The 56,773-nt window shown below is 69.3% G+C and carries 48 protein-coding genes, 3 tRNA genes and 1 pseudogene (2 of these 52 only partly in view); 31 read left to right on the top strand and 21 right to left on the bottom strand.

Going from position 1 to position 56,773, the window contains the following annotated elements:
- Positions 1–401, top strand: the 3' portion of a protein-coding gene (locus ABID77_RS05365) for an HAD-IA family hydrolase (RefSeq protein WP_429591911.1). The gene continues 349 nt to the left of window position 1, outside the view; only the last 401 of its 750 coding nucleotides appear in the window; the start codon falls outside the window, past its left edge; the stop codon is at positions 399–401.
- Between the two features lie 195 nt (positions 402–596).
- Here the strand turns inward: ABID77_RS05365 and ABID77_RS05360 are convergent, their stop codons facing one another.
- From ABID77_RS05360 to hpnC, 4 genes are all read right to left on the bottom strand, one after another.
- Entirely contained in the window at positions 597–1,352 is a 756-nt protein-coding gene (locus ABID77_RS05360) for a response regulator transcription factor (RefSeq protein ID WP_429591908.1), read from the bottom strand.
- Between the two features lie 302 nt (positions 1,353–1,654).
- Positions 1,655–2,941 (bottom strand): hydroxysqualene dehydroxylase HpnE, encoded by a 1,287-nt coding sequence (gene hpnE / locus ABID77_RS05355; RefSeq protein WP_429591905.1) that lies wholly within the window; start codon positions 2,939–2,941, stop codon positions 1,655–1,657.
- Between the two features lie 11 nt (positions 2,942–2,952).
- Positions 2,953–3,792 (bottom strand): presqualene diphosphate synthase HpnD, encoded by an 840-nt coding sequence (gene hpnD, locus ABID77_RS05350; RefSeq protein ID WP_429591903.1) that lies wholly within the window; start codon positions 3,790–3,792, stop codon positions 2,953–2,955.
- A 25-nt stretch (positions 3,793–3,817) separates the two neighbouring features.
- Entirely contained in the window at positions 3,818–4,741 is a 924-nt protein-coding gene (hpnC, locus tag ABID77_RS05345; RefSeq protein ID WP_429591900.1) for a squalene synthase HpnC, read from the bottom strand.
- A gap of 171 nt (positions 4,742–4,912) precedes the next feature.
- Here hpnC and ABID77_RS05340 point away from each other — a divergent pair, with 171 nt between their 5' ends.
- The 9 genes from ABID77_RS05340 to ABID77_RS05300 all read left to right on the top strand — a co-directional run bounded on the left by ABID77_RS05340 (position 4,913) and on the right by ABID77_RS05300 (position 15,719).
- Positions 4,913–6,076, top strand: a complete 1,164-nt coding sequence (locus ABID77_RS05340) for an efflux RND transporter periplasmic adaptor subunit (RefSeq protein WP_429591897.1) — start codon at positions 4,913–4,915, stop codon at positions 6,074–6,076.
- 10 nt (positions 6,077–6,086) lie between these two features.
- Positions 6,087–9,266 carry an efflux RND transporter permease subunit gene (locus ABID77_RS05335; RefSeq protein ID WP_429591894.1) on the top strand — a complete coding sequence of 1,060 codons (3,180 nt, stop codon included), beginning with the start codon at positions 6,087–6,089 and terminating at the stop codon, positions 9,264–9,266.
- A 73-nt stretch (positions 9,267–9,339) separates the two neighbouring features.
- Positions 9,340–9,426, top strand: a tRNA-Leu gene (locus tag ABID77_RS05330).
- Between the two features lie 31 nt (positions 9,427–9,457).
- Positions 9,458–10,777: a trigger factor gene (tig, locus tag ABID77_RS05325; RefSeq protein WP_429591891.1), complete on the top strand. Its 1,320-nt coding sequence runs from the start codon at positions 9,458–9,460 to the stop codon at positions 10,775–10,777.
- 100 nt (positions 10,778–10,877) lie between these two features.
- On the top strand, positions 10,878–11,486 hold the full coding sequence (clpP, locus tag ABID77_RS05320) for an ATP-dependent Clp endopeptidase proteolytic subunit ClpP (RefSeq protein WP_429591888.1): 609 nt from the start codon (positions 10,878–10,880) through the stop codon (positions 11,484–11,486).
- A 140-nt stretch (positions 11,487–11,626) separates the two neighbouring features.
- The gene (gene clpX / locus ABID77_RS05315; RefSeq protein ID WP_429591886.1) at positions 11,627–12,892 is read left to right on the top strand and encodes an ATP-dependent Clp protease ATP-binding subunit ClpX; all 1,266 of its coding nucleotides are present in this window, start codon (positions 11,627–11,629) and stop codon (positions 12,890–12,892) included.
- Positions 12,893–13,015: 123 nt separating this feature from the next.
- Positions 13,016–15,457, top strand: a complete 2,442-nt coding sequence (gene lon, locus ABID77_RS05310; protein ID WP_429591883.1) for an endopeptidase La — start codon at positions 13,016–13,018, stop codon at positions 15,455–15,457.
- 58 nt (positions 15,458–15,515) lie between these two features.
- A tRNA-Gly gene (locus ABID77_RS05305) sits at positions 15,516–15,591 on the top strand.
- 54 nt (positions 15,592–15,645) lie between these two features.
- Positions 15,646–15,719, top strand: a tRNA-Cys gene (locus tag ABID77_RS05300).
- Between the two features lie 74 nt (positions 15,720–15,793).
- On the opposite strand, the gene ABID77_RS05295 is transcribed toward ABID77_RS05300, so the two are convergent.
- A complete protein-coding gene (locus ABID77_RS05295; protein ID WP_429591880.1) occupies positions 15,794–16,915 on the bottom strand; it encodes a DnaJ C-terminal domain-containing protein in 1,122 nt (373 codons plus the stop codon).
- Positions 16,916–17,610: 695 nt separating this feature from the next.
- On the opposite strand from ABID77_RS05295, the gene ABID77_RS05290 reads away from it, so the two are divergent.
- From ABID77_RS05290 to mdeB, 4 genes are all read left to right on the top strand, one after another.
- Positions 17,611–20,088 carry an ATP-dependent DNA helicase gene (locus tag ABID77_RS05290; RefSeq protein ID WP_429591877.1) on the top strand — a complete coding sequence of 826 codons (2,478 nt, stop codon included), beginning with the start codon at positions 17,611–17,613 and terminating at the stop codon, positions 20,086–20,088.
- Between the two features lie 142 nt (positions 20,089–20,230).
- Complete coding sequence (locus tag ABID77_RS05285) at positions 20,231–20,869, top strand: DUF6806 family protein (RefSeq protein ID WP_429591874.1); 639 nt, start codon at positions 20,231–20,233, stop codon at positions 20,867–20,869.
- A gap of 22 nt (positions 20,870–20,891) precedes the next feature.
- A complete protein-coding gene (locus ABID77_RS05280; RefSeq protein WP_429591871.1) occupies positions 20,892–22,232 on the top strand; it encodes an MFS transporter in 1,341 nt (446 codons plus the stop codon).
- A gap of 80 nt (positions 22,233–22,312) precedes the next feature.
- Positions 22,313–24,988, top strand: coding sequence for an alpha-ketoglutarate dehydrogenase (gene mdeB, locus ABID77_RS05275; protein ID WP_429591867.1), 2,676 nt, complete (start codon positions 22,313–22,315; stop codon positions 24,986–24,988).
- A gap of 170 nt (positions 24,989–25,158) precedes the next feature.
- On the opposite strand, the gene ABID77_RS05270 is transcribed toward mdeB, so the two are convergent.
- Entirely contained in the window at positions 25,159–25,590 is a 432-nt protein-coding gene (locus ABID77_RS05270; protein WP_429591864.1) for an organic hydroperoxide resistance protein, read from the bottom strand.
- 314 nt (positions 25,591–25,904) lie between these two features.
- On the opposite strand from ABID77_RS05270, the gene ABID77_RS05265 reads away from it, so the two are divergent.
- The 5 genes from ABID77_RS05265 to ABID77_RS05245 all read left to right on the top strand — a co-directional run bounded on the left by ABID77_RS05265 (position 25,905) and on the right by ABID77_RS05245 (position 31,449).
- Entirely contained in the window at positions 25,905–26,894 is a 990-nt protein-coding gene (locus tag ABID77_RS05265; protein ID WP_429591861.1) for a TauD/TfdA dioxygenase family protein, read from the top strand.
- A 2-nt stretch (positions 26,895–26,896) separates the two neighbouring features.
- Entirely contained in the window at positions 26,897–28,237 is a 1,341-nt protein-coding gene (locus ABID77_RS05260) for an ABC transporter substrate-binding protein (RefSeq protein WP_429591858.1), read from the top strand.
- A 135-nt stretch (positions 28,238–28,372) separates the two neighbouring features.
- Positions 28,373–29,272, top strand: a complete 900-nt coding sequence (locus ABID77_RS05255) for a carbohydrate ABC transporter permease (RefSeq protein WP_429591855.1) — start codon at positions 28,373–28,375, stop codon at positions 29,270–29,272.
- Entirely contained in the window at positions 29,269–30,297 is a 1,029-nt protein-coding gene (locus ABID77_RS05250; RefSeq protein ID WP_429591852.1) for a carbohydrate ABC transporter permease, read from the top strand. Before ABID77_RS05255 ends, ABID77_RS05250 begins: the two co-directional genes overlap by 4 nt.
- Before the next feature lie 27 nt (positions 30,298–30,324).
- The gene (locus tag ABID77_RS05245) at positions 30,325–31,449 is read left to right on the top strand and encodes an ABC transporter ATP-binding protein (RefSeq protein ID WP_429591850.1); all 1,125 of its coding nucleotides are present in this window, start codon (positions 30,325–30,327) and stop codon (positions 31,447–31,449) included.
- Between the two features lie 13 nt (positions 31,450–31,462).
- On the opposite strand, the gene ABID77_RS05240 is transcribed toward ABID77_RS05245, so the two are convergent.
- Entirely contained in the window at positions 31,463–31,882 is a 420-nt protein-coding gene (locus ABID77_RS05240; RefSeq protein WP_429591848.1) for a BLUF domain-containing protein, read from the bottom strand.
- A 197-nt stretch (positions 31,883–32,079) separates the two neighbouring features.
- Here ABID77_RS05240 and ABID77_RS05235 point away from each other — a divergent pair, with 197 nt between their 5' ends.
- From ABID77_RS05235 to pip, 6 genes and pseudogenes are all read left to right on the top strand, one after another.
- A complete protein-coding gene (locus tag ABID77_RS05235) occupies positions 32,080–32,991 on the top strand; it encodes a TauD/TfdA dioxygenase family protein (RefSeq protein WP_429591846.1) in 912 nt (303 codons plus the stop codon).
- Between the two features lie 26 nt (positions 32,992–33,017).
- The gene (locus tag ABID77_RS05230; protein WP_429591843.1) at positions 33,018–34,028 is read left to right on the top strand and encodes an ABC transporter substrate-binding protein; all 1,011 of its coding nucleotides are present in this window, start codon (positions 33,018–33,020) and stop codon (positions 34,026–34,028) included.
- A gap of 161 nt (positions 34,029–34,189) precedes the next feature.
- Positions 34,190–34,963 carry an ABC transporter ATP-binding protein gene (locus ABID77_RS05225; RefSeq protein ID WP_429591840.1) on the top strand — a complete coding sequence of 258 codons (774 nt, stop codon included), beginning with the start codon at positions 34,190–34,192 and terminating at the stop codon, positions 34,961–34,963.
- 5 nt (positions 34,964–34,968) lie between these two features.
- Entirely contained in the window at positions 34,969–35,838 is an 870-nt protein-coding gene (locus ABID77_RS05220; RefSeq protein WP_429591837.1) for an ABC transporter permease, read from the top strand.
- 161 nt (positions 35,839–35,999) lie between these two features.
- Entirely contained in the window at positions 36,000–36,380 is a 381-nt protein-coding gene (locus ABID77_RS05215) for a VOC family protein (RefSeq protein WP_429591834.1), read from the top strand.
- 17 nt (positions 36,381–36,397) lie between these two features.
- Positions 36,398–37,366: pseudogene (pip, locus tag ABID77_RS05210) on the top strand (prolyl aminopeptidase).
- Between the two features lie 23 nt (positions 37,367–37,389).
- On the opposite strand, the gene ABID77_RS05205 reads toward pip, so the two are convergent.
- Genes ABID77_RS05205 through ABID77_RS05195 form a run of 3 tightly spaced genes read right to left on the bottom strand, consistent with a single transcriptional unit; the run spans position 37,390 to position 40,573 of the window.
- On the bottom strand, positions 37,390–38,166 hold the full coding sequence (locus ABID77_RS05205) for a hypothetical protein (protein WP_429591831.1): 777 nt from the start codon (positions 38,164–38,166) through the stop codon (positions 37,390–37,392).
- Positions 38,163–39,023: a glutamate racemase gene (gene murI / locus ABID77_RS05200; RefSeq protein ID WP_429591828.1), complete on the bottom strand. Its 861-nt coding sequence runs from the start codon at positions 39,021–39,023 to the stop codon at positions 38,163–38,165. Before murI ends, ABID77_RS05205 begins: the two co-directional genes overlap by 4 nt.
- Positions 39,020–40,573: a fumarate hydratase gene (locus ABID77_RS05195; protein WP_429591826.1), complete on the bottom strand. Its 1,554-nt coding sequence runs from the start codon at positions 40,571–40,573 to the stop codon at positions 39,020–39,022. The genes murI and ABID77_RS05195 overlap by 4 nt, the downstream gene beginning before the upstream one ends.
- 131 nt (positions 40,574–40,704) lie before the next feature.
- On the opposite strand from ABID77_RS05195, the gene fumC reads away from it, so the two are divergent.
- Complete coding sequence (gene fumC, locus ABID77_RS05190) at positions 40,705–42,102, top strand: class II fumarate hydratase (protein WP_429591823.1); 1,398 nt, start codon at positions 40,705–40,707, stop codon at positions 42,100–42,102.
- Positions 42,103–42,118: 16 nt separating this feature from the next.
- Here the strand turns inward: fumC and ABID77_RS05185 are convergent, their stop codons facing one another.
- The 4 genes from ABID77_RS05185 to ABID77_RS05170 form a co-directional block, all read right to left on the bottom strand.
- Positions 42,119–42,817 (bottom strand): response regulator, encoded by a 699-nt coding sequence (locus ABID77_RS05185; RefSeq protein ID WP_429591820.1) that lies wholly within the window; start codon positions 42,815–42,817, stop codon positions 42,119–42,121.
- Positions 42,814–44,400, bottom strand: coding sequence for an ATP-binding protein (locus ABID77_RS05180; RefSeq protein WP_429591817.1), 1,587 nt, complete (start codon positions 44,398–44,400; stop codon positions 42,814–42,816). The genes ABID77_RS05185 and ABID77_RS05180 overlap by 4 nt, the downstream gene beginning before the upstream one ends.
- Positions 44,401–44,426: 26 nt before the next feature.
- Entirely contained in the window at positions 44,427–45,290 is an 864-nt protein-coding gene (locus ABID77_RS05175) for an intradiol ring-cleavage dioxygenase (protein ID WP_429591814.1), read from the bottom strand.
- A 127-nt stretch (positions 45,291–45,417) separates the two neighbouring features.
- On the bottom strand, positions 45,418–46,074 hold the full coding sequence (locus ABID77_RS05170) for a TIGR00645 family protein (protein ID WP_429591813.1): 657 nt from the start codon (positions 46,072–46,074) through the stop codon (positions 45,418–45,420).
- 215 nt (positions 46,075–46,289) lie between these two features.
- Here ABID77_RS05170 and ABID77_RS05165 point away from each other — a divergent pair, with 215 nt between their 5' ends.
- Positions 46,290–46,778 carry a LapA family protein gene (locus ABID77_RS05165; RefSeq protein WP_429591812.1) on the top strand — a complete coding sequence of 163 codons (489 nt, stop codon included), beginning with the start codon at positions 46,290–46,292 and terminating at the stop codon, positions 46,776–46,778.
- A 19-nt stretch (positions 46,779–46,797) separates the two neighbouring features.
- On the opposite strand, the gene ABID77_RS05160 is transcribed toward ABID77_RS05165, so the two are convergent.
- Complete coding sequence (locus ABID77_RS05160; protein WP_429591810.1) at positions 46,798–47,106, bottom strand: c-type cytochrome; 309 nt, start codon at positions 47,104–47,106, stop codon at positions 46,798–46,800.
- A 203-nt stretch (positions 47,107–47,309) separates the two neighbouring features.
- Here ABID77_RS05160 and ABID77_RS05155 point away from each other — a divergent pair, with 203 nt between their 5' ends.
- Positions 47,310–47,576: a TIGR04438 family Trp-rich protein gene (locus tag ABID77_RS05155; protein ID WP_429593303.1), complete on the top strand. Its 267-nt coding sequence runs from the start codon at positions 47,310–47,312 to the stop codon at positions 47,574–47,576.
- A gap of 37 nt (positions 47,577–47,613) precedes the next feature.
- On the opposite strand, the gene ilvD is transcribed toward ABID77_RS05155, so the two are convergent.
- The gene (gene ilvD, locus ABID77_RS05150) at positions 47,614–49,308 is read right to left on the bottom strand and encodes a dihydroxy-acid dehydratase (protein ID WP_429591808.1); all 1,695 of its coding nucleotides are present in this window, start codon (positions 49,306–49,308) and stop codon (positions 47,614–47,616) included.
- 103 nt (positions 49,309–49,411) lie between these two features.
- Here ilvD and ABID77_RS05145 point away from each other — a divergent pair, with 103 nt between their 5' ends.
- Positions 49,412–50,380 carry a LysR family transcriptional regulator gene (locus ABID77_RS05145; protein WP_429591806.1) on the top strand — a complete coding sequence of 323 codons (969 nt, stop codon included), beginning with the start codon at positions 49,412–49,414 and terminating at the stop codon, positions 50,378–50,380.
- A 9-nt stretch (positions 50,381–50,389) separates the two neighbouring features.
- On the opposite strand, the gene ABID77_RS05140 is transcribed toward ABID77_RS05145, so the two are convergent.
- A complete protein-coding gene (locus ABID77_RS05140) occupies positions 50,390–51,028 on the bottom strand; it encodes a response regulator (RefSeq protein WP_429591803.1) in 639 nt (212 codons plus the stop codon).
- Entirely contained in the window at positions 51,025–52,152 is a 1,128-nt protein-coding gene (locus ABID77_RS05135) for a PAS domain-containing sensor histidine kinase (protein ID WP_429591800.1), read from the bottom strand. Before ABID77_RS05135 ends, ABID77_RS05140 begins: the two co-directional genes overlap by 4 nt.
- 197 nt (positions 52,153–52,349) lie before the next feature.
- Here ABID77_RS05135 and ABID77_RS05130 point away from each other — a divergent pair, with 197 nt between their 5' ends.
- A complete protein-coding gene (locus ABID77_RS05130; RefSeq protein WP_429591797.1) occupies positions 52,350–54,089 on the top strand; it encodes a methyl-accepting chemotaxis protein in 1,740 nt (579 codons plus the stop codon).
- A gap of 66 nt (positions 54,090–54,155) precedes the next feature.
- Here ABID77_RS05130 and ABID77_RS05125 read toward each other — a convergent pair whose 3' ends face one another.
- From ABID77_RS05125 to ABID77_RS05115, 3 genes are read right to left on the bottom strand one after another with little or no spacing between them, the layout of a single operon-like run.
- Positions 54,156–54,725, bottom strand: a complete 570-nt coding sequence (locus tag ABID77_RS05125) for a hypothetical protein (RefSeq protein ID WP_429591794.1) — start codon at positions 54,723–54,725, stop codon at positions 54,156–54,158.
- A 19-nt stretch (positions 54,726–54,744) separates the two neighbouring features.
- On the bottom strand, positions 54,745–55,341 hold the full coding sequence (locus ABID77_RS05120) for a hypothetical protein (protein ID WP_429591792.1): 597 nt from the start codon (positions 55,339–55,341) through the stop codon (positions 54,745–54,747).
- Positions 55,308–55,862, bottom strand: a complete 555-nt coding sequence (locus tag ABID77_RS05115; protein WP_429591789.1) for a PAAR domain-containing protein — start codon at positions 55,860–55,862, stop codon at positions 55,308–55,310. Before ABID77_RS05115 ends, ABID77_RS05120 begins: the two co-directional genes overlap by 34 nt.
- 250 nt (positions 55,863–56,112) lie before the next feature.
- On the opposite strand from ABID77_RS05115, the gene lgt reads away from it, so the two are divergent.
- Positions 56,113–56,773 carry the 5' portion of a prolipoprotein diacylglyceryl transferase gene (gene lgt, locus ABID77_RS05110; RefSeq protein WP_429591786.1) on the top strand. 197 nt of this gene lie beyond the right edge of the window, so only the first 661 of its 858 coding nucleotides appear in the window; the start codon lies at positions 56,113–56,115; the stop codon falls past the right edge of the window.

The following is a 56,773-nucleotide window of genomic DNA, read 5'->3' as shown; positions in this document are numbered from 1 at the left end:
GCCAGCGCGTCGTGCTCTACGACGACGCCGCGCCGGCGCTGCAGTGGCTGAGCGAGCGCTATCCGCTGGTGGCGATCTCCAACGGCAATGCCGACGTCGACCGGACCGGCGTGGGCCGATGGTTCAAGTCGGCCTTCAGCGCCCACCTCTTCGGCAGCGGCAAGCCTCACGCGCCGATCTTCCACGCCGCCGCCGCCTCGATCGGCCTGGCGCCCGGCGCCATCCTGCACGTGGGCGACGATGCCGCCCTGGACGTCGCGGGTGCGTTGGACGCCGGCATGCAGGCCGCCTGGCTGGCACGCAAGCCCGGCGACGACCGCCAGCCCTGGGCCCATGGCGCCCGGCCGCAGCTGGTCGTGCCCGACCTGCTCGCGCTGTGCCGGGCGCTCGGCACGGACTGAGTCAAGGACGCTGCGGAATCGTCCCGCCAGACCGGTGTCGCTCCTTGCAAGGCGACAGGCGTGGCGACGCGAAGCGAGCCAGCCTGGAGTGGTCCAGGACACCGCGGAACCGGCTTTGCCGGGCCGCCGGTGTCGCCCCCTGGAAGGGGGTTGGCGAAGCGACACGCAGTGCGCGAAGCCTGGGGGTCAACCCCTTCACAAGATGTGGAACGACTTCTGCAACCGGAACAGGTCCTGGTTGCTGCTCACGCTCAGCTTGCGGAAGGCGGCCTGCTTCTGCGAGCTGATGGTCTTGATGCTGCGCACGAACTTGTGGCTGATCTGGCTGACCGACATGCCCTGCAACAGACAGCGCAGGACCTCCATTTCCCGCGTCGAGAGACCCGCGCCCTCGAGGGCCTCGCTGTGCGACGACGGTGGCACGTCGGTGTCGTGGATCTCCCTGGTCACCTCGTGCGTCCTCGGTCGCTTGCGCTCGCCATGGAAGCGCGAATGCCAGGCAGCGAAACCCAGTTCTCGCACCGCATTGACCACCTCGTCCATCGATGAACTCTTGGACAATACGCGGGCGGCGCCGGCCCGGTACATGAGCGATGTGGTGGCGGCACTCATGTAGCCGGTGTAGATGAGCAATCGCGTGTCGGGGAAATTGCGCTGGAATTGCTTGATGAGGTTCCAGCCGTCGTTCTCCAGGCCTTCGAGTTGGTATTCGACGATGACGACGTCGCAGATGAATTCCTTGAGCAGGGCCGACATCTCCCGGTAATCCGTGCCGGAGCCGACCCAATGCATGTCGTATTGGCTGCGTATCTTGCATTCCAGTCCGAAGCGCACGACCGCATGGCTGTCGAGCGTGCAGACGTTGATGCGTGCGGGGTCGTCGCTCGCGGTGGACGACGACGGCGTGGAGCGTGACGGAATGGTCGTTTCGAACTCTCTGATTTCGGACATTTCGTGCTTCCGGGAGTTGGTTGAAGTGCTCCTCCATGACGCAATGGAGAACGTTCGTCCCAAGGCTAATCCCAGTCGGTCGTCTTCAATCTGAAGTAATGTTTACTACGTCCAAAAAATCGATGTGATGAAATCGATCTACAAAAAAATGTATGAATTAAATGACTCTTTCTTTCTTTTATGAAAGAAAGACGGCATTGAATGCACGATCGGTCGATGCAATCGAGCGCAATGAATTCGAACCTTCATCGAATCCCTCGCGGAAATCCGAAGACCGATGGCGCGATGTCCGTGTTGCAGCTTCAGCCGGCGACAGGTATTCGCCGGGCGGCGGCGAGGCCGCTGCGCACGGCGCCCTCCAGGGTGGCGGGATAAGGCCCGTCGACATGGTCGCCGCAGGCGCCGATCGCCTCGGCGATGTCGCAGCCGGGCCGTCGCAGGCCGGGCGTGCAGGCGAAGGTCGCGCGTTTCTCGACGATCGTGCGCAGCACCCGCAGGGCGGGTTGGCCCAGCGCGCCGCGGGCCTGGCGCAGCACCTGGCGCTCCAGCACGTCGCGCGGCGCGTCCGAGGCGCTCACCACCAGGGCCAGGCGGCCGCGCGGACCGCCCAGGACGGTCCGGTCGAAGGCGAACTGCGCCGGCGCCTCGACCGACGACGCCAGGGCCAGCAAAGGGGCGGCCAAGGGTGTCGCGCCGTCGAGGTAGACCGTGGCGATGGCCTCGAAGCGCAGCGACTCGGCCGCCGCGATCCAGGCCGGCGCGTCGATGGCGCTGTTGCGCAGGAGCCGGACGGCGTCCCACGACGCGCCGGCGACGACGACGTGGTCGACGGCCGCGCCTTCGACCTGCCAGCGCGGCGAGCCCGGCCCGGCGCGCTCGATGGCCGCCACGCGCGTGCCGAGCCGCAGCGTGGCGCCGCACCTGGTGAGCCAGGCCAGCGCGGCGTCGGGCAGCAGGGCGCCCAGGTCCACGCGCGGCAGCAGCAGGTCGGCGCCGCCCGGCTCGCCGAAGAGCGCGTCGCGCAGCACGGTCAGGAAGACCTGCCCGCTGGCGCGCGCCGAAGGCGTGTTGAGGGCCGAGACGCACAGCGGGTCGATCAGCTCGTCCATCGCGCGCGGCGTGAGGTCGCGGCACAGATCGCCCACCGTGGCGTCGTCGGCGCAGCGAAAACCGGCACGCCGCCAGGCCCAGGCACTGCGCAGGAGCGACGCCTTGTCGCGCCAGGTCCAGCCGCGCGCGGTGACGATGCCGGCGAGCAGATCCAGCGGCACCGGCCAGCCGGCGGGCACCGCCAGCCCGCTGCCGTCGGGCCGCCGCAGGGACAGCGGCAGGCGCAGCAGCACGTCCCGCGGATCGACGCCGACCGTGCGCATCATCGCCAGCGTCTCGCGGTAGGCGCCCACGAGGATGTGCTGGCCGTTGTCGAGCGGCGGGTCCGACGACGCGCCCGCGGCAGCGCCCTCGATGCGGCGCGCGCGGCCGCCGGCGGTGCGCGCCGCTTCGAACAGGGTGACGTGGTGGCCCGCGCGCGTGGCCTCGACCGCGCAGGCGAGGCCGGCCCAGCCGGCGCCGATCACGGCAATCCTCACGATGGCGGGACCTACAGCCGGCCGAGCGCCTGCACCTGCCAGGCGAGCCAGAACTTGCGAACGGGCGTGAGGCTCACGCGCTGGTTCATCACCTGGAAGTCGTCACGCTCGATCTCGCGCAGCAGCGTGCGGTAGATGCTCGCCATCATCAGGCCCGGCTTCTGGCTGCGCCGGTCGGCCGCGGGCAGCAGCGCCAGGGCGGCGTCGTAGGCCTGGTGGGCGCGCTCGGCCTGGAACTTCATCAGCGCCACGAAGCGGTCGGAATGGACGCGGTTGAGGATCTCGTGCGCCTTGACGTCGAACTGCTGTAGCTCGTTGACCGGCAGGTAGATGCGCCCGCGCAGGGCGTCCTCGCCGACGTCGCGGATGATGTTGGTCAGCTGCAGCGCGAGCCCGAGCTGGTGGGCGTACTCGGTCGTCTTGGGATCGGTCTGGCCGAAGATGCGCGCGGCGACTTCGCCCACCACGCCGGCGACCAGGTGGCAGTAGCGCCGCAGGGCGTGGAAGTCGAGGTAGCGGGTCTGGTCGAGGTCCATCTGGCAGCCATCGACGATCTGCAGCAGCTGCGCGGCCTCGATGCCGTGCTCGGCGGCCAGCGGCACGAGCGCCTGCATCACGGGGTGGTGCGGCGTTCCGGCGAAGGACTGGGCGATCTCGGTGCGCCACCAGGCGAGCTTGGTGGCGGCCACGCCGGGGTCGCGCATCTCGTCGACCACGTCGTCGACCTCGCGGCAGAAGGCGTAGAACGCGGTGATCGCGGCGCGGCGCGGCTTGGGCAGGAACAGGAACGCGTAATAGAAGCTGCTGCCCGAGGCGGCCGCCTTGTCCTGCACGTACTGGTCGGGATTCATCGGGGCGAACGCGCGGTCTTCGTGGTCATGCGGCCGATTGTCTCCGCATCCACAGGGCGCGCCAGGCCAGGTGGGGGGCGTCGGCCTTGCCGATGGTGGGTCGGTGGGAGAAGCTGTCGAAACCCTGCGCCGCGATCTTGTCGAGGATGCGCAGGCCGCCCTGGACCACCACGCGCAGCTCCCAGCCGGCACGGCCGGGCAGCCGGTGCACCAGGGGGGCGCCCTCGTGGAGCAGCGCGCGCGCCCAGGCCACCTCGTGCTCCAGGAGCGCCCGCGCGGCCGCGCTCGGCGCATCGGCCCCCAGGGGACGGAAGCGCTCGAAATCGGCGGGCCCGAGGCCGCGGGCCGCGCAGTCCGCCAGCGGCAGGTAGTACCGGTCGCGCGGCAGGTCGACGCTCGTGTCCTGCCAGAAGTTGACCAGTTGCAGGGCGCTGCAGATGGCGTCGCTGCGCGCGAGCGACGCCGCGTCGTCGATGCCGTGGAGGTGCAGCAGCAATCGCCCGATCGGGTTGGCCGAGCGGCGGCAGTAGTCGAGCAGCTCGGCGCGATCGGCATACCAGCGCCGGTCGCGCGTGTGGGCGATGTCCTGGGCGAAGGCGTCGAGCAGGTCGGCCAGGAGCTGCTCGGGCAGTGCGAAAACTTTCATCGCATGGGCGAGCGGTCCGAACACCTCCGGCCAGCGCGACGCCGGGTCGACCGTGCCGCGCGCCGCGGCGGCGAGTTCGGCACGGAAGTCCCGCAGGTCGGACAGCCGTGGCGCGGGGCCGGCGTCGCCTTCGTCGGCGATGTCGTCGGCCGTGCGGGCGAAGCCGTAGATGGCGGCGATCGGCGCGCGCAGGCGCGGCGGACAGAGCCACGACGCGACGGGGAAGTTCTCGTAGTGGGTCGGCGGGGCGGCGATCGTCGGCGGCGCCGGCGACCGTGGTGGGGCGTGGGAGGGGGAGGGCACGCGATGGATTGTCGAAGAGTTGCCATGACCTGCGTGCGCGGTGCCGACGCGCGGGCGGCGTCGGTTCGCATTGACACTGCCCGACGCTTATCCTAGATTACTAACCGTCCGGTCATTAGTGGCCTTCAGTGCACGACGAGGTGGTCCATGACCGTATTTCCCCCCCATCCGATGGCTTTGTCGACCGGCGCCGCATGTCTGGCGCTGGCCGCGGCGCTCGCGGGCTGTTCCCGCCCGGCGCCCGTCGAGGAGCCCATTCGCGCCGTCAAGGTCCAGGCCGTCGCCGCCAGCGGCATCGAGACCGCCCCCGAGTTCTCCGCCGAGGTGCGCGCGCGCGTCGAATCGCAGCTCGGCTTCCGGGTGGCCGGCAAGATCCTGCGCCGCCAGGCCGAACTGGGCCAGCACGTGCGCGCCGGCGAGGTGCTGGCCCAGCTGGACCCGCAGGACCTGCGGCTCGCCGCCGATGCCGCGCGCGCCCAGCAGGCGGCCGCGCTCACCAACCGCGATCTGGCCGCGGCCGACCTCCAGCGCTATCGCGAGCTGCGCGCCCGGAACTTCATCAGCGGTGCCGAACTCGAGCGCCGCGAATCGACCTGGAAGGCGGCGCAGGCCCAGTTCGATCAGACCCGGGCCCAGTCGTCCTCGCAAGCCAATCAGGCCGCCTACACGACGCTCACGGCCGACGCGGCCGGCATCGTCACCGCCGTCGACGCCCAGCCGGGCCAGGTGGTGGCGGCCGGCACGCCGGTGGTGCGCATCGCGCAGGACGGCGTGCGCGACGTGGTGTTCGCCGTGCCGGAAGACCGCGCGATGCTGATGCGCCCGGGCTCGCCCGTGACCGTGCGCGGCTGGGCCGGCGGCGGCGAGATCGAGGGCCGCGTGCGCGAGGTCGCGGGCAGCGCCGATCCCGTCACCCGCACCTACACCGTCAAGGTCGCGATCGACGCGGCCAACTCGCCGCCGCTGGGCGCGACGGTCTATGCGCGTCCGCGGGCGCTGTCGCGCACCGACACGCCGGTGCTCAAACTGCCGACCAGCGCGCTGCGGCAGGAGGGCGGCGGCAGCGCCGTCTGGGTGCTGGACCGCCCGACGATGACGGTGCGCTCGCAGCCGGTGCAGGTGGCCACGGCCGACGGCAACCAGGCCGTGATCGCATCGGGTCTGAACGCGGGCGAACTGGTGGTGGTCGCAGGGGTGCACGTGCTGTCGCCGGGCCAGAAGGTGTCGATCTACCAGGACCGGCTCACGGCCGGCGCGGCCGGCGCTGCGGCCTCGACGACGCCGGCGTCGGCGTCGGCATCCGCAGTCCCGCCCGCGCCCGCGGCGTCGCGTTGAGGGCCGCACGATGAGCGACCCCGGCGCACCCCGCGATGCCGCGACCCCCGACGCGGCGTCTCCCCGATCCGGCTTTAACCTGTCGCGCTGGGCGCTCGAGCACGCCGCCCTGACGCGCTACCTGATGGTGGCGCTGATGGTGCTGGGCTTCGCGGCCTATTTCCAGCTCGGCCAGGACGAGGACCCGCCCTTCACCTTCCGCGTCATGGCCGTGCGCACGCTGTGGCCCGGCGCCACGGCGCAGCAGGTGGCCGAGCAGGTGACCGACAAGCTCGAGCGCACGCTGCAGGAGGTGCCCTACGCCTACCGCATCCGCAGCTACTCCAAGCCCGGCGAGTCGCAGATCATCTTCGAGATCAAGGACTCGTCGAAGGCGAGCGAGGTGGCCGGCGTCTGGTACACGGTGCGCAAGAAGATCGGCGACATGCGCGCGAGCCTGCCCGGCGGCGTCGTGGGCCCGTTCTTCAACGACGAGTTCGGCGACGTCTACGGCGTGATCTACGCCCTGCAGACCGAGGGCTTCGCGCCCGCCGAGGTCAGGACCTTCGCCGACGACGTGCGCCAGCGCCTGCTGCGCGTGAAGGACGTCGCCAAGGTCGAGCAGTTCGGCCTGCAGGACGAGAAGATCTACATCGAGGTCTCGCAGAAGCGTGTGGCGCAACTCGGGCTGGACTTCAACGCCGTGCTGCAGCAGATCGGCGCGCAGAACGCGGTCGAGAGCGCCGGGGCGATCCAGTCCCCGCTCGACGTGGTGCAGGTGCGCGTGGCCGGCCAGTTCACCAGCGTCGAGCAACTGCGCGAGATGCCCATCCGCGGCAGTTCGGGCAACCAGCTGCGGCTGGGCGACATCGCCACCATCGGGCGCGGCACGGTCGACCCGCCGGTGACCAAGGTGCGCCACCAGGGCGGCGAGGTGGTCGCGCTGGGCGTGTCGATGACCAAGGGCGGCGACATCATCGCGCTGGGCAAGGCACTGCGCGCCGCGGTGGCCGACATCCAGCGCAGCCTGCCCGCGGGCGTGACGCTCGTGCAGGTGCAGGACCAGCCCGTGGCCGTGGCCACCTCGGTCAACGAGTTCGTGCACGTGCTGATCGAGGCGGTCGCCATCGTGCTCGCCGTGAGCTTCGTCGCGCTGGGCCTGCACAAGGGCGGACGGTTCGGCTGGACCATCGACGTGCGCCCGGGGCTGGTCGTGGCGATCACCATCCCCCTGGTGCTGGCCGTCACCTTCCTGGCGATGGACTACTTCGGCATCGGGCTGCACAAGGTGTCGCTCGGCTCGCTGATCATCGCCCTGGGGCTGCTGGTGGACGACGCCATCATCGCGGTCGAGATGATGGTGCGGAAGATGGAGGAGGGCTACGACAAGGTGCGCGCCGCCACCTTCGCCTACGACGTCACGGCCAAGCCGATGCTCACCGGCACGCTCATCACGGCGGCGGGCTTCCTGCCTATCGGCATCGCCAAGTCGGTGACGGGCGAATACACCTTCGCGATCTTCGCGGTCACGGTGATCGCGCTGGTGCTGTCGTGGATCGTGTCGGTCTACTTCGTGCCGTACCTGGGGACCCTGCTCTTGAAGGTGAAGCCGCACGACCCCGACGCACCGCCGCACGAGCTGTTCGACTCGCGCTTCTACAACGGCTTCCGCCGTACCGTGAACGGGTGCATCGCGCACCGCTGGATGACGATCGGCGCGACGCTGGCGATCTTCGCGCTGGGCATCGTCGGCATGGGGCGCGTGCAGCAGCAGTTCTTCCCGGACTCGAGCCGGCCGGAGGTGCTGGTGGAATTGTGGTTCCCGGAGGGCACCTCGTTCGCCGCCAACGAGGAGGTCGTCAAGCGCGTCGAGCGCCGGCTCATGACCGAGGACGCCGTGGCCTCGGTCACCACCTGGGTCGGCAACGGCGTGCCGCGCTTCTACCTGCCGCTCGACCAGATATTTCCGCAGAGCAACGTCTCGCAGATGATCGTGCTGGCCAAGGACCTGAAGCAGCGCGAGACCTTGCGCACGAAGCTGCCGGCCATCCTGGCGCAGGAATTTCCCGAGGTACGCGGTCGCGCCCGGCTGCTGCCCAACGGGCCTCCGGTGGCCTATCCGGTGCAGTTCCGCGTCGTCGGCCCCGACCCCGCGCAGTTGCGCCAGCGCGCCGACGAGGTCAAGGCGCTGATGCGCGAGAACGCCCACACGCGCGGCGTCAACGACAACTGGAATGAATCGGTGAAGGTGGTGCGGCTGGAGGTCGACCAGGCCAAGGCGCGCGCGCTGGGCGTGACCAGCCAGGCCATCGCGCAGGCCTCGCGCACCATGTTCAGCGGCACCACCGTCGGCCAGTACCGCGAGGGCGACCGGCTGATCGACATCGTGCTGCGCCAGTCTCCCGACGAGCGTGGCGAGATCTCGGACCTCGGCAGCGCCTACCTGCCCACCGCGTCGGGCCGCTCGATCCCGCTGCTGCAGATCGCGCGGCCGGTCTTCACCTGGGAGCCGGGCGTGATGTGGCGCCAGAACCGCGACTACGCCATCACCGTGCAGGGCGACATCGTCGAGGGCATGCAGGGCGCCACCGTGACCAAGGAACTGGAGCCGGCGCTGCGCGAGCTCGAAGCGCGCTGGCGCGCCCAGGGGCAGGGCGCCTACCGCATCGAGGTCGCCGGTGCCGTGGAGGAGAGCAGCAAGGGCTCGGACTCCATCGTCGCGGGCGTGCCGATCATGCTGTTCCTGGTCTTCACGCTGCTGATGCTGCAGCTCCACAGCTTCAGCCGCGCGCTGCTGGTGTTCATGACCGGGCCGCTGGGCATCGCCGGCGTGGCCGCCGCGCTGCTCATCCTCGACCGGCCGTTCGGCTTCGTCGCGCTGCTCGGCGTGATCGCGTTGATGGGAATGATCCAGCGCAACTCGGTGATCCTGATCGACCAGATCGAGAGCGACCGCGCCGCCGGCGTGCCGGCCTGGGACGCGATCGTCGAGTCGGCCGTGCGGCGCCTGCGGCCGATCGTGCTGACGGCGGCGGCCGCCGTGCTGGCGATGATCCCGCTGTCGCGCAGCGTCTTCTGGGGCCCGATGGCCGTGGCCATCATGGGCGGACTCATCGTGGCCACCGCGCTGACCCTGCTGGCGCTGCCGGCGATGTACGCCGCCGCATTTCGTGTCCGCCGCGAGCCGGAACCGCCTCCGGTTCACGGCTAAAATACGCGGTTGCCGATTTCGAACGGGTGGTCTGCACGACAGACCGCCCGTTCTTGCATTGAGTCCCCTGACCGCGCGGGTGGCGAAATTGGTAGACGCACCAGGTTTAGGTCCTGACGTTCGCAAGAACGTGCCGGTTCGAGTCCGGCCCCGCGCACCAGCTCAAAAAATCCCCTCAAGGAAGACACCAGATGACCGTGAACGTTGAAACCCTCGACAAGCTCGAGCGCAAGATCACCCTGACCCTGCCGGTCGACACCATCCAGTCGGAAGTCAACGCGCGCCTGAAGAAGATCGCGCGCACCGTCAAGATGGACGGCTTCCGTCCCGGCAAGGTGCCCATGACGGTCGTGGCCCAGCGCTATGGCTACTCGGTCCACTACGAGGTCATGAACGACAAGGTCGGCGAGGCCTTCTCGCAGGCCGCCAACGAAGCCAAGCTGCGCGTGGCCGGCCAGCCCCGCATCACCGAGAAGGAAGAGTCGCCCGAAGGCGCCCTGGCCTTCGACGCGATCTTCGAGGTGTTTCCCGAAGTCAAGATCAACGACCTCTCCGCCGCCGAGATCGACCGCATCACGGCCGAGGTCAGCGACGAGGCCATCGACAAGACGCTCGACATCCTGCGCAAGCAGCGCCGCACCTTCGAGCCGGGCGCGCAGGACGCTGCCGCCAAGGACGACGACCGCGTGACGGTCGACTTCGAAGGCAAGATCGACGGCGAGCCCTTCCAGGGCGGCAAGGCCGAGGACTTTCAGTTCATCGTCGGCGAAGGCCAGATGCTCAAGGAGTTCGAGGACGCCGTGCGCGGCCTGAAGGCCGGCGACAGCCGCACCTTCCCCCTGTCGTTCCCGGCCGACTACCACGGCAAGGACGTGGCCGGCAAGCAGGCCGACTTCCTGGTCACCGTCAAGAAGATCGAGGCATCGCAACTGCCCGCCATCGACGAGGAACTGGCCAAGTCGCTGGGCATCGAGGAAGGCACCGTCGAGGGCCTGCGCGCCGACATCAAGCGCAACCTCGAGCGCGAAGTGAAGTTCCGCCTGCTGGCGCGCAACAAGAACGCCGTCATGGACGCCCTGATCGGCAACGCCGAACTCGACGTGCCCAATTCCAGCGTGCAGTCCGAGGTCGCCCGCATGGTCGAGGGCGCCCGCGCCGAGCTCAAGCAGCGCGGCGTCAAGGACGCCGACAAGGCGCCGATCCCCGAGGAGATGTTCCGCCCGCAGGCCGAACGCCGCGTGCGCCTGGGTCTCGTCGTCGCCGAACTGGTGCGCGCCAACGAGCTGCACGCCAAGCCCGAGCAGGTCAAGGCCCACGTCGAGGAGCTGGCCGCCAGCTACGAGCGCCCGGCCGACGTCGTGCGCTGGTACTTCAGCGACAAGGACCGACTGGCCGAGGTCGAGGCCGTCGTCATCGAGAACAACGTGACCGACTTCGTCCTGGGCAAGGCCAAGGTCAACGACAAGGCCGTCTCCTTCGACGAACTGATGGCGCAGCAGCAGCAAGGCTGATCGCTGCGGGCCGTGTCCGGGTGTGTACGGCCCGGGGCTTGTGCTCTGCGCGTGAGCCCCAAATTGGCGGGTTGGTAAGAAACACTCTGGAGAGAGCAATATGAGCGCACAGGAAATTCAAGGCCTCGGCATGGTGCCGATGGTCATCGAGCAATCGGGCCGCGGCGAGCGTTCCTACGACATCTATTCGCGGCTGCTCAAGGAGCGCGTGATTTTCCTGGTGGGCGAGGTCAACGACCAGACCGCCAACCTCGTGGTGGCGCAACTGCTGTTCCTCGAGAGCGAGAACCCCGACAAGGACATCTCGTTCTACATCAATTCGCCCGGCGGCAGCGTGAGCGCCGGCATGGCGATCTACGACACGATGCAGTTCATCAAGCCGGCCGTGTCCACCCTGTGCATCGGCTTCGCGGCCAGCATGGGCGCGTTCCTGCTGGCGGCCGGCGAGAAGGGCAAGCGTTTCTCGCTGCCCAATTCGAAGGTCATGATCCATCAGGTGCTCGGCGGCGCACGCGGCCAGGCGACCGACATCGAGATCCACGCGCGCGACATCCTGCGCACCAAGGACCAGATGAACCGCATCCTGGCCGAACGCACCGGCCAGCCGCTGGAGAAGATCGCGCGCGACACCGAGCGCGACTACTTCCTCACGGCCGACGAGTCGAAGGAATACGGCCTGATCGACCAGGTCATCGCCAAGCGCGGCTGATCTGGCGCGCAGGGGTCGAGGGCGCCCTGGCGTCTGAGCGGAAAAGCGGCGTTTTCCATTCGGAGAACGCCGTTTTCGTTCGGAAAGTGGCCTTTCGCTCTTGGCTATGATTGTTGAACCCCATTACGAGGCATTTGCCCATGGCCGAGAAAAAAGGCTCTTCCAGCGAAAAAACGCTCTATTGCTCCTTCTGCGGCAAGAGCCAGCACGAGGTCAAGAAGCTCATCGCCGGGCCGTCCGTGTTCATCTGCGATGAATGCATCGACCTGTGCAACGAGATCATCCGCGACGAACTCCCTGCGGGCGAGGAATCGCGCGAGGCACGCAGCGACCTGCCGACGCCGCTGGAGATCAAGAACAACCTCGACAACTACGTGATCGGCCAGGAAGCGGCCAAGCGCATGCTGTCGGTGGCGGTCTACAACCACTACAAGCGGTTGCGCCACAAGGAGAAGGCCAAGGGCGACGACGTCGAGCTCAACAAGAGCAACATCCTGCTGATCGGCCCGACCGGCTCGGGCAAGACGCTGCTGGCCCAGACGCTCGCGCGCATGCTCGACGTGCCCTTCGTGATGGCCGACGCCACCACGCTGACCGAGGCCGGCTACGTCGGCGAGGACGTCGAAAACATCATCCAGAAGCTGCTGCAGAGCTGCAACTACGAGGTCGAGCGTGCCCAGCGCGGCATCGTCTACATCGACGAGATCGACAAGATCTCGCGCAAGTCGGACAACCCGTCGATCACGCGCGACGTGTCGGGCGAGGGCGTGCAGCAGGCGCTGCTCAAGCTCATCGAAGGCACGATGGCCAGCGTGCCGCCGCAGGGCGGTCGCAAGCATCCGAACCAGGACTTCCTGCAGATCGACACGACCAACATCCTGTTCATCTGCGGCGGCGCCTTCGCCGGCCTGGAGAAGGTGATCGAGAACCGGACCGAGGCCTCGGGCATCGGCTTCGGCGCGATGGTGCGCAGCAAGACGCAGCGCAGCCTGACCGACATGTTCCGTGAGGTCGAGCCGGAAGACCTGATCAAGTTCGGCCTGATCCCGGAACTGGTCGGACGCATGCCGGTGGTCGCCTCGCTGGCCGAACTGACCGAGGACACGCTGGTCAAGATCCTGACGGAGCCCAAGAACGCGGTCGTCAAGCAGTTCGTCAAGCTCCTGCAGATGGAGGGCGTCGACCTGGAGATCCGGCCCGGCGCGCTCAAGGCGATCGCGCGCAAGGCACTCGCGCGCAAGACCGGCGCGCGCGGCCTGCGCTCGATCCTGGAGCAGTCGCTGGTCGACACCATGTTCGACCTGCCCAACGTGACCAACGTCGACAAGGTCGTGGTCGAGGAATCGACCATCGACGAGAACAAGCCGCCGCTGCTCGTCTATCGCGAGGCGGCCAAGAAGGCTTGAGCACGCGGGGACTTCCACCCCTGTCGGCACGCGGGATCCGCGTGTCTCTACGATGAACGCGCCGTCCGGGCTTGAAATGCGGGCGGCGCGTTCCATCTTTGCCTGATCACTTCGAGGATTCGCATGTCCGGTCACACCCCCTTGCCCCCCGACGCCATCGACCTGCCGCTCCTGCCGCTGCGCGATGTCGTCGTGTTTCCCCACATGGTGATTCCGCTGTTCGTCGGCCGGCCCAAGAGCATCAAGGCGCTCGAACTGGCCATGGAAGCCGAACGACGCATCATGCTGGTGGCGCAGAAAGCCGCCGCCAAGGACGAGCCCGCTGTCGAGGACATGTTCGCGGTCGGCTGCGTCTCCACCATCCTGCAGATGCTCAAGCTGCCCGACGGCACCGTGAAGGTGCTGGTCGAGGGCCAGCAGCGTGCGCGCGTCGACGGCATCCAGGACGCCGAGACCCACTTCACCGCCACCGTGACGCCCGTCGCGGTGGCCGACGTCGTGGCCCAGAAGGGCACCGAGATCGAGGCGTTGCGCCGCGCCGTGATGCAGCAGTTCGACCAGTACGTCAAGCTCAACAAGAAGATCCCGCCGGAGATCCTGACCTCGATCTCCAGCATCGACGATCCGGGCCGGCTGGCCGACACCATCGCCGCGCACCTGCCGCTCAAGCTCGACAGCAAGCAATCCGTGCTCGACCTCGACGACGTCAAGGCGCGCCTGGAGAACCTGTTCGGTCAGCTCGAACGCGAGGTCGACATCCTCAACGTCGACAAGAAGATCCGTGGCCGCGTCAAGCGCCAGATGGAGAAGAACCAGCGCGACTTCTATCTCAACGAGCAGGTCAAGGCGATCCAGAAGGAACTGGGCGAGGGCGAGGACGGCGCCGACATCGAGGAGATCGAGAAGAAGATCAAGCTCGCCAAGATGCCCAAGGACGCGCTCAAGAAGGCCGAGGGCGAGCTCAAGAAGCTCAAGCTGATGTCGCCGATGTCGGCCGAGGCCACGGTGGTGCGCAACTACATCGACGTGCTGATCGGCCTGCCCTGGAGCAAGAAGACCAAGATCAAGCACGACCTCGCCAACGCGGAAGCCGTGCTCAACGAGGACCACTACGGCCTCGACAAGGTCAAGGACCGCATCCTGGAATACCTCGCGGTGCAGCAGCGCGTGGACAAAGTCAAGGCGCCGATCCTGTGCCTGGTCGGCCCGCCCGGCGTGGGCAAGACCTCCCTTGGACAGTCGATCGCCAAGGCGACCGGCCGCAAGTACACCCGCATGGCGCTCGGCGGCATGCGCGACGAGGCGGAGATCCGCGGCCACCGCCGCACCTACATCGGCGCGCTGCCGGGCAAGGTGCTGCAGAGCCTCAACAAGGTCGGCACGCGCAATCCGCTGTTCCTGCTCGACGAGATCGACAAGCTCGGCACCGACTTCCGCGGCGATCCGTCGAGCGCGTTGCTGGAGGTGCTGGACCCCGAGCAGAACCACACCTTCGGCGATCACTACGTCGAGGTCGACTTCGACCTGAGCGACGTGATGTTCGTGGCGACGTCCAATTCGATGAACATTCCGCCCGCGCTGCTCGACCGGATGGAGGTCATCCGCCTGGCCGGCTACACCGAGGACGAGAAGACGCACATCGCGCTGAAGTACCTGCTGCCCAAGCAGATGCAGAACAACGGCGTGAAGGACGAGGAACTGCTCATCACCGAGGAGGCGGTGCGCGACATCGTGCGCTACTACACGCGCGAAGCCGGCGTGCGCTCGCTCGAGCGCGAGCTGTCCAAGATCTGCCGCAAGGTCGTCAAGGGCCTGCTGCTCAAGAAGATGACGCCCAAGGTCACGGTCGACGGCGCCAACCTCAACGACTTCCTGGGCGTGCGCAAGTACACCTTCGGCCTGGCGGAGAAGCAGAACCAGGTCGGGCAGGTGGTCGGACTCGCCTGGACCGAGGTGGGTGGCGACCTGTTGACGATCGAAGCCGTCGTCATGCCAGGCAAGGGTGTGATCAGCCGCACCGGCTCGCTGGGCGACGTGATGAAGGAATCGGTCGAGGCCGCCCGCACGGTGGTGCGCAGCCGCGCGCACCGGCTGGGCATCCGCGACGACATCTTCGAGAAGCGCGACATCCACATCCACGTGCCCGACGGTGCCACGCCCAAGGACGGCCCGAGCGCCGGTGCCGCGATGACGACGGCCTTCGTGTCGGCGCTCACGGGCATCCCGGTGCGCGGCGACGTCGCGATGACGGGCGAGATCACGCTGCGCGGCGAGGTCACGGCCATCGGCGGACTGAAGGAGAAGCTGCTGGCGGCCCTGCGCGGCGGCATCCGCACGGTGCTGATCCCGGAAGAGAATGCCAAGGACCTGCAGGACATCCCGGAAAACGTGAAGAACGGCCTGGAGATCATTCCGGTGAAGTGGATCGACAAGGTGCTGGAGATCGCGCTGGAGAAGGCGCCGACGCCGTTGTCCGACGAAGAGGTGGCGGCATCGGCCGCAGCGGTGGCGGAACTGTCGCGCCAACGCGCGGCGCAGCCGCCCGAAGGGTCGATCAAGCACTGAAGATTCGAAGGCACTTGTCGGACCTCGAAAAACTGGTATATAATTCGAGGCTCGATATGCGGGATTAGCTCAGTTGGTAGAGCGATACCTTGCCAAGGTATAGGTCGAGAGTTCGAGTCTCTTATCCCGCTCCAGATTCGAAAAAAGGGAAGCCCAGGCTTCCCTTTTTTTCGATTTCGATCAGACATGGCGCGATAGCAAAGCGGTTATGCAACGGATTGCAAATCCGTCTAGCCCGGTTCGACTCCGGGTCGCGCCTCCAAAGAATTCGACGCAGATCGACGTTCAAGATGCCCCGCGATGCCGGGGCATTTTTTTGTCCGTCGTTTCCGTTCCCTACCGACCCTTCTCCCAGGCGCGCAGCCCACGATGCCAGGCGCGCAGTCGCTCGTCGATCGCTTCGCCGTCGGCGCCGAGGCCGGTGGCGGAGAGCTGATCGAGCAGGATCTGCTGGTCGGTGCTCAAGCGCGTCGGAAAGATCGGCGTCAGCGTGATCACCTGGTCACCGCGCGGGCCGCGACGCTGCACCGGAAAGCCCTGGCCGTCGAGCCGGTACGTCAACTGGTCGCGGCTCAGCGGCAGCGGCTGGAAGCCCGACAGCGTGGGCACCTTGACGGTCCGGTTGGCGATCCAGGCGAAGCCGTCGATCGGCATGTCGCAGTGGATGGTGCCGTCGTCGCCCAGCTGGAAGAGGTCGTGGGTCGTGATCTCGACGCGGATCTCGACGTCGGCATTCGGACCGTCGGCACGCACGCGACGGCCGTCGACGTGCAGCAGATCGCCGTGGCGCACGCCATGGGGTATGCGCACGCTCAATCGGTAGCTGCGTGGCGGCAGCTTGCCGGTGCCGTCGCAGGTCGCACAGTCGACCCGTCCGGCACCGCTGCCCAGGCAGGCTTCGCAGGCGGTAGCGGCGCCGGCCGACCAGCCGAAGAACGAGCGCTTCTGCAGGGTGCCCGACCCGCCGCAGGCCGCGCAGTGCCCGGCCACGACCCGCGAGCCCGCACCCGCGCAGTCCATGCACGTGTCGACGACCTTGCCCCGCAGCACCTTGATGCAGCCGGCGGCGGCTTCCTCCAGTGTCAATTTGATCTTGCGCCGAAGCAGCCGGCGCGATGCTCCCGCATCGGCGGCCGTGTCGTCGTCCGCCTTGCGATTCGTCTCCGAAGCCGAAGCCGAAGCCGAAGCACCTTCATCCGCCGGCGCTTCCCGATCGGGCGCGGCATCGGCGCCCCGCGCACCGGGCGTCGGCTCGTCGGGGGAGGCTGGCAGGGGACGACCGTTGCGGCGGATGTACTCGAACGCCTGGTTGATGCGCTGCATCCGGGCGCTGGCTTCGGCGCTGGCGTTGCGATCGGGATGCCATTGGGAGGCGAGACGACGCCAGGCGGCCTTGACCTCGCGTTCGGTCGCGTCGGCGGCCAGTCCCAGTTCGGCGAAAGCGTTGTCGATGACCAAGATCCTGAAACCCCATCCCGAGGACGCCACCCGCGGCGAGCGCCGTGGACGCAGCGGCCTTCCGTCCTGAATCTTATGTCAGGGCCATGGAGAAACGGAAGAAAACGGCGCGTGGCAAAGGTGATCCGAGCGCTTCGGCCACTCATCGAAAAGGAGTCGAGCAATGGATCTCGATCGCGATGGTATTCTCGATGGCTCAGCAGAGCCGGCCGCCGTGATGCGGTCGCCGGCATGCCCGAGTGGTGAAATCGGTAGACACAAGGGACTTGAAGCAATTTGAGCCCTCCGGGGGAAACGCCGGAGATGAAACCCGTCAAATTCGGTGAACGCCCTGGCCGACTGCCGATCCGGACTCGCATCCGGTGTCGCGCGGGTCGCCGAGCCAACGCCGAGCCAAGCCGCAGAGGCCGTTCCGACGGACTCCACGGAAGGTGTAGAGAGCAGACGGCGGGCACCTACAGTCTCAGGACCAGGGTGAAGGCGTGCTCCAGACCACGAACAGCGACGCCTCGCGCGCTGGCGGCGAAAGCCGAAGTGGCAGGAAAATCCCTCGACTTCGCGGTCGTGCCGGTTCGATTCCGGCCTCGGGCACCAACATGACGAATGCCGCTGCGGCGCGGAGCCTTCTGCGCCGCAGCGGCATTCTTCCTTGTGCTGTGCAGCGCGAGGACAGGGCTGTATATTTGAACAGTTCCATGGCCGATCTCCACTCCTCCGATGCGAACGCGCAGACCGGCCCGCCGCCCGCGTTGCGGGTGTCGGTCCGCTCGCTGTGCGAGTTCGGCGCCAAGGCGGGCGATCTGGACTTCCGCTTCGCACCGGCACCGACCGCGCAGGAAGGCATCGCCGGCCATCAGTGGGTGCAGGGCCGGCGCGGTGCAACCTACCAGAGCGAGGTGGCGCTCGCGGCCGGCTTCGAGGGGCTGATCGTGCGCGGGCGTGCGGACGGTTTCGAAGCCGCAGGAGACACCGACACCGGCCGCGCGCGCGTCGAGGAGATCAAGACCTTCCGCGGCGAGTTCGACGCCATCCGGCAGAACCACCGGGCGCTGCACCTGGCGCAGGCGCGCACCTATGGCTGGATGTTGTGCGAGCGGCACGACCTGGTCGAGATCGACGTCGCGCTGGTCTACCTCGACATCGCGACGAACGAGGAGACGGTGGTCGAGGCACGCTGCCGGCGCGACGAGCTGCGCGCGGACTTCGAGATGCTGTGCCGGCGCTTCATGCACTGGGCCCTGCAGGAAGGGCGGCATCGCAGCGACCTGGCCCGCGCGCTGGACGGCCTGGCGTTTCCGCACGCGGGCTTCCGCGCCGGCCAGCGCGAGCTGGCCGAGGGCGTGTACCGCGCGGCATCGTCCCGGCGCTGCCTGATCGCGCAGGCGCCTACGGGCATCGGCAAGACCGTGGCGACGATCTTTCCGCTGCTGCGCGGCTGGGCATCGCAGAAGACCGACAAGCTGTTCTTCCTCACCGCCAAGACCTCGGGGCGCGGCGTCGCGCTGGAAGCGCTCGACCTGCTGGCGCGGCCGGCGGCGAGCGTGCCCCTGCGCGTGGTCGAACTTGCCGCCCGCGAGAAGGTGTGCGAGTACCCGGGCCGCGCCTGCAACGGCGAGGCCTGCCCGCTGGCGCGTGGGTTCTATGACCGCCTGCCGGCCGCCCGCGACCAGGCCGTGGCCACGCCTCGCCTGACGGTGGCGGCGGCACGCGACATCGCCCGCGCGCATGTCGTCTGCCCGTACTTCCTGGCCCAGGAGATGGTGCGCTGGGCCGACGTGGTGGTGGCCGACTACAACTACTACTTCGACACCAGCGCCTTCCTGTTCGCGCTCACGCGGCAGGAGGACTGGCGCGTCGCCGTCCTCGTCGACGAGGCGCACAACCTGCTCGACCGGGCACGCGGCATGTACTCGGCCGAACTGCGCGTCGGCGACGTCGAGGCGGCGCGTCTGCTGGCGCCGGCCCACGTGCGCCCGGCCGTGGCGCGGGTGCGCCGCGAATGGCGCGCGCTGCAGAAGGCGCAGGTCGCCGAGCACGCGGCGCAGGACGAGGTGCCCGAGGGCCTGCACGATGCGCTCAAGGACGTCGTCGCGGTGCTGGCGGACCATTTCGCGGCATCGGCATCGGCATCGGCATCGGCATCGTCGCGCCCGGCGGCCGGCGGGACGCTCCTGGAAGCCGCGACGGCGCAGGCGCCGCTGCAGCGCTTCTTCTTCGACGCGCTGCAGTTCACGCGGCTGTGCGCCGGCTCGCTGGCCGGGCATTCGGTCTTCGAGAGCGTGCTCGGCGGCGGCGGTGAAGGCGGTCGGCTCGACGCGGCGCGCGAGGCCGACGGCAACGCCATCGCCATCCGCAACCTCGTCCCGGCGCCGTTCCTGCAGCGGCGCTTCGCCGCGTCCATGACCACCGTCTGCTTCTCGGGCACCATCGCGCCGTTCGCGTTCTACCGCGACATGCTGGGGCTGCCGGCGGACGCGGGCGAACTCGAGGTGGCCTCGCCGTTCAGGGCGGCGCAGCTCGAGGTCCGCATCGCCGCCGACCTGTCGACGCGCTTTCGCGACCGGACGCGCTCGATGGGGCGGCTGGTCGACCTGGTCGCCGCGCAGTTCGAGCGGCGGCCGGGCAACTACCTGGTCTTCCTGAGCAGCTTCGACTTCCTGGCCGCCGCGCACGCGCTCTTCGCGCGCCGCCATCCGAGCATCGCGACCTGGACCCAGTCGGCGGCCATGCGCGAGGCGGAGCGCGATGCCTTCGTGTCGCGCTTCCGCCCGGGCGGACGGGGAGTGGGCTTCGCGGTGCTGGGCGGCGCGTTCGGCGAGGGCGTCGACCTGCCGGGCGAGCGCCTGATCGGCGCCTTCATCGCCAGCCTGGGGCTGCCGCAGCACGACGCGCGCAACGAGGCCATGCGCGAGCGCATCGAGGCGCGTTTCGGCGGCGACGGCCATGCCTACACCTACCTCTATCCGGGCCTGCGCAAGGTGGTGCAGGCGGCCGGCCGCGTGATCCGCACGGAGGACGACACGGGCGTGCTCTGGCTGCTCGACGACCGCTTCGCGCGACCCGAGGTGCGGCGCCTGCTGCCGCCGTGGTGGCGCGTGGACGTCGTCGACAGCCGCCGGCTGGACGAAACGGCGGTCGCGCCGGCCGCCCGGCCGCCGTCGGACGACCCCTGAAGCCGCCGCCCGAGGGCGTGGTCGGGGCATTCGGCGGGCCTGCGGAGCGCGCGATGCTGCGGGTATCATCGACTTCAATTGCCCGTCGCGGATCCCGCCTTCCCGTGGTTGCGGGCATCACGAAACATCCCTGGAGCCCTCCATGCCACGCTACAACGCTCCATTCGAAATCCACGTCCACGGCGACGTGCCGCTGCGTTCCGACGTCACCTTCGCCCAGATCCAGGAAGCGCTCAAGCCGCTGTGGACCTATGCCGGCGCCCGCTCGCTGGCCGACGGCGCCACCAGCTCCTACGAAGAGGAGCCGGGCCTGCGCTTCGACGCCAAGGAGCACGTGCTCCAGATGTGCTGGACGGTGGCCGGCGACGAGGACTTCCGGCAGGAACTCGACGAGATGTGCATGGCGCTCAACGAACTGGCCGAGCAGGGCGCGGCGATCGAGGTCACCTTCTACGACACCGACTACGACGAGGACGAGGGCGATGCCGACGACGAGTCGCGCGACGACTTCGTGATGCTGTTCGTCGGCCCCAACCCGGCGGCCATCATGCAGGTGCAGCGCGACCTGCTGGTCGAGGACGTGGTCAACCTCATGGAGCGCCATTTCGACGGCGCCGAACTCGGCGGCGTGGTCGCCGAGATCGACAAGCTCTTCGGCGAGCGCTTCGACGCGCTGGTGAACTCGCTGGAGATCGGCAAGCGCCCGCGCGGCAGCGGCGGCTCGGGCGGTCCCGGTGCCGGCGGGCACGGCGGCGGTCGCCGGCCGCGCCACCTCCACTGATCCTCGCGCGCAGGAGCCGGCCTTGAGCCTGTTTCCCGCGTCGGCGCTACGCCCGGGCGTGCGCCGCGCCGACGTCTTCGGCTGGGCGATGTACGACTTCGCCAATTCCGGCTTCACCACCGTCGTCGTCACGGCGGTCTTCGCCGCCTATTTCGTCGGCGGCATCGCGCGCGGCGCGCCCTGGGCCACCTTCGCCTGGACCGCCGCGCTGAGCATCTCCTACGCGATCGTGATGGTCACGATGCCGGCGATCGGCGCCTGGGCCGACCGGCACGCCGCCAAGAAGCGCGTGCTGATGCTGGCGACGGGCGGCTGCGTGATCGCCACGGCGGCATTGGCGCTGACGCCGCGCTTCGCCGGCGGCGGGGCCGGTGTCGTGCCGGCCGGCGTGGTGCTGGCCATGGCGCTGCTGATCGTCGCCAACGTCTTCTATTCGTACGGCGAATCGCTCACCGGCGCCTTCCTGCCGGAACTGGCGACGGCCGAGGGCATGGGCAAGGTCAGCGGCTGGGGCTGGGGCTTCGGCTACTTCGGGGGCATGCTCGCATTGGGTCTGTGCCTGGGCTACGTGCTGTGGGCGCAGGGACGCGGCCTGCCGGCGGCGCACTTCGTGCCGGTGACGATGCTCATCACCGCCGTCTTCTACGGCGCCGCCGCCTGCGTCACCTTCGCACTGCTGCCGGAGCGTGCGGTGGCGGCCTCCGGCCAGGCCGCCGAGAGCGCCTGGGTGCGCCTGCGCCGCGCCTTCGGCGAGGCGCGCGGTCATCGCGACTTCATGTGGCTGCTGGCCTGCACGGTCTGCTACCAGGCCGGCGTGGCGGTGGCGATCACCCTGGCGGCGATCTACGCGGAACAGGTGATCGGCTTCGTGCCGCACGAGACGATGACCCTGATCTTCGTGCTCAACATCGCCGCGGCCCTGGGCGCCTTCGCCTTCGGCTACCTGCAGGATGCGCTGGGTCATCGGCGCGCACTGTCGGGCACGCTGGTGGCCTGGATCGCGGTGTGCGTCGTCGCGGCGGCCGCGCGCGGCAAGGGCGACTTCTGGTGGGCGGCGGTGATCGCCGGACTGGCGATGGGGTCGAGCCAGTCGGCCGGTCGCGCCATGACGGGCTGGCTCGCGCCGCCGCGCCGGTCCGGCGAATTCTTCGGCCTGTGGACCTTCGCGACGCGCTTGGCGAGCATCGTCGGGCCGCTGAGCTACGGCGCCATCACCTGGGCGACCGGCGGCAACCAGCGCATCGCCATCGTGGCCACGAGCGTGTTCTTCGTCGGCGGCCTGCTGCTGCTGATCCCGATCGACATGCGGCGCGGGCGCGCGCTGGCGCTGCGCGACGAGTCCGGGGCGTCGGTGGCCGCCTAGACGCCGGGGCGACACCCTCCGGCTGCGGCGACGGGGCGACGTGTGTTCCGATGCGCACGACAACCTGGAGAGACAAGCCCATGAACGTTTCGCCCCTCGCCGCCGGCGCCATCGACGGCGTCGAAGCCACCCCCGACATCGACATCGACCCCGTCGAGACCGCCGAATGGCGCGACGCCTTCCTGGCGCTGGCGGCCTCGCACGGCCCGGCCCGGGCCCGCGCCATGCTCGACGAACTCGCCCGCCTGGCGCGGCGCCAGCGCATCGGCTGGACGCCCGAACTGGCCACGCCCTACGTCAACACCATCGCCGCCGAGGACCAGCCGGCGTTCCCCGGCGACCTCGCGATGGAGGAGCGCCTGGGCTCCCTCATGCGCTGGAACGCGCTGGCGATGGTGGTGCGCGCCAACCAGGCCTATGGCGAGCTCGGCGGCCACATCGCCAGCTACGCCAGCGCGGCCGACCTGTTCGAGGTCGGCTTCAACCATTTCTTCCATGCGTGCGGCGACGTCGGCGGCCGGGCCCACGGCGGCGACCTCGTCTTCTTCCAGCCGCACAGCGCGCCGGGCGTCTACGCGCGCGCCTTCCTCGAAGGCCGGCTCTCGGAGGATGACCTGCTGCACTACCGTCAGGAGCTGACCGCGCCGGCCGCCACCCGCGCCGACGGCGCCGGCGCGCGCGGCCTGTGCAGCTACCCGCATCCCTACCTGATGCCGGACTTCTGGCAGTTCCCCACCGGCTCGATGGGGCTCGGCCCGATCAGCTCGATCTACCACGCGCGCTTCATGCGCTACCTCAGCGACCGCCAGCTGCTCGACTGCGCCGGGCGCAAGGTCTGGGGCGTCTTCGGCGACGGCGAGATGGACGAGCCCGAATCGATGAGCGCGCTGACCCTGGCCGCGCGCGAGAAGCTCGACGACCTGGTCTGGGTCGTCAACTGCAACCTGCAGCGCCTGGACGGCCCGGTGCGCGGCAACGGCCGCATCATCGACGAGCTGGAGCGCCTGTTCGCCGGCGCCGGCTGGAACGTGATCAAGCTGGTCTGGGGCAGCGACTGGGACGGCCTGTTCGCCCGCGACGTCACCGGCGCCCTGGTGCGCGCGCTCGGCGCCACGGTCGACGGCCAGATGCAGACCTTCGCGGCCAAGGACGGGCGCTTCAACCGCGACACCTTCTTCGGCCAGAACGCCGACCTCGAGCGCCTCGTGCAGGGCCTGACCGACGAGCAGATCGACCGCTTGAAGCGCGGCGGCCACGACCTCGTGAAGATCCACGCCGCTTACGCCGCGGCGGCGGCACACCGAGGCCAGCCCACGGTGATCCTGGCCCACACCAAGAAGGGCTACGGCATGGGCGCCGGCCAGGGCCGCATGACGACGCACTCGCACAAGAAGTTCGAGAGCGCCGACCTGATCGGCTTCCGCAACCGCTTCGACCTGCCGCTGTCCGACGAACAGGCCACGTCCCTGTCGTTCTACAAGCCTGCCGACGACAGCCTGGAGATGCGCTACCTGAGGGCGCACCGCGCCGCGCTCGGCGGCTCGATGCCCCGGCGCGAGACGGCCTGCGACGTGGTGCCCGTGCCCGGATTGCCCGCCTACGCGAAGTTCGCCGTGGAAGCCGAGGGCAAGGACATGAGCACCACCATGGCCTTCGTGCGTCTGCTCGGCGCGCTGCTCAAGGACCCGGCGCTCGGGCCCCGCGTGGTGCCCATCGTGGCCGACGAGGCGCGCACCTTCGGCATGGCCAACTTGTTCAAGCAGGTGGGCATCTACTCGAGCGTGGGCCAGCGCTACGCGCCCGAGGACATCGACTCGATCCTGAGCTACCGCGAGGCCACCGACGGCCAGATCCTGGAGGAGGGCATCAGCGAGGCTGGCGCCATCGCCAGCTGGACGGCCGCGGCCACCAGCTACAGCGTGCACGGCCTGGCGATGCTGCCGTTCTACATCTACTACTCGATGTTCGGCTTCCAGCGCGTGGGCGACGCCATCTGGGCCGCCGCCGACCAGCGCGCGCGCGGCTTCCTGATGGGCGCCACGTCGGGGCGCACCACGCTCGGCGGCGAGGGCCTGCAGCACCAGGACGGCAGCAGCCACCTGGTGGCCGCGACCATCCCCAACTGCAAGGCCTACGACCCCGCCTTCGCCGGCGAGATGGCGGTGATCGTCGACGCGGGCATGCGCGAGATGCTGGTCGAGCAGCGCGACGTCTTCTACTACGTGACGCTGATGAACGAGAACTACGCCCAGCCGAGCCTGCCCGCCGAGGTGCACGGCGACGTGCTGCGCGGGTGCTATCGCTTCGGCCGCTTCGGCGCGGCCGAGGGCTCGCAGGGTCCGGCGCAGGTCACGCTGATGGGTTCGGGCGCGATCCTGACCGAGGTGGTGAAGGCGGCGCACCAGCTGGCCGGGGAGGGCGTCGACGTCGAGGTCTTCAGCGTGACGAGCTGGAGCGAACTCGCGCGCGACGGCGCCGCGTGCGAGCAGGCCGCGTTGCGTGGCGACACCGGCGACGAGCCCTTCGTCGCCCGCCAGCTCCGGGCCGGCACCGGCCCCATCGTCGCGGCCACCGACTACGTGCGCGCCGTGCCGGAGAGCGTGCGCGCCTGGCTGCCCGAGGGCCGGCGCTACCTGACGCTGGGCACCGACGGCTTCGGGCGCAGCGACACGCGCGCGGCCCTGCGCGGGTTCTTCGGCGTCGACGCGGACAGCATCGCGCGGGCGGCCCGGCACGCGTTGACGCGGCAGGACTGACGTCGGCGGGCCGCGGCATCCGGGTCGAACGGGTGCCGCGATCGCGAGTGAAGCAGGGGAGGCGGGATGGAAGGCGACGCCGGAAATTGATGCCGGCGGAGCCGGCGCGTCGCTTCGCGAGAGGGGTGGGGGCGGGGCTGGCGGACGCCGGGAACTCCGCCCCGGGGACGTCAGGCGCGCGTCGTGGTCGCCACGTCCACGCTCGCCTTGATGGCGTTCGAGTACGGGCAGATGTCGTGCGTCGTCTCGACCAGCTTCGTCGCTTCGTCCTGCGGCAGGCCCGGCAGGTAGACGTCGAGCGCGGCGGTGATGCCGAAGCCGCCTTCCGAACGCGGACCGATGCCGATCGTGGCCGTCACGGTCGTGCCTTCGGGGACCTTGATCTTGGTCTGGCCCGAGGCCACGCGCATCGCGCCGAGGAAGCAGGCCGAGTAGCCGAGTGCGAAGAGCTTCTCGGGGTTGGCGCCGTCGCCGCCCGGGCCGCCGAGCTCCTTCGGCACGGTCAGCTGCAATGCCATCGTGCCGTCTTCCAACGCCGTCTTGCCGTCGCGGCCGCCGCCGCTGGCGGTCGCCGTGGTCTTGTACTTCGCATCAACAGTCATGGATCTTTGCTCCTGGTCAGTGTTTCAAGTTTCGGGAATCGAGCCGACGGCCAGGATCCGCTTCTTTCGATCCCGCATCGCGTTGGCCCCGTGGCGCGCCGGTGCGATCGGTTCGGCTCGACGGGAAAGCTTATCGGATGGGATGGACCGGATCAACGCGCACGCGCATTGTCCCGGCTGTGTGACAGGCCGTCCCGGCGCCGGCATTCGGACAGTTCGGCAATGTGCATATCCCGATAAGCACATCGAAATTGCTTCGTTCGCCGAATCGCGGTGGCTTCCTAGAATTTTCGAAAATTTCGAGGAGTCCCGCCATGAGCACATCCGCATCCCATTCCGCCGCCGCGGCCGTCGCCGCCCCATCGCCCTCGGGCATCGACACCTCCTTCGGCGACCTGCGCATCCGGCGCGTGGCCGGCCACATCGGCGGCGAGGTGCTCGGCCTGCGGCTGCGCGCCGACTTCGACGACGCCACCATCGACAACCTGCACCGCGCGCTGGTCCGGCACAAGGTGCTGTTCTTCCGCGACCAGTCGCAGCTCGACGATGCCGAGCACCAGGCCTTCGGCGCGCGCTTCGGGCGCACCGTGGCGCATCCGACGGTGCCGGCGCCCGACGGCACGCGGCTGTTCGAGCTCGACGCCTCCAAGGGCGGCGGCCGGGCCGATTCCTGGCACACCGACGTCACCTTCATCGACGCCTTCCCCAAGATCTCGATCCTGCGCGGCGTGACCATCCCGGCCTATGGCGGCGACACCGTCTGGGCCAACACGGCGCGCGCCTACGAGCGCCTGCCCGACGAGCTCAAGCGCCTCGCCGACGGCCTCTGGGCCGTGCACAGCAACGACTACGACTACGGCGCCACGCGCGTGGTGGTCGAGGAGCAGCGGCTGCGTCATCACCAGAACGTCTTCGTCTCGGCGGTGTTCGAGGCCGAGCATCCGCTGGTCCACGTGCATCCGGTCTCGGGCGAGCGGGCGCTGCTGCTGGGGCATTTCATCAAGAAGATATCGGGCTTCTCCAGCACCGAATCGGCCCGTCTCTTCGAGCTGCTGCAGAACCGCGTGATCGCCCTGGAGAACACCGTGCGCTGGAGCTGGCGGCAGGACGACGTGGCGATCTGGGACAACCGCGCGACGCAGCACTACGCGGTCAACGACTACGGCGACCAGCCGCGCGTGGTGCGCCGCGTCACGGTCGAGGGCGAGCCCGCCGTCGCCGTCGACGGCCGGCGCAGCCGCACCCGCCGCCGTCCCGACGCCGTCAACGACGAGCAGATCAGCGCCGCGATCGCACGGGCCTGACCATGACCGATCGTCGACAACTGCTGCGCGGCACCGCCGCGCTGGGCGCCGCCGCCCTGTTCCCCGGCCTGTCGGGCCTCGCGTCCGCGCAGGGCGGGGCGAAGAAGTTCGCCGGGGTGACGCTGAACGTCTCGACCTTCAGCGCCGCCTATCCGAAGCTGCTGCAGCAGTGGCTGCCGGAGTTCGAGGCGCTGACCGGCGCCAAGGTGAACTTCGACGCGCCCTCGTTCCCGGTCTACAACCAGCGCGCCGACCTCGAACTCTCCACGCGCGGCGCGGCCTTCGACGTGGTGAACGTCACCTTCATCTATTCGAGCCGCTGGATCGAATCGGGCTGGCTCACGCCGCTGGACGACTTCGTCCGCAACCCGAACCTGACGGCGCCGGACTTCGACCTGAACGACTTCCTGCCGGCGGCGCGCGCGCCCGAGACCGGCCGCGACGGCAGGCTCTACGGCGTGCCGTGGACCGCCGAGGCGCTGCTGACCGCGTCGTCGCGCTTCGACCTCGTGCAGCAGGCCGGCCTGCAGTTCCCCGACACCACGGACGACCTGGCGAAGGTGCTGCGCGCCGTCCACAAGAAGGACCGTGTGGCCGGCTTCGTGGCCGACAACCACTACGGCTGGACCTTCGTGCCCTACCTGCAGGCCTTCGGCGGCGACGTCTTCCGCAAGGCGCCGCACGACCTCTATCCGACCCTCGACACGCCCGAGGCCGTCGCGGCGGCCGAGTACTACGCGAGCCTGCTGCGCGAGTTCGGCCCCGACGGCGCGGTGACCTACCAGCCCGACCAGGTGACGCAGGCGCTCAAGCTCGGGCGCGTGAACTTCACCGACGCCGGCCAGCTGCACCTGGCGCAGTTGGGCGACCCGGCCACCAGCAAGACCATCAGGACGGTGAAGTTCGGTCTGGTGCCCAAGGGACCGGCCGGGCGCTTCCCCGGCACCGCCGTGCACGGCCTGGGCATCCCGGCCGGGTCGAAGCAGAAGGAGGCGGCGTGGGCCTTCATCCAGTGGGCGCTGTCGAAGCAGACCACGCAGAAGGCCGTGCTGGCGGGCTACGGTTCGCCGGCGCGCCGCTCGGCCCTCGACTCGAAGGAGTTCCGCGCCAAGCAGGTCATCAACGGCAGCGACCTGGCCCAGCTGTCGATCGACACGCTGGAGCTGGCCGCGAAGACGGGGCACATGAAGTACCGCACCGTCTCGGTCTATCCGCAGGTCGATCAGCAGCTCAACAAGGCGATCGAGCTCATCGCGACGCGGCAGGCGTCGGCCAAGCAGGCGCTGCAGCAGGCGCAGGCGGCATCGATCGCCGAACTCAAGCGCGCCGGTCTGAACCTTTGACCACCCCGGGGCTTGCCCGCCTCGTGTGGCAGCGCCAATCCCCTTCGAGAGGGCGACACCCGCGGTCCGGCGAAGCCGGTCGCGCGGTGTTTCCGGCTTCGAAAGCACCTCGCATCGCACCCGTGGAACATTGAAATGACGACCGCAACACTTTCCGGCGGCTGGGAACGCCAGCGCCGGCGCGCCTTCGCCCTCGGGCTCGCGCCGGCGCTCGCCGTGCTGGCGCTCATCACCCTGCTGCCGGCGGCGGCGCTGGTGGTGGCGAGCTTCACGCCGCTGAGCCTGACCGATCCGGTGGGCAGCTTCCGTTTCGACGATCCGCTGGTGAACTACCGCGCGCTGCTCGACGACCCGCGCTTCCTCGGCTCGATCGGCACGCAGCTCAAGCTCTCGGCCGCGAGCGTGGTGCTGCAGCTGCTCGCCGGGCTGGGTCTGGCGCTGCTGCTCGACGGGCGCTCGAAGGTGCTGGGCGCCACGCGCACCGCCTTCCTCATCCCGATGGTGCTGCCGCCGATCGTCGTCGCGCTGATCTGGAAGATCATCTACACGCCCGACATCAGCCCGATGCACCGCGCGCTGGAGGCGGTCGGACTGCCGCTGTCCTCGCTGATCGCCGACCCGGCCACGGCGCTGGGCGCCATCGTGGTCGCCGATACCTGGCAGTGGTTCCCGTTCACCATGCTGATGGTGCTGGCGTCGCTGCAGATGATCCCGTCCGACCCGCTGGAGGCCGCGCGCCTGGACGGCGCCGACCGCTGGCAGGTGTTCCGCTTCATCGTGCTGCCCTACATCCGCCCGGTGCTGGTGGTGTGCGGGCTGTTCCGGCTGATCGACAGCTTCAAGGCCTTTCCGCTGATCTACGTGCTGACCAACGGCGGACCCGGCACGGTCACGGAGGTCACCAACTACTACGGCTTCATCCAGGCCTTCAACTTCTCCTACTGGGGCTACGCCAGCGCGATCGCGACGGTGATGCTGGTGGGCGTGTTCGTGCTGAGCTGGGCGGTCGGCCGCTTCGGAAGGAGCCGGCGATGAGCGGCGCGCCGGGCCGCTTCAGGCAGGCCGCTTCCCGCAGCGCGCAGCAGGGCGGCATTCCGCTGAGCCTCGCCGACGGCGCGGGCCACGTCGACCTGGGCGGCGACGCGGTGCCCGCCCGGGCGTCGTCCGAGGTCCGCCCGGCACCCCGCGGCACGCGCCGCGCGGCCACGGCCCGCCCGACGGCGGCGGCACCGACCCCGGCTTGGCGCCTGCGCCGCTGGGCGCGCCGTCAGGCCCGGCCGGCCGCGGCGGTGCTGATCATGGCGATCGTGCTGCTGCCCTTCCTCTGGCTGGTGCAACTCTCGTTCCGCCCGGCGGCCGACATCTTCGACGAGTCGTGGCTGTTCACGCCCACGCTCGACGGCTTCCGCAGCCTGCTGCAGGGCAGCTTCCTGCGCTCCTTCGGCAACAGCCTGCTGGTGAGCACGCTGTCGACGGCGCTGTCGCTGGTCATCGGCGTGCCGGCGGCCTACGCGCTCACGCGCTGGCGCTTCAAGGGGCGCGATCGCGTGGCGCTGTGGATCCTGGTCACGCGCATGGCGCCGCCGATCGCCTTCACCATCCCGTTCTTCCTGGCCTACCGCTGGCTCGGCCTGCAGGACACGATCGCCGGCCTGGCGATCGTCTACCTGACCTTCAACCTCGCCATCGTGATCTGGCTGATGCAGACCTTCTTCGAGGCCGTGCCGACGGCGCTGGAGGAGGCGGCCTACATCGACGGCTGCGGCGTCTGGCAGGCCTTCTTCCGCATCGCGCTGCCGCTGACCGCGCCCGGTCTGGCGGCCACGGCCGTGCTGTGCTTCATCTTCTCGTGGAACGACTTCTTCTACGCGCTCATCCTCACCCGCACCAACGCCGTGACGGCGCCCGTGGCCATCGTCAACTTCCTCCAGTACGAGGGCTGGGAGTGGACCAAGATCGCCGCCAGCGGCACGCTGGTGATGCTGCCGGTGGTGATCTTCACGGTGCTGGTGCGGACCTACCTGGTGCGCGGCCTCACGGCCGGCGGCGTCAAGGACTGAACCCGACATCCCAAGGACCGAAACCCCATGTCTTCCATCACCCTGCGCGGGCTCGCCAAGGACTTCGACGGCACGCCCGTCCTGCGCGGCATCGACCTGGCGATCGCCGACGGCGAGTTCGTCGCGCTGGTCGGCCCCTCGGGCTGCGGCAAGTCGACCCTGCTGCGCCTGCTCGCCGGCCTGGAGCCGATCTCCGGCGGCGAGATCCTGATCGGCGACGAGGTCGTCAACGACGTCGCGCCCAAGGACCGCAACATCGCCATGGTGTTCCAGAACTACGCGCTCTACCCGCACATGACGGTGGCCGACAACCTGGGCTTCTCGCTGTCGCTGCAGCGCATCGGCAAGGCCGAGGTGGCGCGCCGCGTGCGGGACGCCGCCGCGATCCTGGGGCTGGAAGGGCTGCTCGATCGCCTGCCGCGCCAGCTCTCGGGCGGCCAGCGTCAGCGCGTGGCGATGGGCCGCGCCATCGTGCGCGACCCGCACGCCTTCCTGTTTGACGAGCCGCTGTCCAACCTCGACGCCCAGCTGCGCGTGCAGATGCGCACCGAGCTCAAGGCGCTGCACCAGCGGCTGGGCACCACCACGGTCTACGTCACGCACGACCAGATCGAGGCCATGACGATGGCCGACCGCATCGTCGTGCTCCGGGACGGCGCGATCGAGCAGGCCGGCTCGCCGCTCGCGCTGTACGACCGTCCGGCCAACCTGTTCGTCGCCGGCTTCATCGGCTCGCCGGCGATGAACCTGATCGCCGGTCGGCTCGACCGGGGCGACGGCGGCATCGCGCCGCACGTGCTCACCGACGACGGCCTGCGCCTGCCGCTGGCGGCCGTGCCGGAAGCGGCGCACGGCACGCGGGTGGTCTACGGCACGCGGCCGGAGCACTTCGACCTGGGGCCGGCCCCGGCGGGCGGCACGGGTGGGTTCGGTGGCGGCTTCGAGGCCGAGGTGCTGGTGGTCGAGCCGACCGGCAACGAGACGCAGATCGCGTTGCGCGCGCGCGGCCACGCGCTGACGGCGGCGTTCCGGGAGCGCGTCGACGCACGCCCGGGCGATCGGCTCGCGCTGCATCCGCGTCCCGGCCAGGCGCACCTGTTCGATGCGGCGAGCGGCCGTCGGCTGCACACGCCGGTGGCGGCGGCGGCATGAGCCACCGGCCGTGTCAGGGCACGAAGTTCCAGTCCGACGAGCGGGTCAGCGCGCGCACCAGCGGCGCGGCCGTCGAAGGATCGCTGGCGTAGAGGTCGAGGTGCGCGCCCGGCGAGAAGCTGCGGAAGATCGACCTGGTGCGGGCGTTCCATTCCAGGACGGCCATCGACCAGGACGGATAGGCGCGTCGCGGAATGGCGCGGCGGTCGAGGACCGTCGCGCCGTGATGCCGGGTGTCCCGGCGGATGCTGTCGAAGAGGGCCGTGACATCGGCTTCCTCGCCTTCGAGGCACTGCATGTAGGTGCCGTCGAGCAGGCAGAGGACGCCGGTGATGCCGAGGCCGGGATTGTGGGTGCGGGACCAGTCCAGGATGCCGGGGAGGTCCTGCTGGTGGGCGTCACGGGCGTGACTGGCGTAGATGAGGCGGTACATGCGGAAGCTCGATAGGGAGATCGAAGGTATCAGGTCGTCGCTCGTTATGTTGTAGGCGTCTTCCCAAGGTCACGCTTCATACATTTTCGTCATAAGCAAGCAATGAATCGATCGTTCGTCCTGGGGGGGCGGACGCCTAGAGTGCGGGATTCTGCCGCCGCCTCGATGCCGGCGAGCGCCCTCCCAGGATGATTCGAATGACCGCCGTTTCCGACGCACCCCTCGCTTCCCCGTCCTTCCAGGCTGCCCCCACGTCCCAGGATTTCGAGATCCGCCCCTTCGACGCCCCCGTGGGCGCCGAGGTCGTGGGCCTGGACATCTCCAAGCCGATCGACGAGGCCGATTTCGCGCGCATCCACCGCGCCCACCTCGACCACCACGTGCTGGTCTTTCGCGACCAGCGGGTCTCGCCCGACGCGCACGTCGCGTTCAGCCGCCGCTTCGGCGAGCTGGAGATCCACGTGCTGCACCAGTTCCAGCTGCCGCAGCATCCGGAGATCCTGATCGTTTCCAACATCAAGGAGAACGGCGAGCCGATCGGCCTGGGCGACGCGGGCGTCTACTGGCACTCCGACATCTCTTACAAGCCCCGACCCAGCCTGGGTTCGCTGCTGCACGCGCAGGAGCTGCCGGCCGAGGGCGGCGACACGCTCTTCGCCGACCAGCACCTGGCCTGGGAATCACTGAGCCCCGAACTCCAGGAACGCATCCTGCCGCTGAAGGCCGAACACAGCTACCTCGCCAAGTACGAGGAACTGCGCGCGAAGAACCCGTGGCGCCCGAAGCTCTCGCAGGCGCAGATCGACCAGGTCGCGCCGGCCGTGCATCCGGTGGTGCGCACGCACCCGGAGACCGGACGCAAGGCGCTGTTCGTCAGCGAGCATTTCACGACCCGCATCGTCGATCTGCCGAAGGAGGAGGGCGACGCGCTGCTGGCCGAATTGTTCGCGCACAGCGTGAAGCCCGAGTTCATCTACCGTCACTCATGGCGCCCGCACGACCTCGTCTTCTGGGACAACCGCTCGCTGATGCACCTGGCCGCCGGCACGCCCGACCACCTGCGCCGCCGCCTCAACCGCACCACCGTCGTCGGCGACGCGCCGTTCTGATGACCGCCGACATGAAATCCCACGCCATGCACCGTTTCACCCGCCGCGCTGCGGCCGCCGTCGTCGGCCTGGGCCTGCTCGCCGGCAGCCTCGCCGCGCAGGCCGAGGGCCAGATCCGTATCGCCCGCCAGTTCGGCATCGTCTACCTGCTGCTGGACGTGGCGCAGGAGCAGAAGCTGGTCGAGAAACACGCTAAGGCCGCCGGCGTCGACGCCAAGGTCGAATGGGTGCAACTCTCGGGCGGCTCGGCCGTCAACGACGCCTTGCTGTCGGGCAACATCGAGATCGCCGGCGCCGGCGTCGGCCCGCTGCTCACGCTGTGGGACCGCACCAAGGGCCGCCAGGACGTCAGGGGCGTGGCCTCGCTGGGCAATTTCCCGTACTACCTGGTGAGCACCAATCCGGCGGTCAAGACCATCGCCGACTTCACCGCCAAGGACCGCATCGCGCTGCCGGCGGTGGGCGTGTCGGTGCAGTCGCGCGTGCTGCAGATGGCCTCGGCCAAGGTCTGGGGCGACAAGGAATTCGCCCGGCTCGACAAGTCTAGCGTGGCCCTGCCGCACCCGGACGCGGCGGCGGCCATCATCAAGGGCGGCACCGAGATCAACGCCCACTTCGGCAATCCGCCGTTCCAGGAGCAGGAACTCGCGGGCAACCCGCAGGCGCACATCGTGCTGAACTCGTACGACGTGCTCGGCGGCCCGGCCTCGGCCACCGTGCTCTACGCGACGCAGAAATTCCGCGACGGCAATCCCAAGACCTACAAGGCATTCGTCGACGCGCTGGGCGAGGCGGCGCGCTTCGTCACCGCCAACCCCGAGAAGGCGGCCGACATCTACCTGAAGGGCGGCAACGCCAAGCTCGACCGCGACCTGCTGCTGAAGATCATCAAGAGCCCCGAGGTCCAGTTCAAGACCGCGCCGCAGAACACCTTCGCGCTGGCCGAGTTCATGCATCGCGTCGGCGCGATCAAGAACAAGCCGGCGTCGGTGAAGGACTATTTCTTCGACGACGCGCACAACGCGGGGGGGAATTGATGGCCCATGCCGCCGCACTGCCCGCCGGAGCCGGTATCGACTCCCTCTCCCACCGGGAGAGGGTGGGGGTGAGGGGAGGGCCGTCGCCATCGCCGAAGGCCCTCACCCCGACCCTCTCCCGCGAGCGGGAGAGGGGGCAGGATCGGGAACGGCCCGAGCCCTTGCTGCAGGTCGACGGCGTCAGCCTCGAATACCGCACCCCCGAGCGCGTCGTGCGCGCCACGCACCGCGTCGGCTTCGACGTCTTCGAGGCCGACCGCTTCGTGCTGCTGGGCCCCTCGGGCTGCGGCAAGTCGACGCTGCTGAAAGCCATCGGCGGCTTCATCGCGCCGGTGGAGGGCGAGATCCGGCTCGACGGCCGCGCCGTCACCGCGCCGGGGCCGGACCGCATCGTCGTGTTCCAGGAATTCGACCAGCTGCCGCCGTGGAAGACCGTGAAGGAGAACGTGATGTTCCCGCTGCGGGCATCGGGCACGCTGGGACGCCGCGAGGCCGCCGAGCGGGCGATGCACTACCTGGCCAAGGTCGGGCTCGACAGGTTTGCCGACGTGCATCCGCACCAGCTCTCCGGCGGCATGAAGCAGCGCGTGGCGATCGCCCGCGCCCTGGCGATGCAGCCGCGCGTGCTGCTGATGGACGAGCCCTTCGCCGCGCTCGACGCCCTCACGCGCCGCAAGATGCAGGAGGAGCTGCTGGCGCTGTGGGATGAGGTGCGCTTCACGCTGCTGTTCGTCACGCACTCGATCGAGGAGGCGCTGGTGGTGGGCAACCGCATCGCGCTGCTGTCGCCGCATCCGGGGCGCATGCGCGCCGAGATCAACAGCCACGCCTTCGACCTCGGCAGCCAGGGCGGGGTCGAGTTCCAGGCCACGGCGCAGCGCATCCATCGCATGCTGTTCGACGAGGAACAGCCGGACGCCGCCGCCACGCCGTGAACGCCATGAACACACTGAATCCGCCCATCCGCCCCGAGTACGAGCGCACGCTGCAGCCGTTCACGGAACTGCCCGTCGAACGCTCGCTGCCGCTGGGCACGCGCGTCTGGGCGCAGGGCTGGCTGCGCAAGGGACTGATCCTCGCCGTGCTGGCGGTGCTGTGGGAGTTCGCGGCGCGCTGGCAGGACAACGACCTGCTGCTGCCGACCTTCACCGCCACCGCGCGCGCATTGGTCGAGGGCCTGGCCTCCGGCGAGCTGATCGACAAGGTCGGCATCTCGCTGGGCATCCTGCTGCAGGGGTATCTCGCGGGCGTGCTGCTGGCCTTCGGGCTGACGACGTTGGCGGTGTCCACGCGCATCGGCCGCGACATCCTCGACACGCTGACCTCGATGTTCAACCCGCTGCCGGCCATCGCGCTGCTGCCGCTGGCATTGCTGTGGTTCGGTCTCGGGCGCGGCAGCCTGGTCTTCGTGCTGATCCACTCGGTGCTGTGGCCGCTGGCGCTCAACACCTACGCCGGCTTCCAGGGCGTGCCCGAGACCCTGCGCATGGCCGGGCGCAACTACGGCCTGCGCGGCCTGCCGTTCGTGCTGCAGATCCTGGTGCCGGCGGCGTTGCCGGCCATCCTGTCGGGCCTGAAGATCGGCTGGGCCTTCGCCTGGCGCACACTGATCGCGGCCGAGCTGGTGTTCGGTGCCTCGTCGGGCCAGGGTGGCCTGGGCTGGTACATCTTCCAGAACCGCAACGAGCTCTACACCGACCGCGTCTTCGCCGGCCTGGCGATGGTGGTGCTGATCGGCCTGCTGGTCGAAAGCCTGGGTTTCGCGACCCTGGAACGCCTGACCGTGCGGAAGTGGGGAGTCCAACGCTGACCCCCCGTCTCCGCGCACTGCGTGCCGCTTCGCCAACCTCCTTCAGGGGGGCGTACCCGGCGGCCGGGCGGAGCCGTTCCGCGGGTGCCCGGGAGCGGGGCCGTCGGCGAGGCGGTCGGTACAGAATCGACGCTCCTTCGTACCGCTTCCAGGAGACACCCGTGATCGACCATCTGGACCACCTCGTCCTCACCACCACCGACGAGGCCGCCTGCGTGCGCTTCTACGTCGACGGACTGGGCATGACGCTGGAGCGCTTCGGCGACGGGCGCCAGGCGTTCCGTTTCGGCAACCAGAAGATCAACCTGCACGTGAAGGGCCATGAGTTCGAGCCCAAGGCGCACCTGCCGGTGCCCGGGGCGCTGGACCTGTGCTTCATCGCCGACGTGCCGCTCGACGAGGTGATGGCGCGGCTCGCGGCGCGCGGGCTGGCGGTGATCGAGGGGCCGGTGATGCGCACGGGCGCGGTCTCGAAGATCCGTTCGGTCTACCTGCGCGACCCGGATCTGAACCTGATCGAGATCTCCGAGACGGTGGCCTGACGGGGAGGCGACGCGCCATGCCTGTACATCCGGACGACGTCCTCTATCCGCCCATCGAACCCTACGAGACGGGATAGCTCGACGTCGGCGACGACCACGCGATCCATTACGAGCGTGTCGGCACGCCGGGCGGCCGTCCGGCCGTCTTCCTGCACGGCGGGCCGGGCGGCGGCATCTCGCCCTCGCATCGCCGGTTGTTCGATCCGTCCAGCTACGACGTGCTGCTGTTCGACCAGCGCGGCTGCGGGCGCTCCACGCCCCACGCCGGGCTCGACGCCGGCCTGGCGGCCAACACCACCTGGCACCTCGTGGCCGACATCGAGCGCCTGCGCGAACTCGTCGGGGCGGAGCGGTGGCTGGTCTTCGGCGGTTCGTGGGGTTCGACGCTGGCGCTGGCCTATGCGCAGACGCATCCGGATCGCGTCGACGCGCTGGTGCTGCGCGGCGTCTACACCGTGACCCGGGCCGAACTGGACTGGTACTACCAGTTCGGCGTCTCGGAGATGTTCCCGGAGAAGTGGGAGCGTTTCCAGGCGCCCGTTCCCGAGGCCGAGCGCGGCGACATGATCGGGGCCTACCGGCGACTCCTGAACGGCGACGATGCCGTCAGGCGTGTTGAGGCCGCCCGGGCCTGGAGCCTCTGGGAAGGCGAGACCATCACGTTGCTGCCCGATCCGGCGTTCTCCGCGACGCATGCCGAGGACCGCTTCGCCCTGGCGTTCGCGCGGCTGGAGAACCACTACTTCACCCACATGGCCTGGCTCGAGGAGGGGCAGTTGCTGCGCGACGCCCATCGGCTGCACGGGATTCCCGGCGTCATCGTGCACGGCCGCTACGACATGCCGTGTCCCGCCCGCCATGCCCACGCCCTGCACAAGGCCTGGCCGGAGGCGGAGTTCCATCTCGTCGAGGGTGCCGGCCATGCGTGGTCGGAACCGGGCATCGTCGAGCGCCTGGTGGTGGCGACCGACCGCTTCGCGCGCTGAAGGGACCCCGGGGCCTCGAGGCCTCAGGGCATCGCCCGCCGGGGAACCGGGTAGCGCTTGCCGTCGAAGCGCAGGGTGGTCGAGCGGAAGGTCGCCGGCTGCTCGCGCGTCACGCATTCCTCGCCCTGCAGGCTGGAGCGGCTGCGCGAGGCGGTCTGGTAGAGCAGCAGGTCGGCCCGGCCGTTGCTCGTGCCACCGGTGACCGACACGCTGCCGCGCAGGGTCTGGAAGTCGCCGCTGCAGTTGCTGTCCCAGACGCCGCGCTCCAGGGCGATCTCCAGGCCGTCGAGCACCTTGTCGAGCTGCATGTCCTGGGGCCGCGGCACGTACAGCGCGAGGCGCTCGCTCTCGTAGGGATCGGCGCGCGAAGTGCCGCGCACCACCGTGCGCACGCCGAAGGCCAGGGCGTCCGGTGCGAGCGTGTAGCGCGCGGTGTCGACCTTGAGCGCGGCGACGGTGCGGTCGTCCTCCACCACCAGCGCGCGCGGCTCGAACAGGCGGGCGACGATGCGCGCGCGCTCGGTGTTGCCGTTGTCGGCCTGCTGCACGACCAGCACGTCGAGGTCGTACTCGGTGACGTCCGGGTCGGTGGACGGCCGCGCCAGGGGCAGCAGCACGATGAAGCGGCCGAGCATGCCGCGCCACGGCTCGCACACGGCGCGCTCGTGGTCGAGCGTGCGCTGCGGATGGAGCTTGCCGTGCATGCGCTCGGCCAGGCCGGTGTCGCAGGCGGCGTGGACGGCGCCGCAGGAGCCCGCCAGCAACACGGCGGCGAGCCGCGCGCGGATGCCGAGCCTCATCCGCGCGGTCCGTCGAGCCAGCGCGTGGCGGCGGCCTGGAGCACCAGGGGATCGCCCGTGCCCATCAGCCGCACCGTGCCGATGCGCTCGGCGACGTCGGCGCCGATGCCTCGTCCGATGCCGTCGTCGCCGTCCGGGTCGTCGTCCCGGTCCGCCGGCGCCAGCATGCCCGCGCTCGCCAGCAACCGCCGCGTCTGCAGCGCGACCGGCACGCCGGTCTCGATGAAGCGCACGGCGTCGCCGGTGTGGCGGCGCAGCTCGCCGGCCACGAAGGGATAGTGCGTGCAGCCCAGCACCAGCGTGTCGATCTCGCCCGGCGCAGTGCCGAAACGGCCGGCCTGCGCGACATAGCGCGCGCACAGCTCGGCGACGGGGCCGGGCTCGCCCGCCTCGATGGCGCGCGCCAGGCCGTCGCAGGCCACCACGCTGAAATCCGCCTGCGCCGCGAAGGCCTCGCGCAGCAGCGCGAACTTGCGGCTGGTCACGGTGCCGCGCGTGGCCAGCACGGCGATGCGGCCGGTGCGCGAGGCCGCCACGGCGGGCTTGAGCGCCGGCTCCACGCCCACCAGCGGGAAGCCGGGCAGGTCGGCGCGCAGCAGGTGGATGGCCGCGGCCGTGGCGGTGTTGCAGGCCACCACCAGCGCCTTGATGCGCTCGCGCTCGATCAGCTCCGCCGCGACCACGCGCGTGCGCCGCACGACGTGGTCGTCGCCGCGCTCGCCGTAGGGCGCGTGGCCGGTGTCGGCGAAGTAGACGAAGTCCTCGTGCGGCAGTTCGGCGCGCAGCGCGGCGAGCACGCTGAAGCCGCCGATGCCGCTGTCGAACACGCCGATCGGGCGCTTCCCTTCAGGACTCAAGCCGGCTCCAGCGCGATCGTCTTGAGTTCGCCCGAGGCGATGCGACGCTGCCACTCGGCCGGGCCGGTGATGTGCACGCTGGTGCCGCCGGCGTCCACCGCCACGGTCACCGGCATGTCGACAACGTCGAACTCGTAGATCGCTTCCATGCCCAGGTCGGCGAAGCCCACGACCTTGGCGTTGCGGATCGCCTTGCTCACCAGGTAGGCGGCGCCGCCCACGGCCATCAGGTAGGCGCTCTGGTGCTTCTTGATGGCCTCGATGGCGACCGGGCCGCGCTCGGCCTTGCCGATCATGGCGATCAGGCCGGTCTGCGCCAGCATCATCTCGGTGAAGCCGTCCATGCGGGTGGCGGTGGTCGGGCCGGCGGGGCCGACGGCCTCGCCCTGGACCGGGTCGACCGGGCCGACGTAGTAGATGACGCGGTTGGTGAAGTCCACGGGCAGCGGCTCGCCCTTGGCCAGCATGCCGGCGATGCGCTTGTGGGCGGCGTCGCGGCCGGTGAGCATCTTGCCGTTGAGCAGCAGCGTGTCGCCGGGCTTCCAGCTGGCGACCTCGGCCGGGGTCAGGGTGTCGAGGTCGACCTTCCTGCTCTTGTTGTAGTCGGGCGCCCAGTCGACGTCGGGCCACAGGTCGAGCGAGGGCGGCGTGAGGTAGACCGCGCCGCTGCCGTCCATGGTGAAGTGCGCGTGGCGGGTGGCCGCGCAGTTGGGGATCATGGCCACGGGCTTGCTCGCCGCGTGCGTCGGGTACATCTGGATCTTCACGTCCAGCACGGTGGACAGGCCGCCCAGGCCCTGCGCGCCGATGCCCAGGGCGTTGACCTTCTCGTAGAGCTCGATGCGCAGGGCTTCCACCGGGGTGAGCTCGGCGCCCGAAGCCTTCTTGGCCTGCAGCTCGTGCATGTCGAGGTCGTCCATCAGGCTCTCCTTGGCCATCAGCGCCGCCTTCTCAGCCGTGCCGCCGATGCCGATGCCCAGCATGCCCGGCGGACACCAGCCCGCGCCCATCGTCGGCACGGTCTTGAGCACCCAGTCGACGATGCTGTCCCCGGGGTTGAGCATGGCCAGCTTGCTCTTGTTCTCGCTGCCGCCGCCCTTGGCCGCGACGGTCACTTCCAGCGTGTCGCCCGGCACCAGCTCCGTGAAGATCACCGCCGGCGTGTTGTCGCCGGTGTTCTTGCGGGCGAACTGCGGGTCGGCCACGACCGAGGCGCGCAGGGTGTTGTCGGGGTGGTTGTAGGCGCGGCGCACGCCCTCGTTGATGGCGTCGTCCAGACTGCCGGTGAAGCCGCCCCAGCGCACGTCCATGCCCACCTTCAGGAACACGTTGACGATGCCGGTGTCCTGGCAGATCGGGCGCTGGCCGGTGGCGCTCATCTTGCTGTTGGTCAGGATCTGCGCGATGGCGTCCTTCGCCGCCGGGCTCTGCTCGCGCTCGTAGGCGCGCGCGAGGTGCGCGATGTAGTCGGCCGGGTGGTAGTAGCTGATGTACTGGAGGGCCGCGGCGATCGATTCGATCAGGTCGGACTGCTGGATCGTGGTGGTCATGGGCGTGGTTCGTGGGGTTGGAAGCGCTTCGCAAATGCGAGTCGTTCTTGTCCTGGCTATGCTGTCAGGCTTTTCCGTGCCCGGGCTTCGTTGCCGGCACGCCCTCCATTTTGACAGCGGAGCTTTTCCAGATGACACAGAGCAGCAACATTCGCGTCGAGCGCGACACCTTCGGCCCCATCGAGGTCCCGGCCGACAAGCTGTGGGGGGCGCAGACGCAGCGTTCGCTGCAGAACTTCGACATCTCCGGCGAGCAGCAGCCGCGCGAGATCATCAAGGCGCTGGCGCAGGTCAAGCGCGCCTCGGCGGTGGTGAACCACGCGCTGGGCCTGCAGGACGAGAAGAAGACGAAGGCCATCGTCGCGGCGGCCGACGAGGTGATCGCCGGCACGCACCCGGACGAGTTCCCGCTGGTGGTCTGGCAGACCGGCTCGGGCACGCAGACCAACATGAACGTCAACGAGGTGCTGGCCAACCGCGCGAGCGAACTGCTCGGCGGCGAGCGCGGCGAATCGCGCCTCGTGCATCCCAACGACGACGTCAACCGCAGCCAGTCGAGCAACGACGTGTTCCCCACCGCCATGCACGTGGCCGCCGTCGAGGCCCTCACGCACCGCCTGCTGCCGGCACTGGCGCTGCTGCGCGGCACGCTGGAGAAGAAGTCCGCCGACTTCATGGACATCGTGAAGATCGGCCGCACCCACCTGCAGGACGCGACCCCGCTGACGCTGGGCCAGGAGTTCTCCGGCTACGTGGCGCAGCTCGCGCACGGCGAGGCGCACGTGCGCGCGGCACTGCCGCACCTGGGCGAGCTGGCGCTCGGCGGCACGGCCGTGGGCACCGGCCTGAACGCGCCCAAGGGCTATGCCGAGCAGGTCGCGGCCGAGCTGGCGACCCTGACCGGCCTGCCGTTCGTCACCGCGCCCAACAAGTTCGAGGCCATGGCCTCGGTCGACGCGCTGGTGCACGCGCACGGCGCGCTCAAGACGCTGGCCGCCAGCCTGATGAAGATCGCCAACGACGTGCGCTGGCTCGCCAGCGGCCCTCGCAGCGGCATCGGCGAACTGAGCATCCCGGAGAACGAACCCGGCTCGTCGATCATGCCGGGCAAGGTCAACCCGACGCAGAGCGAGGCGGTCACGATGCTGGCCGCGCAGGTCTTCGGCAACGACGTCGCCATCAACTTCGGCGGCGCATCGGGCAACTTCGAGCTCAACGTGTTCCGCCCGATGGTGGCGCACAACTTCCTGCAGAGCGTGCGCCTGCTGGCCGACGGCATGCGCAGCTTCAACGACCACTGCGTCGTGGGCATCGAGCCGAATCGCGAGCGCATCACGGAACTGGTCGACCGCTCGCTGATGCTGGTGACCGCGCTCAACACGCACATCGGCTACGACAAGTCGGCCTCCATCGCGAAGAAGGCGCACAAGGAGGGCACCAGCCTGCGCGAGGCGGCGGTGGCCTCGGGGCACCTCACGGGCGAGCAGTTCGACCAGTGGGTCGTCCCCGGGAACATGACCGGCCGCTGAGGCGGTCCCGGCGGCGTCAGGCGCGCGGCGCCTCGACGTCCTCGAACGCGAAGCCGATGCCGTAGACCGAGCGGATCCATTCGTGGCCGGGCGCGGCGGCGGCGAGCTTGCGGCGCAGGTTCTTCACGTGGCTGTCGATGGCGCGCTCGTTGACGTCGAGCACGTCCTCGTAGGCGAGTTCGAGCAATTGCGTGCGCGAGAAGATGCGTCCCGGCTGGCGTGCCAGCACCTCCAGCAGGCGGAACTCGCGCCGCGTGAGCGCGAACGTCGCCCCCTGCAGGGTCACGCGCCACTGGCCGTCGTCGAGCCGCAGCGCGCCGGCCGGCGTGGCCGCCGTCGCCGCCGCCGGGTCGGCGCCGCTGCGCCGCAGCACCGCCTTGACCCGCGCCACCACCTCGCGCGGCGAGAACGGCTTGCAGATGTAGTCGTCCGCGCCCAGTTCCAGGCCGATCAGGCGATCGACCTCCTCGACGCGCGCGGTCAGCATGATCACCGGCAGCGACGAGCGCGCGCGGATGGCGCGCAGGATCTCGATGCCGCCGGTGCCCGGCAGCATGACGTCGAGCAGCACCAGGTCGGGCGGCTGCGCCAGGGCCCGGGCCAGCGCGGTGGTGCCGTTGTCGATGTGCTCGACCTCGTGGCCGGCATGGCGCAGGTAGTCGCGCAGCACGCCGGCGATGTCTTGTTCGTCTTCGACGAGGAGGATGCGGCTCATGGGAAGTCTTCCGTCAGGGGGAGGGCGAGGGCGATGCGCAGCCCGCCCAGGGGGGAGGCGTCGGCCTCGATGCGCCCGCCGTGGGCCAGCACGACGCTGCGGCAGATCGCCAGGCCCAGGCCCGAGCCGCCGAGCATGCGGTCGCGCGAGCCTTCGCAGCGGTAGAGGCGCTCGAAGATGAGCGGGCGCTCGGCCTCGTCGACGCCCGGCGCGGTGTCGTCGAACCACAGCAGCAGCTCGCCCGCGGGCGTGTCCTCCGGCGGCGCGCGGCTCACGCGCAGTCGGCCGCCGGCGTCGGTGTAGCGCAGGCTGTTCTCCAGCAGGTTCATGACCACCTGGTGCAGGCGCCGGGTGTCGCCGAGGACCTCGGGCACCGGTGCCGCGCCCGGCGGCCAGGTCGTCTCCAGCGCGATCCCGGCCTGCGCGAAGCGCTCGCGCATCGAGGCGACGGCCTCGTCGACCAGCACCAGCGGACGCACCGTCTCGGCCGCGTCCAGCGGCACGGCGGTGTCGCTCATGCTCAGGCGCAGGTCGTCGACCAGCTGGCCCAGGCGCATCACCTGCCGGTGCAGGCGCAGGGCGGTGCGGTCGTCGAAGGTGCGCACGCCGTCCTGCAGCGCCTCGATCTCCGCGCGCATGGCCGCCAGCGGGGTGCGCAGCTCGTGCGCGACGTCGGCCAGCCAGGCGCGGCGCGAGGACTCGACGCGGTCGAGCCGCGTGGCCATGTGGTTGAAGGTGCGCGCCAGGGTCGCCAGCTCGTCCTGCCCGCGAACCCGCACGCGCGTGCCCAGGCGCCCCTGCGCGATGCCGCGCGCGCCGTCCATCAGTTCGCCGATCGGCGCGAACCAGTGGCGCGCCAGGAACCACGACAGCGCCAGCGCGAGCGCCAGGCCGGCCAATCCGGTCCAGACCATGAAGCGCGACTGCTGCGCGAGGAAGGCCCGGTCGGCGTCGCTGCCCAGGTCCTCCAGCGGCGCCAGCACCAGGTGGCCGATCGTCGTGCCGGCCTGGCGCAGCGGCCGGCGCACGGCGCTGGCGGGATCGACGGCGGCACCGGCCACGCGCACGCCCTGCGCATCGACGACGCCCAGGCGCGCGTAGATCGAATCGGGCCCGAGGCGGCCGTCGAATTCGAACGGCAGCGGCGGCGGGCCGCCGAAGCGTGGCGGCCCGGAGGACGCCCCGTCCGACGACGCGCTGTCGCTTCCGGCGGAGGGGCCGCGCAGGTCGCGGTCGGGCCAGAAGCCCTCGGGCGGCGGGCCGGGCCAGCCGAAACCCATGCCGCCACCGCTGCGGATCAGCGGCCGGGTGCGCGGCGGCGATTGCGTGCGGTCGCGCAGGAGCTGCTGCCAGGCGTCGCCGCGGCCGCCGTCGCGCAGCGCGTCCCAGCCGGCGTTGCGGGCGTGGTTCTGCTCGGCCCGCTCGCCGACCCATTGCATGCGGGAGAGCTCGATCTCCGCCACGTAGGGCGCCAGGCCGCGCTGCAGACCGAAGCGCGTGAAGCCCGCGAAGATCAGCAACAGCGCCGCCAGCAGGGCGGCGAGCGCGACGAAGACCTTTCGCTGGAGGGTCAGGCGGGGCATCGCCCCATTGTCCGGCCGCCGCAAGCTCAGGCGGCGATCGAGATCGAGATCGTCGCCACGTAGCCGTCGGTGACGTTGCCCGAGAGCGAGGTCATCTCCAGCGACGTGCCGTCGCTGAATACGTTGTCGGTCGCGAAACTGATCGCGTCGAGGTTGGCGGTGCTCTGCGAGTAACCCGGTGCGGCGGCGTAGACGGCCTTGAGCACGTCGGTCGGAAAGGCCAGCTGCGTGGTGCGCAGCTTGTTGCCCGCGCCGGTGGCCGCGGCCACGCTGCGGTAGATCTCCAGGTGCATGTGCGGCATGCGCCCGGCATAGCAGCCCGGCACCACGGTCGTGAAGGTCGCCACGCCGCCGGCGTCGGTCGGCTGCACGCCGCGCAGGTGGTTCTCGCCGATGCTGTGCGTGGTGTAGACGGAGTAGGTGCCCTCGCGCGTGCAGTGCCACAGGTAGATCGCGCAGCCCGACAAGGGCGCGCAGGCGGCGGTGTCGGTCAGCGTGATCCGCAGCGTCAGCGGCACGCCGCCTGCGGCCACCGTGCCGCCGATGCTGGTGCGGATGTCCGAGCGCACGATGCCGCTGAGGGCCAGCACGTTGTAAGTGGCGCCGCTGGCCTGCGAGCCGTCGGCGGGATAGGGGCCGGCGGTTTCCTCGGGCACCGCCGCGCAGCGGCCGGAGGTCGTGGCGGTGGTGGCCGTCGTGGATGCGGTGGATGCGGTGGTCGTCGACGTCGTCGCCGCGCCGGTCGTCGTCGCGGTGCCGGACGCGGTGGCGTCGTCGCCGCCGCCGCAGCCGGTCAGCGCGATCACGCCGAGCGACCCGAGGGCGCCCAGCGCGCGGCGGCGGGTGGCGTCGGCGTGCCGACGGGCAAGGGGATTCGCGGGGGCCTGCATGTCGTGTCCTTTCTTCCTCGCGGGATCGAAAGGAGGCGACTGTGCCGGGCGATGTGGGAGAAAAATGGGAAGGCGGGCGGCGCGCGGTACGGTCCGCGCCGCCCGCCGCCGTCGGGTCCGCCGCGCTTCAGTGCTCGCCGGGCGCGCGCGACATCAGCCGGTCGGTGTAGGCGATGGCCATGGCCGACATCAGGAAGGTGATGTGGATCACCGTCTGGGCGATCAGCACGCGGTCGGTGTAGTTGTCGGCGTTGATGAAGGTCTTGAGCAGGTGGATCGAGCTGATGCCGATGATGGCCGTGGCCAGCTTGACCTTGAGCACGGAGGCGTTGACGTGGCTGAGCCACTCGGGCTGGTCGCGGTGGCCCTGGAGCTCCATGCGGCTGACGAAGGTCTCGTAGCCGCCGACGATCACCATGATCAGCAGGTTGGAGATCATCACGACGTCGATCAGCGCCAGCACCACCAGCATGATCACCGTCTCGTTGAGCGAGGTGATGGGCGCGCTGGCGGCGGTCTTGTAGCCGATGCTGGTGACCAGCGCCTTGAGCGCCGTCTCGCTGCCGAAGGCGGCCTCCACCAGGTGCAGCAGCTCGACCAGGAAGTGCACCACGTACACGCCCTGGGCCACGATCAGGCCGAGGTAGAGCGGCAGCTGTAGCCAACGGCTGGCGAAGATGAGCTTGGGCAGCGGGCGCAGGGGCGAGGCGCGCGTGGCGCGGGGCGTCACGGCGAGCGCCGGGTCGATGGGGTCGGAGGGATCGAAGGGGTCTGGGCGGGCCATGGTGCGGGAATGGGTTGCGCGAACGCGGGGCGCGAAATTCTAGAGGGCGACCGTCGACGGACTCGTGACATGCCCCCACGACGTCGTGCCCCACGGGCGTTTCGGTGGCTCCGACACGGCCGCCCGGCGCACGTCGGGGGGCAACCTGTCCGACAGGCCCGGCGCTCGCCGCAGGCTAGAACCTGTGCATCGAACGATCGAACGAGGAGGTTCACATGGGTCTGATTACGGGTGCATTGCTGGTGGTGGTGGTGCTGATCGCGGCGTTGGCCGCGTTGAACTGGGGCCTGCTGGTGGCCCCGACGCTGATGTCGCTGGGCTTCATGCAGACCAGCGCGCCGTTCGGGCTGATCATGCTGGGGCTGACGGTATTGCTGGGCGTGCTGCTGGTGGCCTACGTGGTGTATCTGCAGAGTTCGGTGCTGCTGGAGACGCGGCGCCATAACCGCGAGATGCAGACCCAGCGCGATCTGGCCGACAAGGCCGAGGCCTCGCGCTTCACGGAGCTGCGCAACTTCCTCGAAGCCCAGGCCACCGCGCGGTCGGCGCAGGACGGCGAGCGTCATGCCGCCATGCTGGCGCGGGCCCAGCAGACCGAGAACTCGTTGGCCGCGCACATTGGCCAGCTGGAGGACCGGCTGGAACGTCGTCCGATGACTTCGCATACGGAGGTCGTGCCGACCGGAGCGCCGTCGCGCTTCTAGGGCGACAGGAGCGGGCCGCTCATTGCGGCGTCGCCAGCACCCAGGTCGCCAATGCCTTGGCGTCGGCCTCACTGACCTGGTTGTTGGCCGGCATCGGGACCGGTCCCCAGGCGCCGGCGCCGCCCTTGCGGATCTTCGTCGCCAGCAGGTCGGCCGCGCCGGCATTGCCCTTGTAGCGCGCGGCGACGTCCTTGAAGGCCGGTCCGAGCACCTTGCGCTCCACGGCATGGCAGCTCATGCAGTTCTTCGAACGGGCCAGGGCCGGATCGGCCCAGGCGGGCGCCGCGGCGCACAGCACGCAGGCGGCGAGGACGAGCGCTTTTTTCATGGGATGTCGAGGGATGTTCGTGGAGGACCGGAGGAGGACTCGGGAAGCGGGCCGTGGGGTGACGGAGGCTGGCCGGGGGCCGAGAGCCTAGCCCGGCGCCGGGCCATTGTAGGGAGCCGGCAAGGCGGTCCGAGAGGCCGTGCGCCCGCACCGCGACGTGGGCCTGTGCGACGATCCGCACCGTTCGTCCGGAGGAGATGTCTATGTGGTTCCTGGCCCTGGGTCTGATCGGTCTCGCGCTGAAGTACTTCGAGATCGGTCCGGTCGGACAGCTCTCGTGGTGGCTCCTGCTCATCCCCTTCGGCCTCGCCGCGCTGTGGTGGGCCTATGCCGATGCGTCGGGCTACACCAAGCGCCGCGTGATCGAGCGCGAGGCGGCGCGCAAGCAGGCGCGCATCGACCGCCAGCGCAAGGACCTGGGACTGTTCGATCCCAAGGCGCCGCGCTCGGATCGCGACCGCCGCAAGTGACGGGCCGCTGTCGTCCGCGGCGGCGGCCCGCGCCGGATCAGTAGTTGTCCAGCACCGCGCCCGTGCTGGCGCTCGACGCGTTGAAGGCGAACTTGGCCTGCACGCCGCGCGTATAGCGCGGCGCCGGCGCGGTCCAGCCCGCGCGGCGCTTCGCGATCTCCGCGTCGCTCACGTTGAGTTCGAGCTTGAGCTCGTGGGCGTCGATGGTGATCGAGTCGCCCTCGTTGACGAACGCGATGGTGCCCCCGGCCGCCGCTTCCGGCGCGACGTGGCCCACCACCATGCCCCAGGTGCCGCCGGAGAAGCGGCCGTCGGTGATCAGGCCGACGCTCTCGCCCAGGCCGGCGCCGATCAGCGCGCCGGTGGGGGCCAGCATCTCGGGCATGCCCGGTCCGCCCTTGGGGCCGAGGTAGCGCAGCACCATCACGTCGCCCGCGACGATCTTGCCGGCCAGGATGGCCGCGAGCGCCGACTGCTCGTCGTCGAACACGCGCGCCGGGCCGGTGATGACCGGGTTCTTCAGGCCGGTGATCTTGGCGACGGCGCCTTCCGGGCTGAGGTTGCCCTTGAGGATGGCGAGGTGGCCCTCGGCGTACATCGGTTCGCCGATCGGGCGGATCACGTCCTGGTCGGCGCGCGGCACGTCGGGCACGTCGGCCAGCACCTCGGCGATGGTCTGGCCGCTGATGGTGATGCAGTCGCCGTGCAGCAGGCCGGCGTTGAGCAGCACCTTCATGACCTGCGGGATGCCGCCGGCCTGGTGCAGGTCGACCGCGAGGTACTTGCCCGAGGGCTTGAGGTCGCACAGCACCGGCACCTTCTTGCGCATGCGCTCGAAGTCGTCGATGGTCCATTCGACCTCGGCCGCGTGGGCGATGGCCAGGAAGTGCAGCACGGCGTTGGTCGAGCCGCCGGTGGCCATGATCACGGCCACGGCGTTCTCGATCGACTTGCGCGTCACGATGTCGCGCGGCTTCAGGTCCTTCCTGATGGCTTCGATCAGCACCTTGGCCGATTCCTTGGCCGAGTTGGCCTTCTCGTCGTGCGGGTTGGCCATGGTCGACGAGTAGGGCAGCGAGATGCCCAGCGCCTCGAAGGCCGAACTCATGGTGTTGGCCGTGTACATGCCGCCGCACGAGCCGGTGCCGGGGATGGCGCGCTTCTCGATCTGCAGCAGGTCCTCGTCGCTCATGTTGCCGGCGGCGTTCTGGCCCACGGCCTCGAACACGCTGACGATGTTCAGGTCCTGGCCCTTGTAGCGCCCCGGCAGGATGGTGCCGCCGTAGACGTAGATCGCCGGCACGTTGGCGCGCAGCATGCCCATCAGGCCGCCGGGCATGTTCTTGTCGCAGCCGCCGACCACCAGCACGCCGTCCATCCACTGGCCGCCGACGCAGGTCTCGATGCAGTCGCTGATGACCTCGCGGCTGACCAGCGAGTACTTCATGCCCTCGGTGCCCATGGCCATGCCGTCGGAGATCGTCGGCGTGCCGAAGACCTGCGCGTTGCCGCCGGCCTCCTCGATGCCGGCGATGGCCGCGTCGGCGAGCTTCTGCAGGCCGGAGTTGCACGGCGTGATGGTGCTGTGGCCGTTGGCGACGCCGACCATCGGCTTCCTGAAGTCGCCTTCCTCGTAGCCCATCGCGTAGAACATCGAGCGGTTGGGCGCGCGCGACTTGCCTTCGACGATGTGGGCGCTGCGGCGGTTGATCTGGAGGGGTTTGGTGTCCATGGCGTGGGTCTCGTTGGAATCGGGAATCGGGGGGTCGCCAGTATCCGACTTCCGACTGATTCGTTCCAATCCGTTCTCGGGGTCCGATTGATATGCTGGCCGTATGAACGAGAAGGACACTCCGGTCGATCTGCGGGCCTGGCGCCAGTTCGTCGCCGTGGCCGAAGAGCTGCACTTCGGCCGCGCCGCGCGCCGCCTGCACCTGACGCAGCCGCCGGTGACGCAGGCCATCGCGCAGCTCGAACGCGTGCTGGGCGTGCGCCTGTTCGACCGCACGCAGCGCCGTGTCGCGCTGACGGCCGCCGGCGAGGCGCTGCTGCCGGACGTGCGCGACCTGCTCGCGCGCGCCCAGGCGCTGCCGGCGCGGGCGCGCGCCGCGGCGGCGGGCGAGGTCGGGCGCGTGCGGCTGGCCTTCGTCTCGACCATCGGCTTCGAGCAGCTGCCGCTGTGGGTGCGCGACTTCCGCGCGCGGTGCCCCCAGGTCGCCCTGGAACTGGTCGAGGCGACCGGCGACGTCCAGCTCGAGGCCCTCGCGCGCGGCGAGGTCGACGCCGGCCTGATGCTGCATTCGCCCGGCTTCGCGCCGCCCGGCCTCGACCGCCTGCCGGTCGCCGTCGAGCCGCTGGTGCTGGCGCTGCCGGCGGCGCACCCGCTGGCCGCCGCCGGGCGGCCGGCGCTGGCCGACGCGCTGGCCGAACCGCTGGTGATCTTCCCGCGCCGCATCGTGCCCTCGCTGCACGACGCCATCCACGCGCTCTACCACGCCGCCGGCCGCGTGCCGGCGGTGGCGCAGGAGGCGATCCAGATGCAGACCATCGTCAACCTGGTGTGGGGCGGCGTCGGCGTGGCCTGGGTGCCGGAGAGCGTCACGCGCTTCCGGCGAGAGGGCGTGGTGTACCGGGGAGCGGAGGCGTTCGCGGGTGCGCCCGGGGGCGCGGACCGGCGGCGTCGGTCGCAGCGGCATGCCGTCGCGTTGCCCGAGTGCGAGACCAGCCTGGTCTGGCCCGCCGGCGCCGGCCATGCGGCGCTGGAGCGCTTCGTGGCCTTCGTCCGCGACCGCGGCGCGGCCTGATCGGAGCGCTCAGGCGTCGATGCCGGGCAGGTGGTGGCGCATGGCCAGGCGCACCAGGTCCGTGACGTTGGCGGCGCCCAGCTTGTTCATCAGGCGGCTGCGGTAGGTGTCGATGGTCTTGGGCGACAGGTGCAGCTCGCGTCCGATCGCGGCGCTGGAGGCGCCCTTGACCACCATCACCACGATCTGCCGCTCGCGCGGCGACAGCGCGGCGAAGGGATCGGCGTCGGGGTTGCCGGTGAACGCCTCCACCGCGAGGTCGGCCACCTCCTGGCCGAGGTAGCGCCGGCCCTGCAGCACGACCCCGATGGCGCTCAGCACCTCGCTCGACGGGGCGCCCTTGAGCACGTAGCCGGCCGCTCCCATGCGCAGCGACTCGCCCACGTGCTGCGGCTGGGCCGACATGGTGAGCACCACGGTGCGCACGCTCGAGACGCGGCGCTGCAGTTCGGCCAGGACCTCGAAGCCCGAGCGCCGGCCCAGGCTCAGGTCGAGCAGCAGGACCTGGGGGGCCAGGCGCAGGATCTCGCCCACGGCCACCGTCGGGTCGGCGGTCTCGCCCACCACCTCGTGGCCGGCGTTCTCCAGCACCGCGCGCAGGCCCTCGCGCACCATCAGGTGATCGTCCACCAGGTACAGCGTGCTCATGCGACGTCCTCCCAGGCGAGACGCACCAGGGTGCCGCCCTCGGGGTTGGGCTCGACGGTGAACGACGCGCCGATGGCGAGCGCCCGCTCGCGCATCCCGACCACGCCCAGGTGCCCCGGGCGGGCGTTCTGGGCGTCCCGGGGCCAGCCCCGGCCGTCGTCGACGACCTCCAGCCGCAGGTGCCGCGCGCCACCCGCGAGCACCACCCGCACCAGGCTCGCCCGGGCGTGCCGGAGCGCGTTGGACGTGGCTTCGCGCGCCACCATGAAGGCCGCGTGCTCGATGTCGGCGGGCCAGCGCAGCCGCGCGACGTCGGGCTCGACCTCCAGCAGCAGGTCGACCCCGGCCAGCCGCCGGTCGCGCGACTGCAGTTCGTTGTCGAGCGCGGCGGCCAGGCCGTGGTCGTCGAGCAGCGGCGGCCGCAGCTCGACCAGCACCTGGCGCACCTCGCGGATGGCCTGGTCGATGAGCCGGTCGAGCCGCTCGCGCGGACGGTCGACCGCCGCCGAGGGCGACCCCGCCGGCGCGGCGTCGAAGGCGAGGCGGATCGCCGTCAGGGTCTGGCCCAGCTGGTCGTGCAGCGCCTGCGCGAGCTGCCGGGTGGTCTCCTTCTCCTGGCGCATGAGCCGCCGGGTGAGTTCGGAGAGTTCGTTCTGGTAGCGCAGCAGGGCCGCCTCCGCGCGGACGCGCTCGGTGATGTCGCGCAGGATCACCGTGTAGAGCTTCTGGCCGGCGAGGTCCACCTGCGAGATCGACGCCTCGATGGGAAATTCCTCGCCGTCCGCGCGCAGGGCGCTGATGGCGCCGCCGCGGCCGAGCTGGCGCACGGTCGTGCCGGTGGCGCCGAAGGCCTCGACGTGGCGCGCGTGGTGGGCGCGGAAGCGCTCCGGTACGAAAAGGGTGATGGGCTGGCCCAACGCCGTCGAGGCCGGGCAGCGGAACATGCGCTCGGCGGCCTTGTTGAACATCACGATGCGTTGCGCGCCGTCGATCGTCACGATGCCGTCCATCGCCGAGTCGAACAGCGCCATGAGCCGGGCTTCGCTGTGCGCCGGCCCGGGTCGGGGAGCTGGAGAGGGGACGGACGGACCGGCGGTCGGGGGGCGCAATTCGCGTGCAGGCATCGGAGCCGAGACGGCTGGGGAGCCCTTTATTGTAGTTTCGAAACGATTGTTGCTGATCGTTAACCAAACCATCGGTCCCCTCAGTCCGCATTGAGAACTCCCTACAGCGTCGTGGGGGTCGCCTGCCTAGAGTCGACGCTCACGAAAAGCGATCACCCGTTGACGCCGCTGCCGTCTCTCCCCCTCTCGAAATCTCCATGCGACAAAATCTTCCGGTCACGCAAAAGGAATACGACTTCTCCGACGCCGAGGCCCTGGTGTCCACCACCGATCGGCAGGGCACCATCGTCCACTGCAACGACGCCTTCGTGACCACTTCCGGCTACAGCTACGACGAACTGGTCGGCCAGCCGCACAACCTGGTGCGGCATCCGGACATGCCGGAGGCGGCGTTCAAGGACATGTGGCGCACCATCGGCAGCGGCAGCCCGTGGACCGGCATGGTGAAGAACCGCCGCAAGAACGGCGACCACTACTGGGTGCTGGCCAACGTGACGCCGGTGCTCGAGCAGGGCAAGCCCAAGGGCTACATGTCGGTGCGCATCAAGCCGAGCCGGGCCCAGGTCCAGGCGACGGAGGCGCTGTACGCGCGCCTGAACGAGCAGGCCCGGCAAGGCCGGCGCGACTTCTACCTCGACGCCGGACAGGTCCGCCGGCACGGCCCGCGCGGCTGGGCGGCGCGACTCCGCCAGATCCCGCTGTCGATGCGCATGGGCGTCGTGCTGGCGCTGGTGGTGGGCGCGGCCATGCTGCCCGATGCCCTGGGATGGACCGGCACGACGGCCACGCTGACGCGGCTGGGCATCCTCGTCGGCGGGGTGGGACTGGCGTTCGCCTGGTTCCACGCGCGCCTGGACGCGGCGCTCGACGAGGCCGTGCGCTTCGCCGGCGAACTCTCCGGCTGCAACCTGATGGGCGAGCCGCAGCTCGACCATCCGGAGCCGATGGGCACGCTGATGCGCCGCCTCAACCAGATCCAGATCAACCTGCGCGCGGTGGTGGGCGACGTGCGCAAGGAGATCGCCGGCTTCACGGCATCGGCCGGCGAGATCGCGCAGGGCAGCCTCGACCTGGCCAGCCGCACCGAGTCCCAGGCCAGCAGCCTGGAGCAGACGGCCGCGTCGATGGAGGAGCTCTCCAGCACCGTGCGCCAGACGGCGAGCACGGCCGCCCAGATGGCGGCCCAGAGCGACAGCAGCCAGGAGGTCGCCGGCCGCGGCGAACAGGCCGTCCAGGAGGCCCGCGAGGCGATGGACCGCATCGAGCAGTCGTCGACCCAGATCGGCAGCATCACCGAGGTCATCCAGGGCATCGCGTTCCAGACCAACATCCTGGCGCTGAACGCGGCCGTGGAGGCGGCGCGCGCGGGAGAGAGCGGCCGCGGCTTCGCCGTCGTGGCCACCGAGGTGCGCGCGCTGGCGCAGCGCAGCGCGAGCGCGGCCCAGGAGATCCAGCAGCTCACCGCCGAGGCCGCCCAGCGCATCGCCCAGGGCACCGCGCGCATCCACGGCGCCGGCAGGACGCTGTCCGAGGTGATGGACTCGGTGCGCGAGGTGTCGACCAGGGTGCACCAGATCACCAGCGCCACCCAGGAGCAGTCGCTGGGCATCGCGCAGGTCAATCAGGCCGTGGTCCAGCTCGACACCTTCACGCAGCAGAACGCCGCGCTGGTCCAGGAATCCGCCGCCTCCGCCCATGGGCTGGGCCGCAGCGCGCAGACCCTGCAGCGCGCGGTCGCGGTGTTCCAGATGCGCGACGCGTCCCCGGCCCCGGCCGTCGCCCCGAGGGGCCGGGCCCCCGCGGTCCGCGCCGCCGTTCCGGCGCGTTCGCGGGCGTCGGCGGCCCCGACCCCCGGTCCTCGACGCGAACGACCCGCGGGTGCGCGCCCGGTCGACCTTCCGCCTCAGTCGCGCGCGGCGTCGTGGCACGACGTCTGAAGGGGACGTGCCGTCCGCCGTGACTTGAGCGGAGACATGGCGTGAAGCCTGTCGCAATGTATTTTTTCAGTGACGACGCTGGATCTGAAATTGAGGGCTCAGTGGCGCGAATTCGCTCAGCGCCTCCATCACGACCAGATTCCTCGCATGCCTGGATTTCAAGCGGGCGAGCAGCCGGTCATTCGCGCGAGAACAGACACGATCGCGCAATGAGGTACTCGACGTCGAATCGATGGGAGACGATTCACGCGTGCGACTGACCCGCAATCCATCGCATTGGACCCGGGCGGTCAGATAGGACCAGACGTCTCTCGGAAGACCACGTTCGTTGCCTTCAATGAGTGTGTCGTATCGGCGAAGTTTCTCCATCACCTCAGGCGATTTCGCGTAAAGGTATTTCAACGACGCCAGTCTGGCGTCTGTTCCTTCGCAATTCGTGAGCCCTTCCTCGATTTCGCTTTTTCGAATGTCGTCTGACGTGTCGCCCGCCTCACTTCGAAAGTGATCGCAGAGTTCTCGGCTTTCGATGTAATTTTTGACATCCCTTGGCCAGCCTGATTCTTCCGCAATGGGTGTTGCCAATGAGATTGACTGAAAAAAGGCAGTGGAAGTGATCAAAAGCACGCAGGTCTTCATTCCGAATGTGTGAGATTTTTTATTGACCATTGTCGGACCAATGTTGGGGATCGGAAACGAGTTTGATGACTCGATAAGTTGCTCCCACTGAGAAGATGTCCTCATTGTTTTTGATTTCTATATCTTCGCCGGATGCGTTTTTCATGGTCTTGCCAATCAGGCCGGTGATCGTCATGTCGATTGCAGCCTTTTCTGTATGTCTCGAGCTTAGAGCTGGTGGGTAGACAATGCGATATCCAGCGGTCATGGAAGATGCGGCACTCTGCGACTCTTTGTCTGAGTCGTGCTGCCATTCGATATTTACCCCATCCATTCTCGGAACCCGCGCAGCAGCGATGGTGCCTTTCGCGATGGCAGCCGAATAGTGCATCAGATAAGCGCGTTCCTTGGGTCTGAAAGTGGCTGAGACGCGAACTGATGCACCTGTAGCCCGGATGGCTGAAATAGATTTTCCGACTTTGGCGGCGAAATCCGGATTCAGATCCTCTACGGACGAACTTCCAGGGAATCTATCGACCCACTGCGCGCCGCTCAATTCCCTTGCAATTTCAGCAACGACGGGCGCCGTTTCCGAATGATGTGTCAGTGTTGCAGTCGCTGCTGATCGGGTTGCCATAGTAAGGAGCTTCCAGGGTTGGCTGTGGTTGCAATATCGGAATAAACTTTTTTTGTGTGTCCGTCGTTATCTGTGATGCCTACGGCTTCCTCGCCATTCGCCAATGTAATTTTGTAGGGAAGATTGGCCGTGGGCTTTTTGGTGACTGCATCCTTGACAAGAAAGAAGACATCGTATGCAAAGCCATGGTCAACGGGTCTTTCGCTTTTTTTATGGATTGCGGCGATTTTCAGGTCAAGGGGTGCCTGCTGTGCAATCAATTTTGCGCCACAGCCAGTGAGATGGCCTTCGGTTGCAAGTGGTAATCGCGCATTCGTATCGGTGCAATGCTCCAGGCCTTCACTGACTTCGAAGAAGTGTGGCGGACATTTTGGACAATAGACAGCATCGCCTTTGCGCACTGCGCCTTTTCCGTGCCACGTGTTGGCCCTGCTTGCTGAAATTACCACGCCACCATGAGAGGTCGTGTCCCAGATGACGATTTGCGATCTGCCGAATAAATTGGAGCGTCGAGGTTGCATGGATTCCTCAATAATAAAAAATCTAGCATATGCAAAAACTGCCGGTGAAAATCTTGATTTTTATTAAATTTCAAGTTCTCGACTTTATTGATGCTTAATTTCTATCTGTTGAGAGAACGGTTCGATTCAATCAAAAAATCTTTAATTCAACAAGCTTCATGTTTGATCTGAGCGCGCGCTGTTTGACGACAGTGGCACTGAGGTCGGCAAACATCGTGTTGGCTCTTTGCGGGCCGGGCACAATCCCCCGATGCTCATGTACCCGCAGATCGACCCGATCGCCCTCCAGATCGGCCCGCTCGCCGTCCACTGGTACGGCCTGACCTACCTCGCCGCCTTCGGGCTGTTCTATTTCCTCGGCACGCGCCGGCTGCGTCACGAGCCGTTCCGCTCCATCACCGGGCCCGGCGCCTGGTCGCGCAAGGACGTGGAGGACATCCTGTTCCTCGGCGTGATGGGGGTGATCGTCGGTGGCCGGCTGGGCTACTGCCTGTTCTACAAGCCCACCCACTACCTGACGCACCCGCTGGAGATCCTCTACATCTGGCAGGGCGGCATGAGCTTCCACGGCGGGCTGCTGGGCGTGATCACCTCGATGATCTGGTTCGCCCGCTCGCGCGCGCGGCCGTACTGGCAGGTGATGGACTTCGTCGCCCCCTGCGTGCCGACCGGCCTGGCGGCGGGCCGCGTGGGCAACTTCATCAACGGCGAACTCTGGGGCCGCTTCGCGCCGCCCGACCTGCCCTGGGGCATGGTGTTTCCGCACAGCGGCTCGATGCTGCCGCGCCACCCGTCGCAGGTCTACCAGTTCCTGCTGGAGGGCCTGCTGCTGTTCGTCGTGCTGTGGCTCTACGCGCGCAAGGACCGGCGCGAGCGCCGCGTCTCGGCCGTGTTCCTGATCGGCTACGGCG

The sequence above is a fragment of the Variovorax sp. PvP013 genome (assembly GCF_050435945.1).
Taxonomy (GTDB): Bacteria; Pseudomonadota; Gammaproteobacteria; order Burkholderiales; family Burkholderiaceae_C; genus Variovorax.
This window is presented reverse-complemented; position numbering and strand designations above follow the sequence as displayed.

Coding starts and splice junctions, on each gene's coding strand:
- ABID77_RS05360 (WP_429591908.1), bottom strand. CDS start 1,352: ATGTCCGAAATCAGAGAGTTCGAAACGACCATTCCGTCACGCTCCACG.
- hpnD (WP_429591903.1), bottom strand. CDS start 3,792: ATGAATCCCGACCAGTACGTGCAGGACAAGGCGGCCGCCTCGGGCAGC.
- ABID77_RS05340 (WP_429591897.1), top strand. CDS start 4,913: ATGGCTTTGTCGACCGGCGCCGCATGTCTGGCGCTGGCCGCGGCGCTC.
- ABID77_RS05335 (WP_429591894.1), top strand. CDS start 6,087: ATGAGCGACCCCGGCGCACCCCGCGATGCCGCGACCCCCGACGCGGCG.
- tig (WP_429591891.1), top strand. CDS start 9,458: ATGACCGTGAACGTTGAAACCCTCGACAAGCTCGAGCGCAAGATCACC.
- clpP (WP_429591888.1), top strand. CDS start 10,878: ATGAGCGCACAGGAAATTCAAGGCCTCGGCATGGTGCCGATGGTCATC.
- clpX (WP_429591886.1), top strand. CDS start 11,627: ATGGCCGAGAAAAAAGGCTCTTCCAGCGAAAAAACGCTCTATTGCTCC.
- lon (WP_429591883.1), top strand. CDS start 13,016: ATGTCCGGTCACACCCCCTTGCCCCCCGACGCCATCGACCTGCCGCTC.
- ABID77_RS05290 (WP_429591877.1), top strand. CDS start 17,611: ATGGCCGATCTCCACTCCTCCGATGCGAACGCGCAGACCGGCCCGCCG.
- ABID77_RS05285 (WP_429591874.1), top strand. CDS start 20,231: ATGCCACGCTACAACGCTCCATTCGAAATCCACGTCCACGGCGACGTG.
- mdeB (WP_429591867.1), top strand. CDS start 22,313: ATGAACGTTTCGCCCCTCGCCGCCGGCGCCATCGACGGCGTCGAAGCC.
- ABID77_RS05270 (WP_429591864.1), bottom strand. CDS start 25,590: ATGACTGTTGATGCGAAGTACAAGACCACGGCGACCGCCAGCGGCGGC.
- ABID77_RS05265 (WP_429591861.1), top strand. CDS start 25,905: ATGAGCACATCCGCATCCCATTCCGCCGCCGCGGCCGTCGCCGCCCCA.
- ABID77_RS05260 (WP_429591858.1), top strand. CDS start 26,897: ATGACCGATCGTCGACAACTGCTGCGCGGCACCGCCGCGCTGGGCGCC.
- ABID77_RS05255 (WP_429591855.1), top strand. CDS start 28,373: ATGACGACCGCAACACTTTCCGGCGGCTGGGAACGCCAGCGCCGGCGC.
- ABID77_RS05250 (WP_429591852.1), top strand. CDS start 29,269: ATGAGCGGCGCGCCGGGCCGCTTCAGGCAGGCCGCTTCCCGCAGCGCG.
- ABID77_RS05245 (WP_429591850.1), top strand. CDS start 30,325: ATGTCTTCCATCACCCTGCGCGGGCTCGCCAAGGACTTCGACGGCACG.
- ABID77_RS05240 (WP_429591848.1), bottom strand. CDS start 31,882: ATGTACCGCCTCATCTACGCCAGTCACGCCCGTGACGCCCACCAGCAG.
- ABID77_RS05235 (WP_429591846.1), top strand. CDS start 32,080: ATGACCGCCGTTTCCGACGCACCCCTCGCTTCCCCGTCCTTCCAGGCT.
- ABID77_RS05230 (WP_429591843.1), top strand. CDS start 33,018: ATGCACCGTTTCACCCGCCGCGCTGCGGCCGCCGTCGTCGGCCTGGGC.
- ABID77_RS05220 (WP_429591837.1), top strand. CDS start 34,969: ATGAACACACTGAATCCGCCCATCCGCCCCGAGTACGAGCGCACGCTG.
- ABID77_RS05205 (WP_429591831.1), bottom strand. CDS start 38,166: ATGAGGCTCGGCATCCGCGCGCGGCTCGCCGCCGTGTTGCTGGCGGGC.
- ABID77_RS05195 (WP_429591826.1), bottom strand. CDS start 40,573: ATGACCACCACGATCCAGCAGTCCGACCTGATCGAATCGATCGCCGCG.
- fumC (WP_429591823.1), top strand. CDS start 40,705: ATGACACAGAGCAGCAACATTCGCGTCGAGCGCGACACCTTCGGCCCC.
- ABID77_RS05185 (WP_429591820.1), bottom strand. CDS start 42,817: ATGAGCCGCATCCTCCTCGTCGAAGACGAACAAGACATCGCCGGCGTG.
- ABID77_RS05180 (WP_429591817.1), bottom strand. CDS start 44,400: ATGCCCCGCCTGACCCTCCAGCGAAAGGTCTTCGTCGCGCTCGCCGCC.
- ABID77_RS05175 (WP_429591814.1), bottom strand. CDS start 45,290: ATGCAGGCCCCCGCGAATCCCCTTGCCCGTCGGCACGCCGACGCCACC.
- ABID77_RS05170 (WP_429591813.1), bottom strand. CDS start 46,074: ATGGCCCGCCCAGACCCCTTCGATCCCTCCGACCCCATCGACCCGGCG.
- ABID77_RS05165 (WP_429591812.1), top strand. CDS start 46,290: ATGGGTCTGATTACGGGTGCATTGCTGGTGGTGGTGGTGCTGATCGCG.
- ABID77_RS05160 (WP_429591810.1), bottom strand. CDS start 47,106: ATGAAAAAAGCGCTCGTCCTCGCCGCCTGCGTGCTGTGCGCCGCGGCG.
- ABID77_RS05155 (WP_429593303.1), top strand. CDS start 47,310: ATGTGGTTCCTGGCCCTGGGTCTGATCGGTCTCGCGCTGAAGTACTTC.
- ilvD (WP_429591808.1), bottom strand. CDS start 49,308: ATGGACACCAAACCCCTCCAGATCAACCGCCGCAGCGCCCACATCGTC.
- ABID77_RS05145 (WP_429591806.1), top strand. CDS start 49,412: ATGAACGAGAAGGACACTCCGGTCGATCTGCGGGCCTGGCGCCAGTTC.
- ABID77_RS05140 (WP_429591803.1), bottom strand. CDS start 51,028: ATGAGCACGCTGTACCTGGTGGACGATCACCTGATGGTGCGCGAGGGC.
- ABID77_RS05135 (WP_429591800.1), bottom strand. CDS start 52,152: ATGCCTGCACGCGAATTGCGCCCCCCGACCGCCGGTCCGTCCGTCCCC.
- ABID77_RS05130 (WP_429591797.1), top strand. CDS start 52,350: ATGCGACAAAATCTTCCGGTCACGCAAAAGGAATACGACTTCTCCGAC.
- ABID77_RS05125 (WP_429591794.1), bottom strand. CDS start 54,725: ATGAAGACCTGCGTGCTTTTGATCACTTCCACTGCCTTTTTTCAGTCA.
- ABID77_RS05120 (WP_429591792.1), bottom strand. CDS start 55,341: ATGGCAACCCGATCAGCAGCGACTGCAACACTGACACATCATTCGGAA.
- ABID77_RS05115 (WP_429591789.1), bottom strand. CDS start 55,862: ATGCAACCTCGACGCTCCAATTTATTCGGCAGATCGCAAATCGTCATC.